Raw genomic sequence first — 54,933 nt, 5'->3', positions numbered from 1 at the left:
TCATGGTGTTCTCCTTTCAGTCTGGTATCAGGCAGTTTCGATCTGCCGTGCCCTCAACTACGCAACGACCATGCCATGGAATAAAACACAATAAAAACAATCGAATAGCCGATTCGTGGCAACCTGCATCGGGCCGACGGCGTTGGTGAAAACCAACAGCCGAGGACCGATCGCGAAAAAAATCTTTTGATACAGTGTGTTGCGATGTTGGCGGATGCCAACAGCAAGAGGTGTCGAAACGAATGCGCCGGCACCATGAAAAATGCCGCGCAGACGCGGCATTTTTACGGGGACGGAAATCATGGCGCGGCCGGGCGCCGCAATGGCCTTACGCGGCCAGACTGCATTCCCGCAGGAAAGGCGGCGCCGACATGCGCCGGCCGTCGTTGCCGTGACGGTGCAGGAAGGCGAGGACCAGTTCGGCGATGCTCCTGTCGGTCGCCCGCACGTCGGTCGGATCGTCGATGAAGAAGTGCTGTTCGGCGTTTGCCAGGGCGTCGCCGAGCCGGCGCATCTCGGCATGCACGCGCAGCCCGCTGAGGATCCGTCCGACCAGGCAGACGGGCTGGGCGATGCCGAAGACCGCAGCGGATGACGTCCGGCCTGCTTGCACGGGCTCGATGAGCGCCAGGCTGGAGATGCGATCCGGGCAGGCCTGTGCCAGCCCCAGCGCATGCCCAAGGGCCGGGCCCTGTGCGACCAGATGTGCCGCCGCACCGCCGCCGAGCAGTCCGGCCAGGTTCGATGCCGGTTGTGCGGCGCCAGCGTCCAGGCCGACGCGGATGACGCGGTGCGTGGCGGCCAGTCGATCGGCGAGCAGGGACAGGGGGCCCGCGAGCGACGCGGCATGGAGCAGAACGACGGTTTCCTTTTGCATGGGGGATGATTTTCCTGTCGGGGGATTTTCAGGCGGCCGGTCCCGGCACAAGCGGAATGCGCACGATGAAGCGGGAGCCGCCGCCCAGGACGCTTTCGCAGGCGATGGCGCCGCCATGCCGCTGCACCGCACGCTTGACGATGGCGAGGCCGAGTCCGGTGCCGGCAATCCGGCCGACGTTGCTGCCGCGGAAGAAGGTCTTGAACAGGTTCGCCCGGTCTTCCTCGGGGATGCCGATGCCCTCGTCGGCAACCTCGAATACCGTGGCGGCCGCCTCCGCGGCAACCCGCAGCGTGACCTGGCTGCCGTGGGCGGAGTACTTGACTGCATTGGAGAGCAGGTTCTGCAGGATCAGGGTCAGCAGCCTGGCGTCGAGCGGGCGGGTCGTTTCCGCCGCCTGCGATTCGAGGGCGAAGCGATGGCTGCCGAGGGCGGCCTTTTCCAGCTTGCCGAGCAGGTCGCGCGCGAACCCGGTGACGGACACCGGCTCGGGCTGGAACTCCAGCCGGCCGGCGTCGGACCGGCTGATCGTGAGCACCTGGTCGAGCATCAAGGTCATGCGGCCGACGGCGCTGCGGATGTCGTCCAGGATTTCGAGGCGTTCCTTCTCCGAGAAGCGCCCGTCATAGGTGCGCAGCAGCTCCGAAGCGGAGAGGATCGTGGTGAGCGGCGTGCGGAACTCGTGGTTGGTCATCGACACGAAGCGCAGCTTCAGCTCGTGCAGCTCGCGCGCCCGTTCCAGCGCGCGGCGGGCGTCCTCTTCGCGCGTCCGCAGTTCGCCGTGCGCCGCCTGCAGCTCGGCCACGGTGCCTTCCAGCTGGCCCTTGGCGGCGGAGAGCTGCGCCGTGCGCGCCTCGATGCGCGACTCCAGCTCCCGGTTGAGGCGGGAGAGCGTGTCCTCCAACCGCCGCCGTTCGGTCACGTCGCGCGACACCACCACCACGCGCAGCGGCTCGCTGCCGTCGCAGACGACGTTGGACTGGGACTCGAGGAAGCACGTCCCGCCGCGGCCATCGATGAGGCGGTATTCGGCGCGCGCGCCGCTGCCCTGGGTCGCGACCTGCCTGAACAGGGCGCGCATGCGATCGCGGTCGTCGGGATGGATGTCGAGAAAGGAATCGGTGCCGACCAGGCTGCCGGTTTCCCCCAGCAGCCGGGCAAGGGCGGGATTGGCATACAGGCGGCGGCCCTCGGCGTCGAGCACGGCGATCATGTCCGACGTGCTGTCGGCAACGGCATGGAAGCAGTGTTCGTCCAGCCCGGGCGCGGCGGTGTCCGCAGCCGTCCAGACAGGCGAGCGTTTCTGCAGCATGCGGTTCCCCTCTGCCGCCGGGCGCGCGCTCAGGCGGCGCGCAATTGCCCGAAGTCGTCGGCTGCGCCGGTCGCCCTGCGGGGCTCCCAGGAGATGACCAGGACGCGCGGGGCATCGCCGTCATCGCCGGCCACGACGTGGGAGTGCGACTCGATGTGGTGCACGTTGCCGTGGCGGTCGACGATGCGGTAGCGCAGGCGCTGCCCGCGGCGCTCGGACAGCACGCGCATGAACAGCTTGCGCACGCGGGAGCGGTCCTCGGGATGGATGTGGCCGAAGGAGTCGCTGCCGGCGATGTATTCGGCGCGGGACAGCAGCCTGCCGAAGGAGGCATTGGCGTAGAGCCGGCGCCCGGCCGCGTCGAGCACGGCGATCATGTCGGCCGAGCTTTCGGCGACATCGAGGAAGGCGCGGCTGCGCGCGAACGGCGGCACCGCGAGGGCCTTCGGCCGGACGCTCCAGGTGGCGATCGACATGGCCCCGCCCCTCAGGCCGCCGCGCGCAGCGCCGTCGCGCCGGCAGCATCATTCCGCATGGCGTCGCGCAAGGTCCGGGTGATCCCGGCATACAGATGCTCCCACGCACGGGCGGCTTCCTCGGTGTATTTCTCGCCGAGGACGATCTTCAGGGTCCACAGCAGCGCCTTGCCGACGGCGTCGTAGTGGCTGCCCTTCACGCCAGCCATGGCGTGATGCTCGGCGAGGTTGTGCAGCAGGGGCTCCAGCACCCTGGGCTGGCCGAGGCCGTAGACCGCGATGCCGAGGGCCCGCATCAGGCGCTGGGTCTGCTCTTCCGCGTTGTTGCGGAAATGCTCGCTGAGCGAGGGCTCGATGAGGAACAGCTTGGTGTAGAACAGGCGGCCGGCGAGCCGGGCATTGGGGTGGATCTCTTCCCAGTTGGCGCGGATGAGACGGATCTGTTCTGTTTTCATGGCCGGTCCTTTCATTTTTCGGGGCGATGATGGAGTCCGCCCGTTACTTCGCAATGACCGTGCCTGGTTGTTATTTTTTAATGATTACAAATAGTTAATGTAAAACTTCGAAGACAGGAAGACTCAAGAGTGTTGGCAAATCCCAACACTGCCATGGGTCAATTAAAACAAAAATATAAAAATCAATAGGTTGCAATGTTGGCAAGCGCCAACATCCGGCCTATTGCAGGTCTGGAGAAAAGCTTTTCGAATCAACCCTTGAAAAGCCCCGGATCGATCTGGTGGCGATTCAGCAGGGTGTAGAAGTCGCTGCGGTTGCGCTTGGCGATGCGCGCGGCGTTGGTGACGTTGCCGGCAGTCATCTTCAGCAACTGGACGAGGTAGTCCCGCTCGAAGGCGCGGCGGGCGTCGTCGAAGGAGCTCATGTCCTCGCCGGGGCGGTTGAGGGCGCGCTCGACCAGGGAAAGCGGAATGATCGGGGTGGTGGACAGCGCGACGCACTTCTCGACGACGTTGAAGAGCTGGCGCACGTTGCCCGGCCAGCCCGCCTTGAGCAGGGTCTCGAGGGCGTCGCCGGCGAAGCCGTTGACCTTCTTGCGGTATTTTTCCGCCAGCGCCGAGAGGAAGTGCTGCGCCAGCAGCGGGATGTCCTCGCGCCGCTCGGCCAGCGGCGGCAGCGAGAGGTTGACGACGTTGAGGCGGTAGTAGAGATCTTCGCGGAAGCGCCCGGCTCCGATTTCCGCTTCCAGGTCGCGGTGCGTGGCCGAGACGATGCGCACGTCCACCTGCACGCTGCGGGTGCTGCCGACCGGACGCACCTCTCGCTCCTGCAGCACGCGCAGCAGCTTGACCTGCAGCGGCAGCGGCATGTCGCCGATCTCGTCGAGAAAGACCGTGCCGCCCTCGGCCGACTGGAACAGGCCGCGGTGGTCGCGCGTGGCCCCGGTGAAGCTGCCCTTGACGTGGCCGAACAGCTCCGACTCCAGCAGCTGTTCGGGGATGGCGCCGCAATTCACCGCGACGAAGTCGGCGTCGCGCCGTGGGCTCCAGTCGTGGAGGGTCTGCGCCAGCAGCTCCTTGCCGCTGCCGGTGTCGCCGAGGATCAGCACGCTGGCGTCGGTGGCGGCGACGACGCGCGCCTCGTCGAGCACCGCCTGCATGAGCGGGCTGCGCGTGACGATCTGAGAATCGGCGCGGTCGGGCGCCGGCGCGTCGACGGTCAGCGCCTTCTCCACTTCGGCCAGCAGCGCCTTCGCCTCGTAGGGCTTGGTGATGAAGCCGAAGACGCCGCGCTTGGTCGCTTCCACCGCCTCGGGGATGGTGCCATGGGCGGTGAGGATGATGACCGGCAGCATCGGGTAGGTGCGCCGCACGGCGTCGAACAGCGCCATGCCGTCCATGCCGCCCATGCGCAGGTCGGTGAGCAGCAGGTTCGGCTTTTCCGCCGCCAGCAGCGTCAGCGCCTCCTCGGCACTGGCCGCGGCGAGGAGGCGATAGCCCTCCTCGCGCAGCAGGATGCCGAGCAGCCTGAGCAGCGTCGGATCGTCGTCGACGATCAGGATGGTGGAAGCGGTAGCCATGGAATCCCCTGGCGGGGATTCTACCCGCACGCGCTCGGTGCGGACAACGCACTCATGCGAGCCGCATCATGCGCAGGGCATGGCGGTGCAGCGGGCTGGCCGGGTCGCCGAGGGCCTCGACGACGGTGAAGTGGTTGAGTCCCTCGAGCGTCAGGTGGCTGCCGGCACAATGCGGCCAGGCGCTGCGGATGAGTCCGGCCTGGCGGTGGAACTCCCCGCTCTCGTGGCTGCCGACGGCGGTGTGCAGGGGCACGCTGCGCGGCGGCCGGTAGCGCACCGGGCTGACGCGCCGCGCCGCCGCCTTGCCCAGCTTGAGGTCCCGCTGCAGGAACGGCGTGCGCGCGACCGGCTCCAGGTCGAAGACGCCGGAGACGGCCAGCCCGCTGCGCAGCAGCTGCGGCGGCAGGTCCGGCGCCCAGGCCGGCCAGTCGGCCGCCAGCATCATCGCCGCCAGGTGGCCGCCGGCGGAATGGCCGGCAACATGGATGCGGTCGGGATGGACGCCAAGGCCGGCGGCGTTGCGCCAGCACCAGGCGCAGGCGCGCAGGGACTGCCGGACGATCTGCTCGATGCGCGCTTTTGGCGCCAGCGAATAGTTGATGAGGGCCACCGCGGCGCCGGCGTCGACGAAGGCGGGAGCGATGAAGGAGAAGTCCTGCTTGTCGAGGGAACGCCACCAGCCGCCGTGGATGAAGACGAGGAGCGGGGCACCGGGCTTGCGCGCCGGAAAGAAGTCGAGGGTCTCCGCGGGCGAGGCGCCGTAGTAGTAGCCGGTTTCGCAGTGCCGTTCCTGCCGTGCCTGTGCGGAGCGGGCCGCCCAGCGCGCGAGGATCTCCGGGTGCTCCGGCACCGCGGCGCGGGCATTGTACTGGCGGTCGAGTTCGGCAGGGGTCAAGGTCATGGCACGGATCTCCGTGCCGTCAGGATAGCCGATCCGCTCGTCCGCCGGACCTGCCGTCCGTCAAGCAGGGAGCATTGCGGTGACCTCGATCTCCACCTTGGCGCCGTCCTCGACGAAGCCGGCCACCTGCAGCGCGGTCATCGCCGGGAAGTGGCGGCCGATCAGTTCGCGGTAGGCGGCGCCGATCTCGGCCAGGCGGGCGTTGTACTCGTCCTTGTCGGCGAGATACCAGTTCATGCGCACGATGTGCTCGGGCTTGGCGCCGGCCTCGGCGAGGATGGCGACGATGTTGGTGAGGGCCTGGCGCACCTGGCCGACCAGGTCGTCGGTCTGGAACACCTCGCTGCTGTCCCAGCCCACCTGGCCGGCGACGAAGATCATCTGGCCGTAGGCGGTGACGCCGTTCGAATAGCCCTTCGGCCGCTGCCACTCGGGCGGGTTGAACATCTGGATCATGAGTCTCTCCTGTGGTTATTTATGTCGAATTGTCCTTGTTGGAATGCCAGCATCAGGGCGCGCAGGTCTTCGGGCAGGGGCTGCGCGCGCTGCCGATCGAGGTTCATGGCAACCAGCACGAATCTCGCGCGCAGCCGCTCCTCCTGCGCGTGGCGGCAGTCGACGGCGATCTCCATGGAACTCTTTCCCAGCCGCTCCAGCTTCAGGCCGAGGGTGATGATCTCGCCGATCTTCGAGGGCGCGACGAAGTCGCATTCGAGCTTGACGATGGGAAAGCCGAGGCGGTGTTCGGTGATGTAGCGGGCGTAGTTGACGCCCAGGCCCTGGTTGAACCAGTCCTCCACCAGGCCGTTGAACATGATGAAGTACTGCGGGTAGAAGACGATGCCGGCCGGGTCGCAGTGCGAAAAGCGCACCAGCATGTCGCTGTAAAAGGTGTCGCCGAGGATGCGGCAGTGCAGTTCGCTCATCTGTTTTCCTGGCGCAGCCGGAAACGCTGCAGCTTGCCGGTTTCCGTGCGCGGCAGCGCGTCGACGAACTCGACGGCGCGCGGGTACTTGTAGGGGGCGATGCTGCGCTTGACGAAGTCCTGCAGCTCGCGCGCCAGCGCCTCGCCCGGCTGGTGGCCCTCGCGCAGCACGACGACGGCCTTGACGATCTGGCCGCGCTCCGCGTCGGGCACGCCGACCACGCCGCATTCGGCGACGGCGGGATGCTGCAGGAGCGCGCTCTCCACCTCGGGCCCGGCGATGTTGTAGCCGGCCGAGATGATCATGTCGTCGGTGCGCGCCTGGTAGGTGAAGTAGCCGTCGGCGTCCATCGAGAAAGCGTCGCCGGTGAGGTTCCAGCCGTGCTGCACGTACTGACTTTGCCGGGGATCGGCGAGATAGCGGCAGCCGGTCGGGCCCTGCACGGCGAGGCGCCCGACTTCGCCCGGCGGCAGCGGGTTGCCGTCGTCGTCGACGATGAGGGCGTGGTAGCCCGGCACCACCTGGCCGATGGCGCCGCGGCGGACTTTCTCCGGCGGCGAGGAAATGAAGATGTGGATCATCTCTGTGGCGCCGATGCCGTCGATGATCTCGATGCCGCTCGCCTGCTTCCACAGCTGGCGCGTGGCGTCGGGCAGGGCCTCGCCGGCGGAGACGCATTTCTTCAGGCGGCCGATGCCGTCCTTTTCGGCCAGCGGCGCCATCAGGCGCCAGAAGGTCGGCGCGGTGAAGCAGATGGTGGCCTTGAAATCGCGGATAGTCTGCATCAGCGTGTCCGGCATCAGCTTCTCCACCAGCACCGTGGACGCGCCGAAACGCAGCGGGAAGCACAGCATGCCGCCCAGGCCGAAGGTGAAGGCGAGCGGCGGCGTGCCGCAGAAGATGTCGTCCGGCGCGGGCTTCAGCACCGAGCGCGGGAAGGCATCGCACATCGCCATCACGTCGCGGTGGAAGTGCATGGTGCCCTTCGGTTGGCCGGTGGTGCCGGAGGTGAAGGCGATCAGCGCCACGTCGTCGGCCGCCGTGTCGACGTTGTCGAAGCTGTCGGGCTTGTCCTTGAGCAGCGCTTCGAGGGCCGCGGAACCGTCGCTGTTGAAGGCGACGATGCGCTTCAGGTCCGGGCAGTCGGGCCGCGCCAGTTCCAGCTCGTCGAGCAGGCGTGCGTCGCACAGGGCGAGGCTGCAGCGCGCCTTGACGGCGATCTGCGTCAGCTCCTTGGCGCGCAGCAGCGGCATGGTCGCCACGACGATGCCGCCGGCCTTGACGATGCCGAGCCAGCAGGCGGCCATCATCGGGTTGTTCGGCCCGCGCAGCAGCACGCGGTTGCCCGGCACCAGGCCGAGGTCCTCGGTGAGGGCGCGGGCGATGCGGTTGGCCTGGGCGAGCAGCTGGCGGTAGGTGCACCGCACCGGCTTGCCGTCCACCGGCGCCCAGATCGCTGGGCGCTCGCCATGGCCGGCGGCGACCATGCGGTCGAGCAGCTCGGCGGCGCAGTTGAGGCGCTCCGGGTACTGCAGCTCCGGCCGCGAGAACACCAGTTCCGGCCACTGGTCGCGCGGCGGGAGGTTGTCTCGTGCGAACGTGTCGATGTGGGCCGTGCAACTCACTTCGGGTTCTCCTGGCCGGCCCGCTTCAGTTCCTCGCGGGCGATGATGAGCTTCTGCACTTCGCTGGCGCCCTCGTAGATGCGCAGGGCGCGGATCTCGCGGTAGAGGCTTTCGACGATCTCGCCGCGCCGCACGCCGCGGCCGCCGAACAGCTGCACGGCCGCGTCGACCACCTGCTGCGCCTGCTCGGTGGCGAACAGCTTGGCCATCGCCGCCTCGCGCGTCACCGGCTCGCCGCGGTCGCGGCGCCAGGCGGCGCGGTAGACCAGCAGCGCGGCAGCGTCGATGGCCAGCGCCATCTCGGCCAGCTTCGCCTGGGTCATCTGGAAGTCGGCGAGGTGCTGGCCGAACATGGCGCGGCTCCGCGCGTGGGCCAGCGCCTCGTCGTAGGCGCGCCGCGCGAAACCGAGGGCGGCGGCGGCGACCGAGGTACGGAAAACGTCGAGGGTCTGCATGGCGATGCGGAAGCCCTCGCCCTCCGCGCCGATGCGCGCGATGGCCGGCACGCGGCAGCCGGAAAAGCGCAGCCGCGCCAGCGGATGCGGCGCCACCACCTCGATGCGTTCGGCGATCTCGAGGCCCGGCGCGTCGGCCGGCACCAGGAAGGCCGTCAGCCCGCGCGTCGGGTGCGCGTCGGTGCGGGCGAAGACGACGTAGAAGTCGGCGATGCCGCCGTTGGAGATCCAGGTCTTCTCGCCGTCGAGGACGTAGCCGTCGCCCTCGCGCCGCGCCGCCGTGGCGATGGCGGCCACATCCGAACCGGCCTGCGGTTCGGACAGGGCGAAGGCGGCGATGGCGGAGCCCTCGGCGACGCGCGGCAGCCAGGCGGCCTGCTGACTGGCGGAACCGAACAGCGAGAGCGCGCCGCTGCCGAGGCCCTGCATGGCGAAGGCGAAGTCGGCCAGCCCGTCGTGCCAGGCCAGCGTCTCGCGCATCAGGCAGATGCGCCGTGCCGAGAAGACTGACTTTTCGCCGGGCACGCAGTGGCGCAGCCAGCCGGCGGCGCCGAGCCGCTTCACGAGCGTCTTGCAGCTGGCGTCGGCGTCGGCGTGGTCGATATGGCCGAGTTCGGTGCGGCACCAGGCGTCGGCCTCGGCGGCGAGGGTGCGGTGCTCGTCTTCGAGGAAGGGCCAGTCGAGGGCTTCGCGTGCCATCAGTTGCCTTCGAAAACCGGTTTCTGCTTCGCGGCGAAGGCTTCGAAGGCGCGGCGGAAATCCTGCGTCTGCATGCAGATCGCCTGGGCCTGGGCTTCGGCCTCGATGGCCTCGTCGACGCCCATGGCCCACTCCTGGTGCAGCATGGTCTTGGTCATGCCGTGGGCGAAGGTCGGCCCGTCGGCGAGTTCCTTCGCCAGCGCCTGCGCTTCCGCCAGCACGGCCGCCGGCTCGCACAGGCGGTTGAAGAAGCCCCAGGCGTGCGCCTCGTCGCCGCTCATGCTGCGGCCGGTGTACAAGAGGTCGGAGGCGCGGCCCTGGCCGATGAGGCGCGGCAGGATGGTGCAGGCGCCCATGTCGCAGCCGGCCAGGCCGACGCGCGTGAACAGGAAGGCGGTCTTGCTGCGCGCCGTGCCGAGGCGCAGGTCGGCGACCATGGCGACGATGGCGCCGGCGCCGGCGCAGACGCCGTCGACTGCGGCGACGATCGGCTGCGGGCAGGCGCGCATCGCCTTCACCAGGTCGCCGGTCATGCGCGTGAAGGCGAGCAGGCCGGCCATGTCCATCTTCGTCAGCGGGCCGATGATTTCGTGTACGTCGCCGCCGGAGCAGAAGTTGCCGCCGGCGCCCGTCACGACAACGACCTTGATGTCCGTGTCGAGGCGCAGCGCGCGGAACAGGTCGCGCAGCTCGGCGTAGGACTCGAAGGTGAGCGGGTTCTTGCGCTCCGGCCGGTTCAGCGTGATGGTGGCGACCTTGCCCTCGACCTGCCAGAGGAAGTGCCGCGCGGTGTAGGCGGACAGGCTGCCCATCTCAACTTTCCGAATGCAGGCCGGCGACGTGCTGTTTGAGCTGGGCGAGCAGGACGTAGAGCTGTTCCTTTTCCTTCTCTTCGAGGCCCTCGAACAGGCGGATGATCCAGTCCTCGTGCTCGTCGGCCCACTCGCGGAAGACGCGGCGGCCCTCCTTGGTCAGCTTGACGATGTAGGCGCGGCGGTCCTTCGGGTTGTCCTCGCGCACGACCAGACCCTCGGCGACGAGCTGGTCGGTGATGCCGGTGACGTTGCCGCCGGTGACCATCATGCGCTTGGACAGCTCGCCCATCTTGAGGCCGTCCGGATTGCGCTCGAGTTGCGCCATCAGGTCGAAGCGCGGCAGCGTGGTCTGGAAATTCACGCGCAGCTGGCTGCGGATGAAGGCCTCGATCAGGTTGGTGCAGGCCAGCATGCGCAGCCACAGGCGCAGCGACTGGTGGTGGTCGTCCGTGACCCGGGTCTCGTGGTCGGATCGCTGGGACGAGGTTTTGCTCGGTTTGCTCATTTCAGGTTCTCCATGGATTGCATAAAAGCGTTCAGGCCCGGATCGCCAGCTGCGCGGCGCGTGCCAGGTTGCGCTCGAGCTGGGCCTTGCCGGTCAGGTACTGCTTCGGCCAGGCAGCCTCGCCATAGCCGAGTTGCGCCGCCGCGTGCAGGGTCCAGGCCGGGTCGGCAAGGTGCGGCCGGGCAATGGCGCAGAGGTCGGCGCGCCCGGCGGCGATGATCGAGTTGACGTGGTCCGCCTCGAAGATGTTGCCCACCGCGATGGTGGCGATGCCGGTCTCGTTGCGGATCTGGTCGGAGAACGGCGTCTGGTACATGCGGCCGTAGACCGGCTGCGCCTCGCGCGTGGTCTGGCCGGAGGAGACGTCGATCATGTCGGCGCCGGCGGCCTGGAAAGCGCGCGCGATGGCCACCGCGTCCTCCGGCGTGTTGCCGCCGGGCGCCCAGTCGTGGGCGGAGATGCGCACCGTCATCGGCCGGTCTTCCGGCCAGGCGGCGCGCAGGGCCTTGAAGACCTCCAGCGGATAGCGCAGGCGGTTTTCGAGCGTGCCGCCGTACTCGTCCGTGCGCCTGTTGGTGAGCGGGCAGAGGAAGCTCGACAGCAGGTAGCCGTGGGCGCAATGCAGCTCGAGCAGGTCGAAGCCGGCGGAGGCGCCGCGCTTCGCCGCGGCGACGAACTGCTCGCGCACGGCGTCCATGTCGGCGCGCGTCATGGCACGCGGCACCTGGTTGCGCGGGCCGTAGGGCACCGCCGAGGCGGCGATCAGCGGCCAGTTGCCCGCGGCCAGCGGCTCGTCGATCTCCTCCCAGCCGAGCTGGGTCGAGCCCTTCGGTCCGGCGTGGCCGAGCTGCAGGCCGATTTTCGCGTCCGAATGGCCGTGCACGAAGTCGACGATGCGTTTCCAGCCTTGCGTGTGTTCTTCGCTCCAAAGGCCGGCGCAGCCCGGCGTGATGCGCGCGTCGGGCGCGACGCAGGTCATCTCGGTCATCACCAGGCCGGCGCCGCCCAGTGCACGGCCGCCGAGGTGCACCAGCAGGAAGTCGGCGGGCAGACCGTCGCGGCAGGAGTACATGGCCATCGGCGAGACGACGACGCGGTTCTTCAGGGTGAGCTTGCGCAGCCTGAAAGGGGTGAACATCGGCGGCAGCGGCTTCGCCGGCAGCCCGCTCTTCTGCGCGAACCAGGTCTCGACGCTGTCCACATACGATTTGTCGCGCAGGCGCAGGTTCTCGTGGCCGATGCGCTGGCTGCCGGTGAGCAGCGTGTAGGCGAACTGCTCCGGCTCGAGGTGGGCGTAGCGCGCCACGTTCTCGAACCACTCCATGCGGTTGCGCGCCGAGCTCTGCAGCTTGAGCGCCTCGATCTCGCGCTCCTCCTGGTAGAGCGCCACGGCGCGCTCGACGTCGCCGGGATGGGCGTTGAGCGTTTTCGACAGGGCGATGGCGTCCTCCATCGCCAGCTTGGTGCCGGAGCCGATGGAGAAGTGCGCGGTGTGCGCCGCGTCGCCGATCAGCACGATGTTCTTGTGGTGCCACTTCCTGCTGAGGACGCGGTTGAAGTTGAGCCAGGCCGAGCCGCGCAGGTGGCGGGCGTTGCTCATCAGCTTGTTGCCCTTGAGGTGCTTCTCGAACAGCTTCTCGCAGAAGGCGATGGAGCCGGCCTGGTCGAGCTTGTCGAGGCCGGCGGCCAGCCAGGTTTCCTCGCGGCACTCGACGATGAAGGTGCTGGTGTCGCGGTCGAACTGGTAGGCGTGCACCTGGAACCAGCCCCACTCGGAGGGCTCGGTGATGAAGGTGAAGGCGTTGAGCTTCAAGTGGGTGCCGAGCCAGATGTAGCGGCACTTGCGCACGTCGATGTCGGGCTGGAAGTGTTCGGCGTACTTGTTGCGCACCTTGCTGTGCACGCCGTCGGCGGCGACGATCAGGTCGGCGCCGGCGAGCTGGGCGTCGTCGTCGATCTCGGTCTCGAAGACCTGCTTCACGCCGAGGGCGGCGGCGCGCGCCTGCAGGATGTTGAGCAGCTTCTGGCGGCCGATGCCGCAGTAGCCGTGGCCGCCCGAGGTGATCCTGCGGCCCTTGAAGAAGACGTCGCAGTCGTCCCAGTGGTGGAAGTTGCGCGTGATCTCCTCGTAGCTTTCCGGGTCGGCCACCTGGAAATTGCCCAGCGTGGCGTCGGAGAAGACGACGCCCCAGCCGAAGGTGTCGTCGGGGCGGTTGCGTTCGTAGACCGTGATGTCGTGGGACGGATCCGCTTTCTTCATGAGGATGGCGAGGTAGAGCCCCGCCGGTCCGCCGCCGATGCACGCAATTCGCATTTCCCGAGCCCCTTTCCACTTTGGCCTGATTCAGGCCGATTACCGAATTATTTTAAGTTTAAATATTTATGGTGGCAAAACGCAATGCGGCACCTGAAAAAATCCACCGGGAATATCAATGAACGATAATATTTAGGCGTAAATATATCAGTCTGCCGGGGGGTGGCCCTTGAGCCAAATCAACCGGATTTCAAACCGTTAAGGTCCGCTTAAGCCGCTCGGCCGAGACTCTGTCCGTGTCGTATTTACGGAAAGGAAAGGCCATGACTAAAGCAATTTTTCTTGCCCTGCTGATGGCGGGCGGGGCAGCCGCAGCGGCCACCCCGCGGGAAATGATCAATACCTATGCCGCCGAGGCGGCCCGGCAGGCCCCCGGCTTCCAGCCTTCCGCCCGACGCGGCGCCGAGTTCTACGCCCGGCGCTTCGCCGTGTCGGAGAAGATGCCCGCCTGCGTCTCCTGCCACACCGACAGCCCGGCCCAGGCGGGCCGCCATGTCGTCACCGGCAAGGCCATCAAGCCGCTGGCGCCGCGCGCGGAGGCTGCCCGCTTCAGCGATCCGGCCAAGACGGAAAAGTGGTTCCGCCGCAACTGCACCGAGGTGCTGGGGCGCGAGTGCAGCGCCGCCGAGAAGGCGGATTTCGTCCAGTTCCTGGCGGAGGGCTTATGAGAACCGCGAAACTATCCCTGCTTGCCGCCGCATTGATCCTGTCGACGGCGGCCAGGGCCGACCGCCTGCCGATTCCGCCCGATGCGCCGCCGTCGTTCAAGACGGAGTGCGGCAGCTGCCACCTGCCGTTTCCGCCGGCGCTGCTGATGGCGCCGGACTGGAAGCGCGTCATGTCGACGCTCGACAAGCACTACGGCGACAACGCCAGCCTCGACGGGAAGACACGGCGCGAACTGGAGGATTTCCTGGTGCGCAACGCCTCGAACCGCAGCCGCATGGCCGGCGCGGGCGATCCGCCGCGGCTGACCGCCAGCACTTGGTTCCGACGCGAGCACCGCCAGGTGCCGCAGGCCCTCTGGCGCGATGCGCGCGTGAACAGCGCATCGAACTGCACCGCCTGCCACAGCCGCGCCGAACAGGGCAGCTACCGCGGACGCGAAATCGCCCTGCCGGAGTTGCGCGACAAACACTGAGAGGAGATCGCCATGAAAAGCATACTGGTGTGGGACCTGCCGGTGCGCCTCGGCCACTGGCTGATGGCGGGCGGCTTCGCGCTGGCCTGGGTCACCGGCGACAGCGAGTCGTGGCGCCTGGTGCATGTCTTCGCCGGCGGCACGGTGACGGCGGTCGCCCTGTTCCGCCTGCTCTGGGGCATCGTCGGCTCGAAGCATGCGCGCTTCTCGAGCTTCGTGCGCGGCCCGCGGCAGGCCCTGGCTTACCTGAAGAGCCTGCTGCGCTTCTCGCCGCCGCATTACACCGGCCACAATCCGGCCGGCGGCTGGGCCGTCATGCTGCTGCTGTTCCTGGCGCTGTCGGCCGGCGCCAGCGGCTGGTTCACCTACCAGGAGCTGGGCGGCGAATGGCTGGAGGAACTGCACGAATTCGCCACCGGGCTGATGCTGGCCGTGGTGGCCGTCCATCTCGCCGGCGTCCTCGTCGGCAGCCTGATGCACGGCGAAAACCTGCCGCGGGCCATGATCACCGGCCGCAAGCAGGGCGAGCCGGGCGAGGCGATTGCCGGCCAGCGCTGGCTGGGAGCCATGCTGCTGCTCGGCTGGGCCGCGGCCGGCGCCTGGTGGCTGGCGCGCTGAGGCCGTCTGCAAAAGTCAGTCCCGGCGATACGGCGTGTAAGATTCCGGCATGAAAATCCTCCTCGTCGAAGACGACCGCCTGCTCGGCGACGGCATCCGCGCCGGCCTGCAGCAGGCCGGCTTCGCCGTCGACTGGGCGCAGGACGGGCGCGAGGGGGAACTGGCGCTGGCCGGCGAGGCCTACGATGCCGTCGTGCTCGACCTCGGGCTGCCGCGCCTGTCGGGCATGGAGGTGCTCGCACGGGCGCGCGCCGCCCGCAACGCGGTGCCGGTGCTGATCCTGACGGCGCGCGACACCGTGCCCGACCGCATCGCCGGGCTGGATGCCGGCGCCGACGATTATCTGGTCAAGCCCTTCGACCTGGGCGAGCTGCAGGCGCGGCTGCGTGCGCTGCTCCGCCGCGGCAGGAGCCAGGCCGAGCCGGTGCTCGAGCACGGCGCCCTGCGCCTCGATCCGGCGGCGCGCAGCGTCAGCTGGGAAGGCCGTCCGGTCGAGCTGTCGGCGCGCGAATATGCCGTGCTGCATGCGCTGCTGCTCAACGCCGGCCGCGTGCTGTCGAAGGCGCAGCTGGAGGAAAAGCTCTACGGCTGGGGCGAGGAGATCGAGAGCAACGCCGTCGAGGTCTTCGTGCACCACCTGCGCCGCAAGCTGGCGCCGGAGTTGATCCGCACCGTGCGCGGCGTCGGCTACATGATTTCCAGGGAACCGGCATGAAGCCCTCGCTGCGCCGCCGCCTGCTGTTCCTGCTCTCCGGCACCGTGCTGGCCGCCTGGCTGGCGACGGCGGTGTTCACCTACTTCGATGCGCGCGAGGAAATCGGCGAGATGCTCGACGCCCACCTCGCCCAGTCGGCCGGGCTGATCGCCGCCCAGCTCGAGCACGAGCTGGACGACGATCGCGAGTCGACGGTGCCGCGCCAGTACAAGCACGAGCGCAAGATCGCCTTCCAGGTCTGGGACAAGAAGGGCAGGCTGCTGCTGCGCTCGTCCAGCGCGCCCGAGACGCGGCTGCAAAGCCGGTCGGAGGGATACGGCGATGCCGAGATCGACGGCAAGCGCTGGCGCATCTTCAGCCGCTGGGACGAGAGCCGCCATTACCTGGTGCAGGTCGGCGAGCGCTACGAATTGCGCAACGAGCTGGCGGAAAGCGTGGCCAGCCACCTCCTGCATCCGTTGTACTTCGCCCTGCCGGCGCTGGGGCTGCTGATCTGGCTGGCGGTCGGCGCCGGCCTGGCGCCGCTGGCCGGCATTGCGCGCGAGGTGGCGCAGCGCGCGCCGGACAACCTCGCCCATCTCGACGCCGGCAACGCGCCGCGCGAGATCTCCCCGCTGATCGCCGCGCTCAATGCGCTCTTCGACCGCCTGCGCACCTCGCTGGAGCAGGAGCGGCGCTTCACCGCCGACGCCGCGCACGAGCTGCGCACGCCGCTGGCTGCCGTGAAGACGCAGGCGCAGGTCGCGCTCGGCGCGACAAGCGATGGCGAGCGTGGGCGCGCGCTGTCCAATGTCGTCAGCGGCACCGACCGTGCCGCGCACCTGGTCGAGCAGCTGCTGGTGCTGGCGCGGCTCGATCCGCAGACGGCCTTGCCGCCCGGACAGAGGGTGGACCTGCAGGCGCTGGCGCAGCAGGGCGTCGCCGAACTCGCGCCGGCTGCCGCCGGCAAGGGCGTCGAGGTGGGCCTGGCGCCCGGTGAAGCGGCGCCGGTTGCCGGCGATGCCGTGTTGCTCGCCGTGCTGCTGCGCAACCTGCTCGACAATGCCGTGCGCTACACGCCGCCCGGCGGCGAGGTGGAAGTCTCGGTGAAGCCTGCGGCCGGGGGCGTGTCGCTGGCCGTCGCCGACAACGGGCCGGGCATTCCCGAAGCGGAGCGCGGCAAGGTGTTCGAGCGCTTCCACCGCGTGCTCGGCACGGGCGAGGAGGGCAGCGGCCTTGGCCTGTCCATCGTGCGGCGCATCGCCGACCTGCACCGGGCGGAGGTTTCCCTCGGGGCGGGCCCCGGCGGCCGCGGCCTGCGGGTCGAGATCGCGTTTCCGCCCGCGGCCGGCTGACTTCCTTAAGCTGCATTTAAGCCTCCGGGCCGAAACTGTCCCTGCCGATTGGGCATTCATCTGGAGGAATCATGTCTGTAAGCAACCGCATGTGGAGCCTGCTGGGAACGGCGCTCCTGTCCCTGTCCCTTGCATCCGCGCCCTTGTCCGCCGCCGAGAAGGCAAGCCATCGCCATGACCACGAACACGGCGCGGCGCCGGCGAAGCTGGAGCTGAACAACGGCAAGAAGTGGGCAACCGACGCGCCGCTGCGCAAGGGCATGGAGAACATCCGCAACAGCATCGACGCCGTGCACCACGAGGTCCACGAGAACAAGCTTTCCGCCGCCAAATACGGCGAACTGGCAAAGAAAGTGCACGGCGAGGTGGAAGGCATCATCGCCGGCTGCAAGCTGGATCCGAAGGCCGACGCACAGCTGCATCTGGTCATCGCCGACATCCTCGAGGGCGTCGAGGCGATGGAGGGCAAGGCGAAGAAAGTGAAGCGCCAGACCGGCGCCTTGAAGGTGGGGAGCGCGCTGGAGAAATACGCCAGCCACTTCGACCATCCGGGCTGGCAGCCGCTCAAGCACTGAGCCGCCGCGGGCGCTCCGGCTAGTCGCCCTGCTGGTGTTCCCGCAGGGCCTTGGCGAGCGCCCGTTTTTCTTCCGTGGAAAGCTTGTTGCCGCGGCCGTCGGCGAAGAGCAGCCAGAGCAGGCCGCCGTTGATCAGGACCAGGGCGGCCTCGATGTAGAGCAGGGCCGAGACGATCTGCTTCTGGGCCGTGTCGCCGAAGACGAAGTAGAAGCCGTCGAAGGACGGCAGGGCCGTCTTGCTGATGGCCTGGTAGTGCTCGAAGGGCGGGAACAGCAGGATCAGCACCAGGTTGATGGCGACCAGCCACAGCACGGCGCGCTGCCCGCGGCTGAAGCGCCCGCCCGCATTCGGCGCCCTCTCCCGCAGCAGCAGCCAGGCGATGCCGGCATCGATCAGGATGACGATCTCCTCGAGGATGAGGAAGTTGTGGTTGAGCAGGCTGTTGGGCGGGGCCGTGCCGACGAAATGGAAGCCGCCGAAGGTGGGCACGTAGCCCTGCGCCAGGGAAAGGTAGTCGTAGGGCGGGAAGGCCAGCACCAGCACCAGGTTGGCGGCTGCGACCCACAGGGCGATGGCTTGCTGTCGGTTCATGCAGAACTCCGCCGGCGTGATCGCCGCAGGACATCCTCCCTGTAATTGTTGTTGTGCCGCAAGCGTAGAGGAGTTTGCCGCCCAAATCAATCCGGCGGCCAACAGGCCCTACTGGGCGGCGCGCATCTTGAAGCGGCGATCGCCGCCTTTGCGGCGTTCCGGACCGCGGTAGCGCGGATCCTGGTACTTGCGCCGGTCCGGACCGGCGCCCAGGTGCGGCTCGTGGGGCGTCGGCACGCCGGCGGGGTGCACAGCCTTGTAGCCGAGGGTCTTCGAGACTTCGGCCAGTTCCGTGGCCGGCAGGTTCTGCGCCAGTTCGAGAATCTTCTCCTTGGCGAACAGTTCGGCGCGCCGCAGGCTGTTGAACAGCAGCCAGACGACCAGCACGTTTGCGACGACCAGGATGACTTCCATGTAGAGCAGCGGGATGAAGAAGTGGCGGTGGCTCTTGTCGCCCAGCACGAAATAGAAGCCGCCGAAGCTCGGCGCCTCGAATTTCGCCAGCGAGGCATAGGATTCGAAGGGCGGGAAGGCGAACAGCAGGGCGAGATTGCCGACCAGGAAGAAGCTGATGGCGCGCGTGTAGCGGAACTCGGGCACTTCGCCCTTGGCCGTCTGCCGGTCGAGGAGCAGCCAGGCGAGCAGGCCGTTGATGGCAACGAACAGCATCTGCAGCGTCAGCAGCTCGCTGTGGATGCGCTTCAGGCCGAGGGCGGACCACAGGGGGTAGAAGCCCTCGAAGCTGGGCGGCGCGCCGCGCCGGAGCGGATTGTCGAGGAAGGGCGGGAAAAGCAGCATCAGCGCGACGTTCACCGCCGCGACGATGAGCACGACTCTCTGGTACTTGTTCATCTCTGTCTGATCCGCCCCGCCACCGTCCTTTGCCGGCAGGGCTTGCGAGCCAATTGATTATTTATGTTCGTCGCCGGATTGTTTCCGGCTGAAATTCCGGTTGGATGTTACTGGATCGCCTGCGGGCCAGCAAGGCGGTATTTCCCGTGCATCATCCGATCGCGCCCGCATTCCGCAGCCGCACCAGTTCGTCGTCCGGCAACCCCAGCAATTGCTGCAGGATTTCATTCGTATGCTGTCCGAGCAGGGGCGGCGGCGCGGCATACTCGAGCGGGCTGGCCGACAGGCGGATCGGGCTGGCCACGAGGGGCACGCTGCCGGCCGACGGGTGCGGCAGGTCGATGCGCATGCCGCGGTGCTGCACCTGGGGGTCGGCGAAGACCTCGTTCAACCGGTTGATCGGCCCGCAGGGGACGCCGGCCGCCTCCAGCGCCTCGACCCAGGCGTGCGTCGTGCGGCTTCGCAGCAGCGGTTCGAGCAGCGGGATCAGCGCGTCGCGGTGGGCGACGCGGGCGCGGTTGCTGGCAAAGCGCTCGTCGTCGGCCAGTGCCGCACGGCCGGCCAGTTCGCAGAAGCGGCGGAACTGGGCATCGTTGCCGACGGCGAGGATGACGTGGCCGTCCGCGGTGGCGAAGGTCTGGTAGGGCACGATGTTGGGATGGGCGTTGCCGCGGCGCGCCGGCGCCTGGCCGGAGGCGAGGAAATTCATGTTCTGGTTGGCGAGCATCGCCACCTGCGCATCGAGCAGCGACAGGTCGATGTGCTGGCCCTGTCCCGTGCGTTCGCGGAAAGTCAGCGCCGCCAGCACGGCGACGGTGGCGTACATGCCGGTGAACAGGTCCGCCACCGCGACGCCGACCTTCTGCGGTCCGCCGCCGGGCACGCCGTCGGGCTCGCCGGTGACGCTCATCAGTCCGCCCATGCCCTGCACGATGAAGTCGTAGCCGGCGCGGCCGGCGTAGGGCCCGTCCTGGCCGAAGCCGGTGATCGAACAGTAGACGAGGCGCGGGTTGATCGCGCGCAGGCTGTCCCAGTCGAGGCCGTACTTGGCCAGCCCGCCGACCTTGAAGTTCTCCACCAGCACGTCGCAGTGGCACGCCAGTTCGCGGACGATGCGCTGGCCGTCCGGATGGGCGATGTCGAGCGCGATGGATTTCTTGCCGCGGTTGCAGGAGAGGTAATAGGCCGACTCGCCGGTGTCGCGGCCCGCGCCGTCCTTCAGGTAGGGCGGGCCCCAGGCGCGGGTGTCGTCGCCGCTGCCCGGCTTCTCCACCTTGATGACCTCGGCGCCGAGGTCGGCCAGGTTCTGGGTGCACCAGGGGCCCGCCAGCACGCGGGACAGGTCGAGGATGCGAAGGTGGGAGAGGGCGCCGGACATGATGGGTGATGTAAGGGAAACGAGCGGTGTAATATACCAACTTCACCCGAAGGGCCCGATTCCGCATGCTCCCCAAACTGCTTGCCGCCATCATTTTCGGCCTGTCCGCGCTGGCGCAGGCGGCCAAGGCGCCGCCGCCGCCGCCCGAGATCGTCTTCCGCCATGCCATGACCGGCGAGGCTGCCGCCGCGCTGGTCGAGTTCGTCGGACGCTTCAACGCCGAAAGCAGGTCCGGCAAGGTGGTCCTGCAGCATGTGGGCATGGCCGCCGATCCCCATCAGCTGCCGCACCTGGCCCTGCTCGAGGACGAGGAGTACCAGAAGTTCTTCGACAGCCACCCGCGCATGCTGCCGCTCTACAAGGTGATGGCCGGCGCGAAGGAGAAGTTCGACGCCGCCGCGCTTTTCCCCGTCCTCGCCGACGTCGTCGACGACAACAAGGGCCGCATCCAGGCGCTGCCGCTGGCGCTCTCGGTGCCGGTCCTGTACTACAACAAGGACACCTTCCGCAAGGCGAAACTCGACCCGGCGAAACCGCCCGTCACCTGGTGGGAGCTGCAGACGGCGGCCGGCAAGGTCTTCGACGTGGACCGCCGCTGCCCGTTCACCTCGTCCAACCCGGCCTGGGTGCTCCTGGAGAACGCCGCCACCCAGCACGGCGAACCGATCGTCAGTCCCGAGCAGGGCGGCAAGACCGGGCTGGTCCTCAACAACCTGGTGCAGGTCAAGCACGTGGCACTGCTGGCCAGCTGGCACAAGAGCTTCTATTTCCGCACCTTCGGCCCGGGCCGCGAGGCGGACGAGAAATTCATGTCGGGCGAATGCAGCATGCTGACGAGCGACTCCTCCCTGTACCTGCAGCTGCTGCGCCGCAAGCCCTTCGATTTCGGCGTCGCCGCCCTGCCGCACTACGACGACGTGCGCGGCGCGGCGCCCGGCCGCCTGTTGCCGGACGGCGCCGCACTGTGGGTGCTGGCGGGCAAGAAGAAGCCGGAATATGCGGTCGTGGCGAGCTTCATTTCCTTCATGATGCGGCCGGACGTGCAGCGGCAGTGGGTACGCAGCACCGGCTACCTGCCGATGACGCCCGCCGGGGTGGGCGGGCTGGCGGCGGAGGGTGCCCCCCCCGAGTTGCTGCGCAAGGCGGTGGAGCGCCTGTCGGACCGGCGATTCGCCTCCGCGGCCAAGCCCAAGGCCGTGTTCGGCATGAGCCGCGTGCGTGCCATCCTGCACGAGGAACTGGAAGCCGTCTGGGCCAACCTCAAGCCGGCCAAGGAAGCCCTGGATACGGCAGTCAGAAGGGGCAACCCGGTGCTGCAACCGATGCCGACCGACGGCACGGTGACCCGGTAGCCGCGGGGCGCCGCGTGTCCTGGCGCCATCCCCGCCTCATCGCCCATCGCGGCGGCGGCGCGCTGGCGCCGGAAAACACCCTCGCCGGGCTGCGCATCGCGGCCAGCCTCGGCTATCGCGCCGTCGAATTCGACGTCATGCTGTCGGCGGACGGCACGCCCGTCCTCATCCACGACGAAACCCTGGAACGCACGACCGACGGCCGCGGCCGCGTCGCCGACGCGAGCGATGCCGAGTTGGCCCGGCTGGATGCCGGCAGCTGGCACAGTGCGCAATTCGCCGGCGAGCCGCTGCCGTCGTTCGGCGATGCCGCCGGTTTGTGCCTGGCGCTGGGCCTGTGGGCGAATGTCGAAATCAAGCCGTCGGCGGGGCGCGAGGCGGAAACGGGCCGCAAGGTTGCACTGGAGGCGCGCGAGCTGTGGGCTGACGCTTCGCCGCCGCTGCTGTCCTCCTTCTCCCTCGAAGCGCTGGAGGCGGCCCGCGAGGCGGCGCCGGAACTGCCGCGCGGCCTGCTGTTCGAGGTGCCGCCGCCCGACTGGCAGCAGGCCTTTCGCCGCCTGGCGTGTTTTTCCCTGCATTGCAGCCGCCATTGCCTGACCCCGCAGCTGTTCGATGAAGTGCGGGCGGCCGGCATTCCGCTGCTCGTCTATACCGTCAACGACCCGGAGGACGCCGGCCTGCTCCTGCGCCAGGGCGTGGCGGCGATCTTCACGGACCGGATCGATCTGCTGGCACCCGCCTGAGCGGCGGCTGGGCCCTATTCTGCGAAAGTCAGTGCGCAACGGACGGCGCGGCGCCATTCCGCCATGCGCGCCGCCGCCGCAGCAGCCGGCAGGGCAGGCTCGAAGCTGCGCTCGCGCGCCCACTGCGCGGCGATTTCCTCGCGGTCGTGCCAGACGCCGGCGGCCAGGCCGGCGAGATAGGCGGCGCCGAGCGCGGTGGTTTCCTGGATGCGCGGCCGCACCACCGGCACGCCGAGCAGGTCGGCCTGGAACTGCATGAGCAGGTTGTTCGCGGTGGCGCCGCCATCGACGCGCAGCTCGGCCAGCGGCCGGCCGCAATCGGCCGCCATCGCCTGCACCAGTTCGGCCGACTGGAAGGCGATGGCCTCCAGCGCGGCGCGGGCGATGTGCGCGGCGCCGGTGCCGCGCGTCAGGCCGGCCAGCGTGCCGCGCACGTGCGGATTCCAGTGCGGCGCGCCGAGGCCGGCGAAGGCCGGCACGAAGACCACGCCGCCGGCATCCGGCACGCTGGCGGCGAGTGCCTCGATGTCCGACGCCTGGCGGATCAGGCCAAGCCCGTCGCGCAGCCACTGCACGACGGCGCCGGCGATGAAGACGCTGCCTTCCAGCGCATATTCGAGCGCCTCGCCGGTCTGCGCGGCGCAGGTGGCGATCAGCCCGTTGTTCGAGGCGACGGCGCGCCGGCCGGTGTGCATGAGCAGGAAGCAGCCGGTGCCGTAGGTGTTTTTCGCCATGCCCTCGCCGTGGCAGGCCTGGCCGAACAGCGCGGCCTGCTGGTCGCCCGCCATGCCGCCGATGGGAATCGCCGCGCCGAACAGGTCCGGCACCGCCTCGCCGCACAGCGCGCTGGAGCGCACGACGCGCGGCAGCAGCTCGCGCGGGATGTCGAACAGCGCCAGCAATTCGTCGTCCCAGTCGCCGGCGTGGATGTCGAAGAGCGCCGTGCGCGAGGCGTTCGAGGGATCGGTGACATGCAGCCGGCCGCCGGTGAGGTTCCAGGCGAGCCAGCTGTCGACGGTGCCGAAGGCCAGCTCGCCGCGGCGCGCGCGGTCGCGCGCGCCGGGCACATGGTCGAGCAGCCAGGCGAGCTTGGTGGCGGAGAAATACGGATCGAGCACCAGGCCGGTTTTGGCGCGCACCTGCGCCTCGGCGCCCGCTGCTTTCAGTTTCCCGCAGGCCTCGGCGGTGCGCCGGTCCTGCCAGACGAGGGCGTTGTGGAGGGGGCGGCCTGTCGCGCGCTCCCACAGCACCGTGGTCTCGCGCTGGTTGGCGATGCCGATCGCGGCGATGTCGGCTGCGCTCGCGCCGGACTGGCGCAGGGCATCCTGTGCGACGGCGAGCTGGTCGCGCCAGATCTCGACGGGGTCGTGCTCGACCCAGCCCGGCTGCGGAAAGATCTGGCGCAGCTCCTTCCGCGCGCTCGCCAGTTCGCGGCCCCGGGCATCGAAGACGATGGCGCGGGAACTGGTGGTGCCCTGGTCGAGCGCGAGCAGAAGAGTCATTTTGCGATGCCGGAGCGTTAAATACTTCCGGATATTGCCGTAAGCGTTATAGTAACTTAGCGTTGCCGAAGGGGATTCGATGGGTTCAGCAAGAACAACAACACCGGGCCGGAGAGGGGTCAGCTAAACATGCGCCTGAGAGCAAAGCTGGCGCTCGGCCTGACGGCCATGCTGGCCGTGCTGGCGCTGGCGGCGGCCTGGCTGTCCTGGCTGGGCGTGCGCCAGGAAATCAAGACCGGCGTCGCCAACCAGTTGCATTCCCTTGTCAGCTATGCCGCGAGAGGCATGGACAACGACCTCGGCATCGCCCTGGAGACGACCCAGGCGGTGGCCCGGGGCGTGCCGTCCATCGCCATCGGCTCAAGAGAAGCCATTGAGCACTACATGAGCCACTTGCCGATGCCGATGGGCGCCATCGACCGCTGCCTCGCCCTGTCGCCCGACGGACGGGCGCTGGCCCAGCAGCCTCCCTTGCCGGTGATCCAGGACGGGAATTTTGCCGACCGGGAATACTTCCGCGAGGTCATGGCAACGCGGGCCGCCGTGATCTCCAAACCGATACGGGGGAAGGTCAGCGGCGCGCCGGTGGTGGTCGTTGCCGCCCCCAGCCTGGCTCGAGACGGCAGGATCGACCTGGTGGTGGCCTGCACCCTGAACCTGCTCAACGAGCGCCTGTTCGGCGAGGCCCGAACCGCCCTCATCGGCCGGACCGGCTACCTGTATGTCGCCTCGCGGGACCGCAAGCTGGTGCTCCACCCCGACAAGTCGCGGATACTCGCCGACTCTCCCCCGGTCGGGGCGAACCCCGCCGCGGACAGGGCCGGCGAGGGCTTCGAGGGCACCGAGGAAAGCGAGAACAGCAGCGGGCTCCGTGCGCTCATGAGCTTCAAGCAGCTGAAGAAGACGAACTGGTTCGTCGCGGGCGTCTATCCCCTGGATGAGGCGTATACACCTCTGCATGAAGCGCGCGGCAAGGTGATCGCGGTCGCGCTTTCGTCCATGCTGGCCTGCGCGCTGTGCGCCTGGCTGCTCGCCGGCCTGTTGGTGCGGCCTGTCGAGCGATTGACGCGGCAGGTCAGCGCGCAGCGCGATCGTCCGGATGCGGCCGTGCCCCGCTTGTCGATGCGCGAGGACGAGGTCGGGGAACTGGCGCAGGCCTTCTACGGCCTGCTGGCGCAGTTGCGGGAACGCGAGCGCAGCCTGCGCATCTCGGAGGACAAGTTCGCCAAGGCCTTTCAGTCCAATCCGGACTTCATCATGATCAGCCGGATATCCGATGGACGGATCGTCGAGGTGAATCGGGGATTCGAGATATTGACCGGCTATTCCGCCGCCGAGGCGGTGGGACGCACGACCGCCGATCTCGGATTGTGGGCCGACCGGGCGGAGCGCGAGGAAATGATCGGCCGCCTCATGGCGCACGGCAACGTGCGGGATTTCGATGCCCGCTTCGTCACCAAGGACGGCAGCATCCGCGACGTGCTGAGCTCCGCGACGATCATCGAGCTCGACGGCGAGCCGCATCTGATCGGCACCTCGCGCGACATCACGGAACTGAAGCGTGCCCAGGAGGCATTGCGGCGCTCCGAGGAACGCTTCGCCAAGGCCTTCAACGCCAACCCCAACTACGCCACGGTCAGCCGGCTCGAGGATGGCCGCTTCGTCGCCGTGAACAAGGGCTTCGAGCGGCTGACCGGCTGGAAGACGCAGGAGGCGCTCGGCCGGACGGCGCTGGAGATCGGCCTGTGGGCCGAGCCCGCCGAGCGGGAGGAACTGGTGCGCCGATTGCGGGAAGCGGGTGAATGGCACGGCTTCAAGGTGCATTTCCGCAAGAAGAGCGGCGAGGTCATCCTGGTCGAGGGTTCCTGCGTGCTCGCCGAGATCGGCGGCGAGCAGCAGATCATCGGCGTCGGCCGGGACATCACCGAAGTGCAGCGCGCCCAGGATGCGCTGCGCCAGTCCGAGGAAAAGTTCGCCAAGGTCTTCCATGCCAGCCCCGACTGGATCGTCATCGTCCGGCTCGAAGACGGCCTGATTCTGGACGCCAACGAGGGCTTCCAGCGCCTGAGCGGTTTTTCGGTCGATGAAGCCGTCGGCCATACCACCGTCGAGTTGGGTCTCTGGGCATATCCCGAGAAGCGCAGCCGCTTCCTGGCCGACCTCAAGGCCAGGGGGAGCGTCAGCAACGTGGAATTCGAGGTGCGCACGAAGGACGGCACGCTGCGCGACATGCTGACGTCCTCGGTCGCCATCGAGATCGGCGGCACGCCCTGCATGATTTCCATCGTGCGGGATGTGTCCGACCAGCGGCGTGCCGAGGAGGAGATCCGCAACCTCAACGTCGACCTCGAGCATCGCGTGCGCGAGCGCACCATGGAGCTGGAGGAGGCGATCCGCGAGCTGGAGAGCTTCAGCTATTCCGTCTCCCACGACCTGCGTTCCCCCTTGCGCGCCATCGCCGGCTATGCCAAGGTGATCGAGGAGGATTACGCGCCCCAGATCGGCGCCGAGGGCCGGGGGCAGCTCGACCGCATCATCTCCAACGCCATCCGCATGGGCGAGCTGATCGACGACATGCTCGACTTTGCCCGAATCGGCCGCGTCGAGCTGAAGCGCGCGCCGATCGACATGGCGAGCCTGGCGCGCGAGGTGCTGTCGGAACTGCCCGAGGCCGGCGCCGGACGCAGGATCGATGTGCGCATCGGGCCGATGCCGACGGTCCGGGCCGACCGCAGCCTGATCCGGCAGGTCTGGCTCAATCTGCTGGGCAATGCCCTGAAGTTCACACGACAGTGCGAACAGGCCGTGGTCGAAGCGGGCGGCGCGGTCGAGGCGGGCGAAGCCTGCTTCTTCGTGCGCGACAATGGCGCCGGCTTCGACATGGCCTTCGCCGGCAAGCTGTTCCACGTCTTCCAGCGCCTGCACCGGGACTCCGCCTTCGAGGGCACCGGGGTCGGCCTCGCCATCGTCGCCCGCGTCGTCCAGCGCCATGGCGGGCGGGTCTGGGCGGAGGGTGCGCCGGGACAGGGCGCCACCTTCCATTTCTCCCTCCCCGTCACCTCTCTTTGAAGCCTGCCCGGCCGGGGCGGCGCCGGGGCTTCGATGCTAAAATCCGACCTCTTTGCGCCGCAGGGCGCCTTTCGCACCGACTGCCATGAAAAGCGCTGAAATCCGCCAGAAATTCCTCGACTACTTCGCCTCGAAGGGGCATGCCATCGTCGCTTCCAGCCCGCTGGTGCCCGGCAACGACCCGACGCTGCTGTTCACCAACGCCGGCATGGTGCAGTTCAAGGACGTCTTCCTCGGCCACGACAAGCGGCCCTACGCGCGCGCCACCACCTCGCAGCGTTGTGTCCGCGCCGGCGGCAAGCACAACGACCTGGAGAACGTCGGCTACACGGCGCGCCACCACACCTTCTTCGAGATGCTCGGCAATTTCAGCTTCGGCGACTACTTCAAGCGCGACGCCATCCGCTACGCCTGGGAACTGATCACGGAGGTGTACGGCATCCCCAAGGAGAAGCTGTGGACCACGGTCTACCACGAGGACGACGAGGCCTACGAGATCTGGACGCGCGAGATCGGCGTGCCGGCCGACCGCTGCGTGCGCATCGGCGACAAGCCGGGCGCGCCGAAGTTCACCTCGGACAACTTCTGGCAGATGGCCGACACCGGCCCCTGCGGCCCCTGCAGCGAGATCTTCTACGACCACGGCGCCGGCATCGAGGGCGGCCCGCCCGGCTCGCCGGACGCCGACGGCGACCGCTACATCGAGATATGGAACCTGGTCTTCATGCAGTTCAACCGCGACGAGCAGGGCGTGCTGCATCCGCTGCCCAAGCCCAGCGTCGACACCGGCATGGGCCTCGAGCGCCTGGCCGCCGTGCTGCAGCATGTGCATTCCAACTACGAGATCGACCTGTTCCAGGACCTGATCCGCGCCGCCGCCCGCGAGACGGGGGCGAAGGATCTGGTCAACCCGAGCCTGCGCGTCATCGCCGACCACATCCGCGCCTGTTCCTTCCTCGTCGTCGACGGCGTGATTCCCGGCTCGGACGGCCGCGGCTACGTGCTCCGCCGCATCATCCGCCGCGCCATCCGCCACGGCTACAAGCTCGGCCAGAAGCAGCCCTTCTTCCATCGCCTGGTGGCGGACCTGTCGCACGCCATGGGCAAGGCCTATCCGGAGCTGCCGGCGGCGGCCGAACGCGTCGCCGAGGTGTTGAAGGCCGAGGAGGAGCGCTTCGCCGAGACGCTTGAGCACGGCATGGCCCTGCTCGAGGCGGCGCTGGCCTCGCCCTCGAAGCGCCTCGACGGCGAGACCGCTTTCAAGCTTTACGACACCTTCGGCTTCCCGCTCGACCTCACCGCGGACATGTGCCGCGAGCGCGGCTTCACGCTCGACCAGGCCGGCTTCGACGCCGCCATGGAGCGCCAGCGCGAGCAGGCGCGCGCCGCCTCGAAGTTCGTCATGAAGGGCGCGCTGGAGTACTCGGGCGTGGCCACCGCCTTCCACGGCTACGACACGCTGGTGCATGAAGGCGCCATCGTCGCCCTCTACAAGGACGGCGCCGAGGTGAACGAACTGACTTCGGGCGACGCCGGCGTGGTGGTGCTCGACCACACGCCGTTCTACGCCGAATCCGGCGGCCAGGTCGGCGACCGCGGGCTGCTCGAATCCGCCCACGGCGCCTTCGAAGTCGACGACACGCAGAAGATCCAGGCCGACGTCTTCGGCCACCAGGGCACGGTGAAGCTGGGCAAGCTCACCGTCGGCAACACCGTGCAGGCCAAGGTCGACATGGCCTCGCGCGCCGCCACAGTGCGCAACCATTCCGCCACCCACCTCATGCACAAGGCCCTGCGCGAGGTGCTCGGCACGCATGTCCAGCAGAAGGGCTCGCTGGTGAATCCCGCCCGCACGCGCTTCGACTTCGCCCACCATGCGCCGATGACCGACGACGAGATCCGCCGCGTCGAACAGATCGTCAACCGCGAGATCCTCGCCAACGCCGAGGCGTGCGCCCGCGTCATGGCCTTCGACGACGCCGTGAAGTCCGGCGCCATGGCGCTGTTCGGCGAGAAGTACGGCGACAGCGTGCGCGTGCTGGACATCGGCAGCTCGCGCGAGCTGTGCGGCGGCACCCACGTCTCGCGCACCGGTGACATCGGCTTCTTCAAGATCGTCGCCGAGGGCGGCGTCGCCTCGGGCATCCGCCGCGTCGAGGCCGTCACCGGCGAGAATGCGCTGGAAGTCGTGCAGCAGCAGGAGCGCGAACTCGCCGAGGTGGCTGCCGCCGTCAAGGCGCAGCCGCAGGAGATCGCCGCCCGCGTCGGCCAGGTGCTCGACCACGTCAAGGCGCTGGAGAAGGAACTGGCGCGTCTGAAATCGAAAGCGGCGGCCAGCCAGGGCGACGATCTCGCCGGCCAGGCCGCCGAGGTGAAGGGCGCCAGGGTGCTCGCCGCCGTGCTGGAAGGCGCCGACGCCAAGGCGCTGCGCGAGACGCTGGACAAGCTCAAGGACAAGCTGAAATCCTGCGTCGTCGTGCTCGGCGCCGCCGCCGACGGCAAGGCCGCGCTCATCGCCGGCGTCAGCAGCGACCTCACCGGCAAGGTGAAGGCCGGCGAGTTGGTGAACTTCGTCGCCCAGCAGGTCGGCGGCAAGGGCGGCGGCCGCCCCGACATGGCCCAGGCCGGCGGCACGCAGCCGGAGCACCTCGGCAAGGCGCTCGCCTCCGTGCGGGCCTGGGTCGAAGCCAAGCTCTGATGCGCTTCTGCCCGCGCTGCGCCTCCCCGCTCGACGGGCGCGAGATCGCAGGGCGCGCGCGGCTGTCTTGCCCGGATGCGTCCTGCGGCTACGTCTTCTGGGACAACCCGCTGCCGGTGCTGGCCGGCCTGGTCGAGCGCGACGGACTGATCGTGCTGGCGCGCAACCACGCCTGGCCGGAGAAGATGTTCGGCCTCGTCACCGGCTTCATGGAGCGCGACGAGACGCCGGAGGAGGGCGTGGCGCGCGAGGTGCAGGAAGAGTTGGGCCTGGCCACGCTTTCCACGAACCTGATCGGTGTCTACCCCTTCCAGCGCAAGAACGAGCTCATCCTCGCCTACCATGTCGTCGCGGCGGGCGAGATCGTATTGAACGAGGAACTCGCCGAGTTCCGCCTCATCCCGCCGGAGAAACTGCGCCCCTGGGATTTCGGCACGGGCCTGGCGATCCGCGACTGGCTGGCAAGGAGAATTTCATGATCGCAGACCCAAAACGCTTCGACGCCGCCATCGCGGCCTTCGACGCTGCCAACGCCGAGGACCCGAACCGCGACGAAGGCCAGCCCAAGGAATTGCTCTACGCGCAGCGCATGAGCGCCATGCTGGAACGCTTCTCGCCCGATGCTCCCGAGTCGGTGCGGCTCGCCGTGCGCGCCCAGCACATCCAGCGCTGGAAGACGCCGCGCGCGAGCTATCCGATGGATCGCCAGGGCTACCTGCAATGGCGAACCGGCCTCTACAGGTTCCACGCCGAGACCGCCGGCCGCATCCTGCGGGAAACCGGCTACGACGCCGAGACGATCGAGCGCGTCCAGGCCGCCGTCGGCAAGAAGGGCCTCAAGGTGAACGCCGAGACGCAGCTGCTCGAGGACGTCACCGACCTGGTGTTCCTCGAGCACTACCTCGCCGGCTTCGCCGCGCAGCACCCCGACTACGACGAGGCGAAGTGGATCGAGATCATCCGCAAGACCTGGCAGAAGATGTCGGCGGAGGCGCGCGCCTTCGTCCTCGCCGGAAAAGTCAGCCTCCCCGAGGCGCTGACCCCGCTGATCCTCAAGGCGGTCAGCTAGCCGATTCGCTGCCGATGCTGTTGGCCCAGGCGAGCGCCTGAGTGAGGAGGGCGTTGACGCGCTCGTTGTCCAGGCCGGGCAGTTCCGCGGTGAGGGCGAAGCAGGACGCCATGTCGCTTTCCTCCTGCTTCTCCGCCAGCAGGAGCATTTTCCCGAGTATGTCCGAGCGGCTCTCCAGGGCCTCGCGCACGTCCGGCGCGACGTGCAGGCTGGCGATCACCTCGTCGATCGGGACGTGCAGCAGGGCCGGCATGAGCGACATGATGCCGGTCATGAAGGCGCGATCCTCGAAATCGGGGCTGGCGCCCATCAGGTCGCCGGCCAGCAGCTCCATGAAGCGTCCGCGCGTGGCGGCTACCTGCAGCAGGGGATTGGCCCCGCCCCCGGAGGGATTGGTGTAGAGCAGCAGTTGCAGCCAGCGCTGCAGCTGGCGACGCCCCAATACGGTGATGGCGTGGCGCAGCGAAGTCACTTTCTGGCGCAGGCCCGAGGCCGCCGAGTTGGTCAGGCGCATCAGGTTCAGCGTCAGCCCCGGCGCCTGCTTGAAGACGTCCTCGATCAGGGGCGTTTCGGCATCGTCGAGGATCAGGCCGAGCAGCCGCATCAGCGTCAGCTCGGAATGCGTCAGCTTCTTGCCGGCGATGATCGCCGGCTTGGCGAAGTAGTAGCCCTGGAACAGCTCGAAGCCGAGGTCGAGGCAGGTTTTGACCTGTGCCTCGTCGTCCACCTTCTCGGCCAGCAGCTTGACCTTCCAGGGGCGCAGCGCCTTGACGGTCCTTTCCAGGGTGGCGGCGTCCATCCCCATCAGGTCCACCTTGACGATGTCGGCCAGCTCGAGAATCGGCGCGTGCTTTTCCTCGAAGGCGACGAAGTCGTCCAGCGCCAGGGCGTAGCCCCTGTCCTTCAGCTCGCGGCAGCGGGCGACCACCGCCGGCGTGAGCTCGACGGTCTCCAGCACCTCGAGCACGAATTTTTCCTTGGGCAGCAGCTCGATGGCGTCGCTCGCCAGCATGCGCGCGTCGAGGTTGACGAAGCCCAGGTAGGGGCCGAGCGCCGCCTCCAGCCCGAGTTCGGAAAAGACGTGGCTGAGAACCGTGGCCGTGGCGGCCAGGTCGTCGGTGACCTCGGCGCTGTTCTGCGTGCCGCGGCGGAACAGCAGCTCGTAGGCGTAGAGCCGCTGGTAGCGGTCGAGGATCGGCTGGCGGCCGATGAAGATATCCTGGGCGGGCTCCGGCATAAGCTCGGTTTACGGCCCGCCGCCGGGAATCTTGAGCGCCCGTCAGAAGGACTGCAGCAGGTCGGGCCGCGCCCGGCGCAGGACGCGGCGGAAGTCGGCCTGGATGCGCGCCAGGGCGGCCGCATCGTCGGCCTCGAAGCGCAGCACCAGCACCGGCGTGGTGTTGGAGGCGCGCATCAGGCCGAAGCCGTCGGCGTATTCCGCGCGCAAGCCGTCGAGGGTGATGATCTCCTGCGCCCCTTCGAAGCGCGCCGTCTTCTGCAGCTCGGCGATGAGGGCGTGCGGCTCGCCTTCCTGCATCTTCAGATTGAGCTCAGGGGTGCTCACCGCGTTGGGCAGGTGCTTGAGCGGCCAGTTGGCGTCCTGCCAGCGCGAGACGATCTCCAGCAGGCGGGCGCCGGCGTAGAGGCCGTCGTCGAAACCGTACCAGCGCTCCTTGAAGAAGGTGTGGCCGCTCATCTCGCCGGCGAGCGGGGCGCCGGTCTCCTTCAGCTTGGCCTTGATCAGCGCATGGCCGGTCATCCACATCAGCGGCCTGCCGCCCTGGTGGCGGATGGAGCGGGCCAGGTTGCGCGAGCATTTCACGTCGTAAATGATTTGCGCGCCGGGATTGCGCGCCAGCACGTCGGCGGCGAAGAGCATCAGCTGGCGGTCCGGGTAGATGATCTCGCCGTCCTTGGTCACCACGCCGAGGCGGTCGCCGTCGCCGTCGAAGGCGATGCCCAGTTCGGCATCGGTTTCCTGCAGGGCGCGGATGACGTCCTTGAGGTTGTCCGGCTTGGACGGGTCGGGGTGGTGGTTGGGGAAGGTGCCGTCCACCTGGCAGAACAGCTCGACCAGCTCGCAGCCCATGCGGCGGAACAGCTCGGGCGCGACGGCGCCGGCGACCCCGTTGCCGCAGTCCACGACAATTTTCATCTTCCGCGACAGCTTGACGTCGGAGACGATGCGGTCGAGGTAGTCCTGGCGCACATCCACCCGGGTGATCCTGCCGCTGCCTGCGGCGAGGCGGCCCTCGACCAGGCGCGTGCGCAGCGCCGTGATGGCCGTGCTGTGCAGGGTGTCGCCGGCCAGCATGATCTTGAAGCCGTTGTAGTCGGGCGGGTTGTGGCTGCCGGTGACCATCACCGCGCTGCCGGTCTTCAGGTGGTGGGCGGCGAAGTAGCCGAGCGGCGTCGGCACCATGCCGATGTCGGCGACGTCGACGCCGCTGGCGCAGATGCCTTCCATCAGGGCCTGCGACAACTCCGGCCCGGACAGCCGGCCGTCGCGGCCGACGACGACGGTCTTCACCTTCCTGTCGCGCGCCTCGGAGCCGATGGCGCGGCCGATCGAATACACGGCGTCGCGCGTCAGTGTCTTGCCGACGATGCCGCGGATGTCGTAGGCCTTGAAAATCTCGGGGGCTGGAATCTGCATGTCGATACCTCGCTTGGTTGCGCCCATTATCCCATCATGCGGCCTGCTCGAAGAAGGCCAGCAGCCGCTGCGGCAGCCAGTCGAGATGGCCGGGAAACGTGCCCGAGACAAAGCCGGCATGGCCGCCGCCGTCCGGGTAGTCGAGCGTGACCGAAGCCGCGACTTCCCGTGCGCCGGGCAGGGCCCGCCGCGGCAGGAAGGGGTCGTTCAGTGCATTCAGCACCAGCGCGGGCAGGCGCACCCCCGGCAGCCAGGGCTTGCTGCTGGCGCGGCGCCAGTAGTCGCCGGCACCCTTGAAGCCATGCACGGGCGCGGTGACGGCGTCATCGAACTCGTAGAGGTTGCGGGCGGCGCGCATGCGCGCCCCGTCGAAGAGGCCGGGGAAGCGCGCCAGCTTGGCATCGGCAGTCACTTTCAGCGTCGCCAGGAAGTGGCGGGCGTAGACCAGGCTGAAGCCCTGCTGCAGCGCCTGCCCGGCGGCGGTGAGATCGAGCGGCGCGCAGACGCCGGCGACGGCCTGCACCACGTCGCGCGCGTCGCCTTCCTGTTCGCCGGCCCATTTCAGCAGGGCATTGCCGCCGAGCGAGACGCCGGCGGCGAAGAGCGTCCGCCGGGGGAACAGGGTGCGCATGCGCCGCAGCACCCAGTCGATCTCGGCCGAGTCGCCCGAGTGGTAGGCGCGCGGCAGGCGGTTCGGCTCGCCCGAGCAGCCGCGGAAGTGCGGCACTGCGCCGCACCAGCCGCGCTGCGCCAGCGCGCGCATCAGGGCGCCGGCGTAGTGGCTGGCCGAACTGCCCTCGAGGCCGTGGAAGAGCACCGCCAGCGGGGCGTCTGCCGCCTGCGTCGCGTCCAGCCAGTCGACGTCGATGAAGTCGCCGTCCGGCGTCTCCCAGCGCTCGCGCCGGTAGGGCGGTGGCGCGTCCTTGCGCAGGATCGGCCAGATGGTCTGGGCGTGACCACCGGGCAGCCAGGAGGGGGCGGCGTAAGGGGTCAATGCAGCGTGGCGGAGATGTCGGCGGCCAGCGGCGCCGGCGCGCAGGAGGCATGGCGCGACAGCAGGTGCCAGCCCTGGGCGCCGCGCACATAGACGTTGCTGGCGATGACGGGCGGGCGCGGCACTTCCTCGCCCGGCACCGAGTAGTGCTCGTGCGTGCTGTGCAGGGCGAGCAGGATGCCTTGGCGGTGCACCGCGTCGGACAGGCGCACGCTGGCGCGCTGGCCGCTGGCGAAGATCTGCCGCCAGCTTTCGCGCACGGCGGCGAAGCCGGCGATGCGCTCGCCGTTGGGGTGGGTGCACAGCACCTCCTCGTCCTCTGCCCAGATGGCCATCATGGCGTCGAGGTCGGCGCGCTCCAGCGCGTCGTAGAAGGCCGCTTCGGCGTCCTGCGGCGTGGCGAAGAAACGCATGGTCATGACAACATCTCCTTGATTTCTCCGAACACTCTTTCCGGCGCGAGATCGTTCAGGCATTTGAAATGCCCGAGCGGGCATTCCCGCTTGAAACAGGGGCTGCATTCCAGGCCGAGGCTGAGCAGCCTCGCCTGCTTCGACAGCGGCGGCGTGTAGGTCGTGCTGGACGAGCCGTAGAGCGCCACCAGCGGGCGGTCGAGCGCGGCGGCGACGTGCATCAGGCCGGAGTCGTTGCTCACCACCAGCCGCGCGCAGGAGAGCAGGTCGATGGCCTGGCCGAGGTCGGTGCGTCCGCACAGGTTGCGCGCGGCGCCGCCGGACAACTGTTCGATCTCCGCGCCGATGGGCGCGTCCTTCGCCGAGCCGACGATCCAGACGGGAAAGTCAGTCGCCGCGAGACGGCGCGCCAGTTCGGCGAAATGGCGCGCCGGCCAGCGCTTGGCCGGCCCGTACTCGGCGCCGGGGCAGAAGGCGACCGGGGCCGGCGCAGCGGACAGCCCGAGCGCCGTCAGGGTGGCGCGGACGGACTCGGCGTCGACCTCGAGATGCGGTGCGGCGAGCGGCGCGGGCATCGCAGTGCCGACGTCCTCCGCCAGCAGTGCGTAGCGCTGGGCCAGCTGCGGCAGGGCCGTCTCGTCGAGCCGGTGGATGCGGTTGAGCAGCAGGTGGCGCGCTTCGCCCCTGAAGCCGATGCGCTGCGGAATGCCGGCGAAGCAGGGCAGCAGGGCGGACTTCCAGGAATTCGGCAAGACGATTGCCGCGTCGTAGCCCTCGCGCGCGAGTTCGCGCCCCGCGCGCCAGCGGCCGGCGAGGTTGAATTCGCCGTGGGCAAAGGGGTTGGGAATCACGCGGCGAATCTCGCGCATGCGCGAGAGCACCGGCGCCGCCCAGGCCGGCGCAAAGGCGTCGAGGGCGAGGCCGGGGTGATTGTCGTGCAGCCGCTTGAGGAGCGGCTGCGCGAGGATGGTGTCGCCGATCCAGGAGGGGGCGACGACGAGGGCTTTCCGCATCACGCGGAGGGAATCAATGGTGTCCCTTCGGCGCTTCGCCCGTGAAGGTGTAGCGCGTGCCGCAGTAGGGGCAAACCGCCTCGCCGGTTTTCAGCGGATCGAGGAAGACGCGCGGATGGCGCGCCCACAGCGGCGCGTCCGGCTGCGGGCAGTGCAGCGGGAGGTCGTGCGCGGTGACGGCGATGACGCGGGCGGTGTCTTTCACTTCGGACATGACGGCTCCTATTCGACCGGGGTCAGCCAGCTCTTGTGGAAGGGCGAGCGGCCGTTCACCACGTCGAAGAACAGGTTCTGGATCTGGTGCGTGATCGGGCCGCGCTTGCCGCTGCCGATCTGCCGGCTGTCGACCTCGCGGATCGGCGTCACCTCGGCGGCGGTGCCGGTGAAGAAGGCCTCGTCGGCGATGTAAAGGTCGTCACGGGTGAGGCGCTTCGCCTTCACCTCGTAGCCGAGCTCCTTGGCCAGCTGGATGATGGTGGCGCGCGTGATGCCGACCAGGGCCGAGGCGATCTCCGGCTCGTAGATCTGGCCGTCCTTGACGACGAACAGGTTCTCTCCGGCGCCCTCGGCGACGAAGCCGTCGACGTCGAGCAGCAGCGCCTCGTCGTAGCCGTGCTCGGTGGCCTCCATGTTGGCGAGGATCGAGTTGGCGTAGGTGCCGGAATACTTGGCGCGGCACATCGAGACGTTCACGTGGTGGCGCGCGTACGAGGAGGTCTTGACGCGGATGCCGTTGGCGAGGCCGTCCTCGCCGAGGTAGGCGCCCCAGGGCCAGGCGGCGATGGAAACATGCACCTTGGCGCCCTTGGGCGAGACGCCCATCTTCTCCGAGCCGTAGAAGGCGATCGGCCGCAGGTAGCAGGACTCCAGCTTGTTGGCGCGCACCACTTCCCTGTGCGCCTCCATCAGGGTCTCCTTGTCGTACGGCATCTTCATCATGTAGATGTGCGCCGAATTGAACAGCCGGTCGGTGTGCTCCTTGAGGCGGAAGATGGCGGTGCCGTCGACGGTCTTGTAGGCGCGCAGGCCCTCGAATACGGCGAGGCCGTAGTGCAGGGAGTGGGTCAGCACGTGCGTCGTCGCTTCGCGCCAGGGCACGAGCTTGCCGTCGTACCAGATGAAGCCGTCGCGGTCGGCCATGGACATGATGTTCTCCAGCTTTCTTGGAAGGATAAAAACGAATTTTATCTCAGCCGGGGGGCGCGGTAAAATCGGCGCATGGACCGCATCTGGAAACCCAACGTCACCGTCGCCGCCGTCGTCGAGCGCGACGGCCGTTTCCTGCTCGTCGAGGAGGAGACCGACGACGGCATTCGCTTCAACCAGCCGGCCGGTCACCTCGACGAGGGCGAGTCGCTCGTCGATGCGGCGGCACGCGAGGCGCTCGAGGAGACGGCGCACCGCTTCCTGCCGGAATACCTGGTCGGCATCTACCAGTGGCGCCGGCCGGACGGCAAGGCGACCTACCTGCGCTTCGCCTTCGGCGGGCGGCTGCTCGGCGTCGAGGCGGAGCGGGCGCTCGACCACGGCATCCTGCGCGCCCTTTGGCTGACGCCGGAGGAGATCGCCATGGAGCACGCCCGCCACCGCAGCCCGCTGGTGATGCAGTGCGTCCGCGACTACCTCGCCGGCCGCCGCTTCAGCCTCGATTTGATAACGCACTACGAAACATGACACAGAAAACCGTGGTCGTCGGCATGTCGGGCGGGGTGGATTCCTCCGTCGCGGCGATGCTCTTGAAGCAGCAGGGCTGGAAGGTCGTCGGCCTCTTCATGAAGAACTGGGAGGACGACGACGACGAGGAATACTGCTCCTCGCGCCAGGACCTCATCGACGTCGCCGCGGTGTGCGACATCCTCGGCATCGAACTGGAGGTGGTGAACTTCTCCGCCGAGTACAAGGAGCGCGTCTTCAGCGAGTTCCTGCGCGAGTACCAGGCTGGGCGCACGCCCAACCCCGACGTGCTGTGCAACGCCGAGATCAAGTTCAGGGCCTTCCTCGATCACGCGATGTCGCTGGGTGCCGAGAAGATCGCTACCGGCCATTATGCGCAGGTGCGCGAGGTGCAGACCGAGATGGGCAGCGAGTTCCAGTTGCTCAAGGCCGAGGACGGCACCAAGGACCAGAGCTACTTCCTCTACCGCCTCAACCAGGCGCAGCTGTCGAAGACGCTGTTCCCGCTCGGGGAGATCTACAAGCGCGAGGTGCGCAGCATGGCGCAAGCGGCCGGATTGCCGAACTTCGCCAAGAAGGACTCGACCGGCATCTGCTTCATCGGCGAGCGGCCGTTCAAGGAGTTTTTGGAGCGCTATATTCCGCGCCGGCCCGGCGAGATCCGCACCCTCGACGGCGACAAGCGGGTCGGCGAACACCACGGCCTGATGTACCACACGCTGGGGCAACGCAAGGGATTGGGCATCGGCGGGCAAAAGGACGGCGATGCCGACGCCTGGTACGTCGCCGGCAAGGATCTGGAGAAGAACATCCTCTACGTCGTGCAGGGCCACGACCATCCGGCGCTGCTGGCGGATCGGCTGAAGGCCATCGACCTGTCCTGGGTGAACGGCAAACTGCCGCACACGCACTGGGTCTACACGGCGAAGACGCGCTATCGCCAGCCGGATGCGCCGTGCGAAGTGGAAAACGTAAACGCCGAGAGATGCGAGGTGATCTTCGCCCAGCCGCAATGGGCGGTGACGCCCGGCCAGAGCGTGGTGCTCTACGATTCGAAGGTGTGTCTGGGCGGCGGCATCATCGAGTGATCGCCGCCCTGCAGGGACTGACTTTTATCCCTGTGGGACGGTTTCTGCGAAGGACGGCCGCTGCATCAGTTCGTCGAACAGGCGCGCCAGATTGGCGTGCTGCTCGCGCCACTTGATGTCGGCCAGGCGAAAATCCAGATAGCCCAATGCCGCGCCGACGGCGACGTCGGCCAGCGAGAAGGCGTTGCCGTTGCACCAGGGCTGCTCGCCGAGTTCCTCGGACATCATTTCCAGCGAGCGGTCGATCTTCTCGCGCTGGCGCGCGACCCAGCTGGCGCTCTGCTCCTTCTTCGGCCGCTTGGCCTCGAGGAAGGCTGCCACGGCAGCATCCAGCACGCCGTCGGCCAGTGCCTCCCAGCGCTTGATGCGGATGCGCTCGCGGCCGGCGGCGGGCAACAGGCGGTTGTTCGGGGAGACGCCATCGAGGTACTCGACGATGACGCGCGAGTCGAACAGCGTGCTGTCGTCGTCGAGCACGAGCACGGGAACCTTGCCCAGCGGGTTGAGCCTGGTCACGCCGGTGTCGGCATTCCAGGGATTGTCGAGGACGAACTCGTACTCGATCTTCTTCTCTGCGAGGACGATGCGCGCCTTGCGCACGTAGGGGCTGGTCAGGGAACCGATCAGTTTCATTGTCGAGTTGCTGTTTGAATCTGCCGAAATTATAACATCGCAGTGGTGCGCCGCAGCCGTGATGCGCGTCACGACTGCGTCTCAGGCATTATCCCGCGCATGATAAAATTCGCCTGATATCAAACAGGTTTACGCACATGACCCTGACTCCGTTGACAGCCCTCTCCCCGCTCGACGGCCGCTATGGCGGCAAGGTCGAGGCGCTGCGCGCGCATTTTTCGGAATTCGGCCTGATCCGCAACCGCGTGCGGGTCGAGGTGGCCTGGCTCAAGGCCCTGGCCGCCGAGCCGCATTTCGCCGAGATCCCGGCGTTTTCCGCCGACACGCAGGCCGAGCTCGACGAGGTGGTCTCGTCGTTCTCCGCCGCCGACGGCGAGGCCATCAAGGCCATCGAGGCGCGCACCAACCACGACGTCAAGGCCATGGAGTACTGGCTCAAGGAGCGCCTGTCCGACAACGCCGAGGTGATGGCGGTGGCGGAATTCATCCATTTCGGCTGCACCTCCGAGGACATCAACAACCTCTCGCACGCTCTCATGCTGAAGGATGCGCGCGAGGCCAACCTGCTGCCGGCGCTGGACGCCGTCGTCGCCCGCCTCGTCGAGCTGGCGCACCAGCATGCCGAGCAGCCGATGCTCTCGCGCACCCACGGCCAGCCGGCCAGCCCGACGACGCTCGGCAAGGAGATGGCCAACGTCGCCGCGCGCCTGAAGCGCGCCCGCGCGCGCATCGCCGCGGTGTCGCTCACCGCCAAGTTCAACGGCGCCGTCGGCAACTACAACGCCCACCTGGCGGCCTACCCGAATTTCGACTGGGAGGGCTTTGCGCGCCGCTTCATCGAGTCCTTCGGCCTGGAGTTCAATCCCTACACCATCCAGATCGAGCCGCACGACGCCATGGCCGAGCTGTTCGACGCCGTCGCCCGCGCCAACACCATCCTGCTCGACCTGAACCGCGACGTCTGGATGTACATCTCGCTGGGCTACTTCAGGCAGAAGCTGAAAGCCGGCGAGATCGGCTCATCCACCATGCCGCACAAGGTAAACCCGATCGACTTCGAGAACTCGGAAGGCAACCTCGGGCTCGCCAACGCCACCCTGCGCCACCTCGCCGACAAGCTGCCCGTCTCGCGCATGCAGCGGGACCTGACCGACTCCACCGTGCTGCGCAACATGGGCGTGGCCTTCGGCTATGCGCTGCTGGCCTATGATTCCTGCCTGAAGGGCCTCGGCAAGCTGGAGGCCGATCCGGCGCGCCTGCGCGCCGACCTGGCCGACTGCTGGGAGGTGCTGGCCGAGCCGGTGCAGACGGTGATGCGCCGCTACGGCGTGGAAAACCCCTACGAGCAGCTGAAGGAGCTGACGCGCGGCAAGGGCATCACGCGCGAGGGGCTGCACGCCTTCATACAGGGATTGAAGATTCCCGAGGCCGAGAAGCAGCGCCTGCTCGCCATGACGCCGTGGAGCTACGTCGGCAAGGCGGCGGAGCTGGCGAAAAGGATCTGACATGGCTTTCGCAGACAACCTGAAGAAGATGCCGGGCGTCGCCCACCTCGAGGCGATCCGCCTGCTCGACGGCGAGGAAGAAGTCGCCGTCATCGAGCACAAGCCCGGCCAGGTCGGCTCGCTGGCCCTCTACAACCACCTGTCCCAGACCTACGGCGCCATCACCCCGGAGGCGGCGCGCGCCGGCCTCGAGCTCTATGCCGAGCACACCGAGGACGCCCGCGCCAACCCCGGCAAGCATCCCAACATCGACCGATTGCTGGCCCTCGCCGAAGGCGGCCGCACCCTGCGCGTCAAGCACGTCTTTTTCGCCTGAACCGGCCATGAAAAAGGCCCGCCGGGGCGGGCCTTCGCCGTGTCACGCGAACTGACTTTTCAGACGACGGCTTCCTCTTTCGGCTTCTGCGGCTTGACGAACTGTTCGCGCGAGACGCCGAGCCACATCACCAGGGGGCTCGCCACCAGCACCGAGGAGTAGATGCCGAACAGGATGCCGATGGTCAGCGCCAGGGCGAAGTAGTGCAGCACCTCGCCGCCGAAGATCAGCATCGACAGCACGGCGAGCTGCGTGCTGCCGTGGGTGATGATGGTGCGGCTGATGGTGCTGGTGATGGCGTTGTCGATCACCTGCGGCACGCTCGCCTTGCGCATCTTGCGGAAGTTCTCGCGCACGCGGTCGAAGACCACCACCGACTCGTTCACCGAATAGCCCAGCACCGCCAGCACGGCGGCCAGCACCGGCAGGGAGAACTCCCACTGGAAGAAGGCGAAGAAGCCGAGGATGATCACCACGTCGTGCAGGTTGGCGATGATCGCCGAGACGGCGAAGCGCCACTCGAAGCGCAGCGCCAGGTAGACGATGATGCCGAATACCACCAGCAGCAGGGCGATGGCGCCGTTCTCGGCGAGCTCCCGGCCGACCTGCGGCCCGACGAATTCGACGCGCTTGAGCTCTGCGCCGGCCACGTCCTGCTGCAGCGTGCCCATGATGCTGCTGCCCAGCGCGGCCGAGTCCTGGCCGGGCCTGAGCGGCATGCGGATCAGGACGTCGCGGCTGCTGCCGAAATTGGCGACCTGGGTATCGGTGTAGCCGGCCTTGGCCAATGCTTCGCGGATCTTCTGCGTATCGGCGGCCTGCGGGTAGCTCACCTCGATCAGGGTGCCGCCGGTGAACTCGACGCTGAAATGCAGGCCCCGGGTGGCGAGGAAGAACACTGCCGCGATGAAGGTGATCAGCGAGATGACGTTGAACACCAGCGCATGGCGCATGAAGGGGATGTCTTTGCGGATCTTGAAGAATTCCATGGCGTTTTCCCCTATTTCCAGGCGACGTTGCCGATCGACAGGGCGGCCAGCTTGCGCCGGCTGCCGTAGACCAGGTTGACGATGCCGCGCGAGACGACGACCGAGCTGAACATCGAGGTCAGGATGCCGAGGCAATGCACCACGGCGAAGCCGCGCACCGGGCCGGAGCCGAAGATCAGCAGCGCCAGTCCGGCGATCAGCGAGGTGACGTTGGAGTCGAGAATCGTGCCGAAGGCGCGTTCGTAACCGGCGGCGATGGCCGCCTGCGGCGTGACGCCGTTGCGCAGTTCCTCGCGGATGCGCTCGTTGATCAGCACGTTGGCGTCGATGGCCATGCCCAGGGTCAGGGCGATGGCGGCGATGCCGGGCAGGGTCAGCGTCGCCTGCAGCATCGACAGCAGGGCGATCAGCAGCAGCAGGTTGGTCGACAGGGCCACCACGGAGATGAGGCCGAATATCAGGTAGTAGATGGCCATGAAGACGGCGATGGCGATGAAGCCGTAGAGCGTCGACTTGAAGCCGCGCTCGATGTTCTCGGCACCCAGGCTCGGGCCGATGGTGCGTTCCTCGACGATCTCCATCGGCGCCGCCAGGCTGCCGGCGCGCAAGAGCAGAGCGACGTCGTTGGCCTCGACGGTGCTCATGCGGCCGGAGATCTGCACGCGGCCGCCGCCGATCTCGCTGCGGATCACCGGCGCCGTGATGACCTCGCCCTTGCCCTTCTCGATGAGCAGGATGGCCATGCGCTTGCCGACGTTGTCGCGGGTGACGTCCTTGAAGATGCGCGCGCCGGCCGAGTCGAGGGTGAGGTGCACCGCCGGCTCGTGGGTCTGGTTGTCGAAGCCGGGCTGGGCGTCGGTGAGGCGGTCGCCGGTGAGGACGACCTGCTTCTTCACCAGCAGCGGCGCGCCGCTGCGCTCGACGTAGTATTCCGTGCCGACCGGCGGCTGGCCCCTGGCGGCCTCTTCCATGACCGCCGGGTTCTGGCTGTTCTCGTCGTCCACCAGGCGCACTTCCAGGGTGGCGGTGCGGCCGAGGATGTCCTTCGCCTTGGCGGTGTCCTGCACGCCGGGCAGCTGCACGACGATGCGGTCGGCGCCCTGCTGCTGGATCACCGGTTCGGCCACGCCCAGCTCGTTGATGCGGTTGTGCAGGGTGGTGATGTTCTGCTTGATGGCGAATTCCTGGATGCGCTGCTGCGCCTCCGGCTTGAGGGTGGCCGTCAGCTTGAAGTCGGCGCCGTCCTGGACTTCCGTCAGCAGCAGGTCGGGCTGGGCGTTCTCGACGACGGCACGCGCCTTGTTGCGCGTCTCGGCGTCGCGGAAGCGGATGGCGATCTGGTCGCGCTCGCGGGCGATGCCGCCGTGGCGCACGCCCTTGTCGCGCATCAGCGAGCGCAGGTCGGCGGCAGTGGCGTCGAGGCGCTTGGTGAGCGCGCCCTTCATGTCCACCTGCAGCAGGAAGTGCACGCCGCCGCGCAGGTCGAGGCCCAGGTACATGGGCAGGGCGTGCAGCGAGGTCAGCCAGGCCGGCGAGCGCGTCAGCAGGTTGAGCGCCACCACGTAGGAGGCATTCTCGGCGTCTGGATTGAGCGCGCGCTCGATGGTGTCCCTGGCCTTGAGCTGCGTTTCGGTGTCGCCGAAGCGGACGCGCACGCTGTTCTGGTCGGCAAACAGGCCGTCATGGGCGATGCCGGCCGCCTTCAGGGTCTCCTCGACGCGGCCGAGCAGCCTGATGTCCACCTTGACCGCCGTCTTGATGCTCGAGACCTGCACTGCCGGCGCCTCGCCGTAAAAATTGGGCAGGGTGTAGAGCAGGCCGAGGGTCAGCGCGACGGCGATGAGGATGTATTTCCAGAGCGGATAGCGGTTCATGTCCGTGAGGAGTTGGGAGTCAGGAGTGAGGAGAATGTCGGCGCGAGGGCGGCTCCCCGCGCCTCACCACTCCTCGCCCCTCACAAAGTTTTCAGGGTGCCCTTGGGCAGGATGGCCGTGACGGCATTCTTCTGGATCGAAATCTCGACGTTCTCCGCGATCTCGAGGCCGACGTAGGTTTCGCCCACCTTGGTGATGCGGCCGGCGATGCCGCCGTTGGTCAGCACCTCGTCGCCCTTCTGCATGGCCTCCACCATGGCCTTGTGCTCCTTGGCTCGCTTCATCTGCGGCCGGATCATGAGGAACCACAGCACGACGAACATCAGGAGGATGGGCAGCATGCCCATCAGGCCGCCGGCCGCGTCGCCGGCAGCAGGCGCCGCTTGCGCCCAGGCATTGGAAATCAGCACGTTTGTCTCCGTGAGAGGTTTGAAAAATCGCGAAATTATAACAGCCTGGCCGCTCGGCCCGGCCTATTTTTGCCGGGCCGCCCGGAAGGCGGCGACATAGTCCCCAAGCCGGCCGGCGGCGATGGCCTCGCGCAGCTCCGCCATCAGTTGCTGGTAGTAGAACAGGTTGTGCAGGGTGTTCAGGCGGGCGCCGAGGATTTCATTGACCCGCTGCAGGTGGTGCAGGTAGGCGCGGGTGAAGTTCCGGCAGGTGTAGCAGGGGCAGGTTTCGTCGAGCGGTCGCGTGTCGGCGGCGTGGGCGGCGTTGCGGATCTTCACCGTGCCGTGGCGGGTAAACAGCCAGCCGTTGCGGGCGTTGCGCGTCGGCAGCACGCAGTCGAACATGTCGATGCCCTGCGCCACGGCATTCACCAGATCTTCCGGCGTGCCGACGCCCATCAGGTAGCGCGGCCGATCCGGCGGCAGCCTTGGCGCGGTGTGGGCGAGGATGCGCTGCATGTCGGCCTTCGGTTCGCCCACCGAGAGCCCGCCGATGGCGTAGCCGTCGAAGCCGATCTGCAGGAGCCCGGCGAGGGATTCGTCGCGCAGATCCTCGTGCATGCCGCCCTGGACGATGCCGAACAGGGCGTTGGAATTTCCCTCGTGCGCGCGCTTCGAGCGCTCGGCCCAGCGCAGGGACAGGCGCATCGACTTGGCCGCCTCGGCATGCGTGGCGGGGTAGGGCGTGCATTCGTCGAAGATCATGACGATGTCGGAATTCAGCACCCGCTGGATGCGCATCGATTCCTCCGGGGTCAGGAACAGGCGGTCGCCGTTCACCGGCGAGGCGAACCTGACGCCTTCCTCCGAGATCTTGCGCAGCGCGCCGAGGCTGAACACCTGGAAGCCGCCGGAGTCGGTGAGGATCGGCCCGTCCCAGCCCATGAAGCGGTGCAGCCCGCCGTGGGCAGCGATGACCTCCAGCCCCGGCCGCAGCCAGAGGTGGAAGGTGTTGCCGAGCACGATCTGTGCGCCGAGGCCTTTCACCTCGTCGGGCGACATGGCCTTGACCGAGCCGTAGGTGCCGACCGGCATGAAGGCCGGCGTGTCGACGCTGCCGTGGGCGAGGGTGAGGCGGCCGCGGCGGGCGGCGCCGTCGCTGGCGAGGAGCTCAAACTTCATGGGTGTCATGCCGCGTGATGAACATGGCGTCGCCGTAGCTGAAGAAGCGGTAGCGTTCGGCCACGGCATGGGCGTAGGCCCGGCGCATGTTCTCCAGGCCGCCGAAGGCCGACACCAGCATCAGCAGGGTCGACTTCGGCAGGTGGAAGTTGGTAATGAGGGCGTCGGCGGTGCGGAAGCGGAAGCCGGGCAGGATGAACAACTCTGTTTCGCCCGGTCCAGCCATGATCTCGCCTTCCTGGGCGGCGGCCTCCAGTGCGCGCAGACTGGTGGTGCCGACGGCGATGATTCGCCCGCCGCGTGTGCGGGCGGCGGCGAGGGCGTTCGCGGTATCTACGGGAATCACGTAGCGCTCGCGGTGCATGCGGTGGTGCGCCAGGTCCTCGACCCGCACCGGCTGGAAGGTGCCGGCGCCGACATGCAGCGTCAGCCAGGCGAAGTCCACCCCCTTGGCGCGCAGGGCATCCAGGAGGGGCGCGTCGAAATGCAGACCGGCCGTGGGGGCCGCCACCGAGCCGCGGTTGCGCGCATACACCGTCTGGTAGCGCGCCTCGTCGGCATCCTCCGGCTGGCGCTGGATATAAGGTGGGAGGGGCAGCTTGCCGTGCCGTTCGAGGAGATCGACCAGGTCTTCGGGACCGGGGAAGCGCAGCAGGAAGAAGGCGCCCTCGCGCGCGACCACGCCGACTTCCAGCGCACCTTCCAGCACCAGCCGGCTGCCGGGCCACGGCGCATGGCTGGCGCGGATCTGGGCGAGCGCCTCGTGCCGGCCGATCGGGCGCTCGATCAGCACCTCCACCCGGCCGCCGCTGTCCTTGACGCCGTGCAGGCGGGCGTGCAGGACGCGCGTGTCGTTGAAGACCAGCAGGTCGCCGGCGCGCAAAAGTCGTGTGATCTCGGAAAACCGCCGATCCTCCAGCTTGTCGCCGTCGGCGATCAGCAGGCGGCTGGCCGTGCGCTCGGGCAGCGGAAACTGGGCAATCAGTTCCGGTGGCAGGTCGTAATCGAAATCGGCCAGGGAAAGCGGCATTTAAGTTTGATTCGAGGGTGCCGGATGCGGGATAATGCCGGCTCTTTACGGCCCGCCATTCTACGCGGGTTGGCTTCAGAAGCAGAACGCCGCAAGGCGCATCCCCGGCCGGGATGGCGGAATCGGTAGACGCAGCGGACTCAAAATCCGCCGCTGGAAACAGTGTGGGGGTTCGACTCCCCCTCCCGGCACCACGGTTCAAGCGGACTCACAACACGCCGCGCAGCGGCTTGTTGCGGCGCAGGCTAACCTGCGCAGCAGGTTAAGGCCGAAGGCCGGCCGGAGCCAAAATCCGCCGCTGGAAACAGTGTGGGGGTTCGACTCCCCCTCCCGGCACCATCAGCCCCATTCCGATCAATTTTTCTTCTCGCAACATCCATTTCTTGACCTATGCTGAGAATGGTCTCGGTTTGGCTGCAGACGTGCGTTTAGTTTGATAAAAATCAAGGAAGCAAGATCCTATTCGGCAGAATCTTCGCTCAGCACAAAAGCCGTATATTTTTTGGGCTCTTTCCATTTACCTGGTTCTTCGTTGAGGGAGAAAAGTATGAAGAAGCGCAACTCAATTTCCGGTTCCCTGCGTCTGGCGGCGCTGCCTCTGGCGGTGGCCGGCCTGTGCAACGTCGCCTTTGCACAACAGGCTCCGGCGGCGGCCCCTACGCTGACGGCCGATGAAAAGGCGGCCGCCAAGAAGATCTACTTCGAGCGCTGCGCCGGCTGTCACGGCGTGCTGCGCAAGGGCGCGACGGGCAAGAACCTCGAGCCCCACTGGAGCAAGAAGCTGCCCGACGGATCGACCCAGGAAGGCGGCACGCTCAAGCTCGGCCAGAACCGGCTCGAGAAGATCATCGGCTACGGTACCGAGGGCGGGATGGTCAACTTCGACGACATCCTGACCAAGGAAGAGATCGCCCTGATGGCGAAATACATCCAGACCACGCCGGATGTGCCGCCCGAGTACAGCTTCAAGGAGACCATGGACTCCTGGAAGGTGATCGTGCCGGTCAAGGATCGCCCGACCAAGCAGATGAACAAGTTCAACCTGAAGAACATGTTCTCGGTGACCCTGCGCGATACCGGCGAAGTCGCCCTCATCGACGGCGACACCAAGGAAATCCGCAGCATCGTCAAGACCGGTTACGCGGTACACATCTCCCGCCTGTCGAAGTCGGGCCGCTATGTGTATGTGATCGGCCGCGACGGCCGTCTCAGCCTGATCGACCTGTGGATGGAGAAGCCCGCGGTCGTGGCCGAACTGAAGGTCGGCTTCGACGCCCGCTCGGTGGATACCTCCAAGTTCAAGGGCTACGACGACAAGTACGCCATTGCCGGCTCCTACTGGCCGCCCCAGTACGTGATCATGGAAGGCGACACCCTCAAGCCGCTCAAGGTCGTCAGCACCCGCGGCATGACGGTGGACGGCGAGTACCACCCCGAGCCGCGCGTGGCCTCGATCGTCTCGTCCGAGATCAAGCCGGAGTGGGTCGTCAACATCAAGGAAACCGGCCAGATCCTGCTGGTGGACTACAGCGACATCAAGAACCTGAAGACCACCACCATCGAGTCGGCCAAGTTCCTGCATGACGGCGGCTGGGACGCCTCCAAGCGGTACTTCCTGGTGGCGGCCAACGCCTCCAACAAGATTGCTGCAGTGGACACCAAGACCGGCAAGCTGGCCGCGTTGATCGACACGGCCAAGATCCCGCACCCGGGCCGCGGCGCCAACTTCGTGCATCCGAAATTCGGACCCGTCTGGGCGACCGGCCACCTCGGCGCCGATGTCGTGACGCTGATCAGCACGCCGTCGGACAATCCGAAATACAAGCAGTACAAGCAGTACAACTGGAAGGTCGTCCAGGAAATGAAGCACGTGCCGGGCAACCTGTTCGTCAAGACCCATCCGAAGTCCAAGCATTTCTGGGCCGATGCGCCGCAGAACCCGGAGAAGGCCGTTGCCGAATCCGTGGCGGTGTGGGACATGGCGGACCTGTCCAAGCCGAAGAAGATCATCAACGTCGCCAAGGATTCCGGCCTGCCGGAGACCAAGGCGATCAAGCGCGCCGTGCATCCCGAGTACAGCGCGGATGGCTCCGAGGTCTGGATCTCTCTCTGGGGCGGCAAGACCGACCAGTCGGCCATCGTGGTGTATGACGACAAGACCCTCGCCGTGAAGAAGGTGATCACCGATCCGAAGATGATCACCCCGACCGGCAAGTTCAACGTCTACAACACGCAGCACGACATCTACTGACCGCTGCAAGCAGCAAGACATACCGGGGGCCCAGCGCCCCCGGGTGTTTGTTGGGACCGAGTCTTTTTGATTGGACTGATCCATGTCCGACGCGAATTCCTCAAATGGTGGCCTCTGGCGCCGACTGCGCCAGCCCAGCGCCAAATACTCCCTGCTGACCCTGCTGGTGGTCGGCTTTTTCTCCGGCATCGTCTTCTGGGGCGGTTTCAACACCGCGATGGAGGCGACCAATACGCTGGAGTTCTGCATCTCCTGCCACGAGATGCGCGACACGGTCTATCAGGAATACAAGAAGACCATCCATTACCAGAACCGCACCGGCGTGCGCGCCATCTGCTCCGACTGCCACGTGCCGAAGGACTGGGTGCACAAGGTGGCGCGCAAGATCCAGGCCACGAAGGAGCTCTACGGCAAGGCGATGGGCACCATCGACACGCCGGAGAAGTTCGAGGCCAAGCGCCTGGAGCTGGCGCAGAACGAATGGCGGCGCATGAAGGCGTCGGACTCGCGCGAGTGCCGCAACTGCCACGGCTTCGAGGGCATGAACAGCGAGGTGCAGAAGCCGCGGGCGAGGAAGCAGCACGAGCTGGCGCAGCGCGACGGCGAGACCTGCATCGACTGCCACAAGGGCATCGCCCACCAGAAGCCCAAGGGCATGAAGGAAGACGACGAGGAGTAAGACCTGTCATCTTCCGGAGTTTCGATTCGTTCTATACTTGAATAGCCGATTTACCTGTTACCAAGGAGTTGACCATGCAAAAACTGATCACCGCTTCCGCCGTCGGCTTGGTGTTCGCGTTGGGTGCGGGCGCCGCAATGGCCGCCCCCGACTGGAGCAAGGCGCCGGGCAAGAAGATCACCATCTTCTATCCGGGCGTTTCCCCGATCGAATGGATCACCAAGGGCACCGAGCATGGCGGCGCCAAGGGCCTGCGCAAGGGCGAGACCTGCGCCGCCTGCCACGACGAGGAAGCCGCCGACATGGGCAAGAAGATGGCAACCGGCCAGAAGATCGAGCCGAAGCCGATCAAGGGCAAGGCCGGCTCGATTCCGGTCACGGTGCAGGCCGCGCATGACGGCACCAACCTGTACCTGCGCTTCTCCTGGAAGCAGCCGGCAGGCGGCGCGGAGAAGATGGACAAGGACAATCAGGTCAAGCTGGCGGTGATGTTCGAGGACAACAAGATCGAGCGCGCCAACCTCTCCGGCTGCTGGGAAACCTGTCACCAGGATGCCCGCACCATGCCCGACGGCAAGGACGACAAGAAGACCAAGTACGTTGTCGGCGGCGACGTCAAGGGCGGCAAGTTCTACGACCTGATCCAGTGGACCAGCAAGGGCGCCAAGCACGACGGCTACGTCGCCGACAAGCGCGTGATGGACGGCGGCAAGGCCCTGGCCGATGCCAAGGGCGAGAAGAAGGGCGACGAGTGGGTCGTCACCTTCACGCGCAAGCTCGCCGGCGGCGAGGGCGATATCGCCATGGCGGCCGGCAAGACCTACAACATCGGCTTCGCCATCCACGACGACCACACCAGCGGCCGTTTCCATCATGTCTCGCTCGGCTACACGCTGGGCATAGACGCCAAGGCCGACATCACCGCGGCCAAGCAGTAAGTGCATGGCCCCGGGAACTCTCCCGGCGAAAGGCGAACAAACGGGGAGCGGAAGCTCCCCGTTTTTTTGACAGGAGGTGCCACATGCGAAAGCCGATCCGCTTGCTCGCCGTTCCCTGCGCACTGACTTTCCTGGCCATGCTGCCTTGGCCGGCATCGGCGCAGACGGCTGAAGTCGGCATCAGGGAGTACAAGTACGATCCGGCGGAACTGAAGGTCAAGGCCGGCACCACGGTGAAGTGGACAAACAACGAAAAGCGCACCAGCCATTCGATCCTGTTCACCGGGCCGGGCGGTTTCGAGTCGGAGCGGATCTTCCCCGGCGAATCCTGGCAGCGCGTTTTCGACAAGCCGGGAAGCTATCCCTATACTTGCGGACCGCACCCCGAAATGAAGGGCAGAATCGAAGTCACGGAATAGCCGACAGCTTCAAACTTAATCAAAAGCCGCGTCTGCGGCTTTTGTTTTTTACAGGCAATCCCGATACACTGCGCCGGCAATCGGGCTGGAATCCCGGCAACCTGCTGAGGTTATTTTGATCGCGCGGCTGTTCTGCTTGTGTGTTGTTGTGCTGGGCTTTGGCATGGCGCAGGCCGCCGACCTGCCTGCCGTCTATCCGCAGGTGCGCAGCATCTTCCCCGATGCCGAGGCCTATGGGGGATTCGAAGGCACGCCGCCATCCGCCGCCGTCTACAAGGGCGGCAAGCCGATCGGTTATATCTTTCTCACCGAGGACGTGCTGCGCATTCCGGCGTATTCCGGCAAGCCGATCAACACCATGGTCGGCCTTGACCTCGAGGGACGCATCGCCGGACTGGCCATCGTCAATCACGACGAGCCGATCCTCGCCGTCGGCATCACGCCGGAACGGCTCAACCGCTATGTCGCCCAATACGAGGGCAAGTCCGCATTCGACAAGGTCATCATCGGCGCCAGGCGCGAAGGCCACATCGCCATCGACGGCATCACCGGCGCCACCATCACCGTCATGGTCGAGAACGCCACGGTGATGCGTTCCGCCAGGATGGTGGCAGAGGCGCGCGGCATTCGCCATCCCGGACTGCCGCCGCCCCCCAAGGAGGACGCTGCAGCAGCGCCGGCGACGGTTCCCGCGAGCGGAGTGGCAGCCCCGGCGTCTCCTTCGGTCCCTGACGCCCCTCCAGAGCGGCAGGTCCGGCCGAAGGCAGCAGACTTGCCGGCCCCGGCAGCGACTGCGGCCGAGACGCCGACGAAACCCGCCAGACAGGAAAGGAAACCGGCAGCGACCCCGCGCCCGGTGCACGGCGCAGTGCCGCTTTCGCACGAATTCCCGCCACAGGCCATCTCGCCTCCGCCGGCGAAGCCGGGCACGTGGACGCCGCCGCAGGAGGAGCCGGTCTGGATCGCCATCTGGCAGAACCGCGCTTTCGAGATCGGCGTCCTGGTGGTCGGGCTGTCGGTGCTCTTCACCATCCTGATCTTCCAGGATTGGCTGGCGCGTCATCCGAATCTTCTGAATTACGTCCGCAACGCCTTCCACGTCTACACCCTGTTCTTCATCGGCTGGTATGGCCTCGCCCAGCTGTCGGTGATCAACGTCCTGACGTTCACCGGTTCCGTCATGAGCGGTTTCCGATGGGAACATTTCCTCATCGATCCGATGCTGTTCATCCTCTGGTCCTTCGTCGCCATGACCCTGCTGCTGTGGGGGCGCGGCGTCTACTGCGGCTGGTTGTGCCCGTTCGGCGCCCTGCAGGAGCTGATCCTGATCGCGGCGCGCAAGCTGAAGCTGCCGGAGATCGAGTTCAGCGACGCCGTCCATGAGCGGCTGGTCGCGCTCAAGTACATCGTCCTGATCCTCCTGTTCGGCGTCTCCCTGCAGTCGATCGCCCAGGCCGCCTGGTACGCCGAGATCGAGCCGTTCAAGACGGTCATCGCCATGCGCTTCCAGCGGGAATGGGAATATGTCCTCTACGCGATCGCACTGATCGGACTGGCGGCGGTGAACCGCAAGTTCTACTGCAAATACCTCTGTCCTCTGGGGGCGGCGCTGGCCATTCCCGGGCGCTTCCGGCTGTTCGAATGGTGGCTGCGGCGGCGCAAGGAATGCGGCAAGCCCTGCCAGGTCTGCGCCAACCGCTGCTCGGTGCGGGCCGTCCGGCCGACCGGCGAGATCAACGCCAATGAATGCCATTACTGCCTGGACTGCCAGGTCATCTACTACAACGACAAGGTCTGCCTGCCTTTGATCGACCGGCGCAAGCGCCGCGAACAGCAGTTGGTGCGCGGCCAGGAAGCGGGGGGCAATAACCCCTTAGGATCTGTGGTTGTCTCTGAAAGCAATGCGGCCGGCATGGAGGGGACGGGTAAACATTGATAAATGTCATACGCAAATATTGAGAAATATCAAAGAGTTAAACGCACCCATCTTGACCCAAATCAAGGCTCGCATTACCCCCATGAATTTTAATGCTTTGCAGAATTAAGGCTGCTTATTCACGTTAGGGAGAAAGTCGATGCAAAGCCGTAAACTCGTAATGGCCTTGGGAGTTTCCCTGTTGGCCGCTCTGCCCGGGCTCAGCTGGGCGCAATCGAAACCGGTCCATCCGGGCACACCCGAAGAGGAACTGCGCTACAAGGGCGCCGCCGTGCCGATCAAGCCGGAGGAGGCCAAGGAAACCGTGACGCCGAAGGCGCCCCCGGTCACTTCCGAGGAATTCGCCCGCGCCAAGCAGATCTATTTCGAGCGTTGCGCCGGCTGCCACGGCGTGCTCCGTAAGGGCGCCACCGGCAAGCCGCTTACACCCGACATCACCCTGCCGAAGGGCACCGAATACCTGAAGGTCTTCATCGCCTACGGCACGCCGGCCGGCATGCCGAACTGGCAGACCTCCGGCGAACTGTCCGAGAAGGACGTCGACCTGATGGCCCGCTTCCTGCAGCATGAGCCTCCGCAACCGCCGGAGTTCGGCCTCAAGGAAATGAAGGCCGCATGGAAGGTGCATGTGGCGCCCGAGAAGCGCCCGGCCAAGAAGATGAACAATCTCAAGCTGGAGAACCTCTTCTCGGTCACCCTGCGCGACGCCGGCCAGATCGCCCTCATCGACGGCGACTCCAAGAAGATCGTCAGCGTCATCGACACCGGCTACGCGGTGCACATCTCGCGCATGTCGGCTTCCGGCCGCTATCTGTTCGTGATCGGCCGCGACGCCCGCATCGACATGATCGACCTGTGGATGGAGAAACCCGCCGTGGTGTCGACCATCAAGGTCGGCCTCGAGGCGCGCTCCGTCGAGACCTCGAAGTACAAGGGCTACGAGGACAAGTACGCCGTAGCCGGCACCTACTGGCCGCCCCAGTTCGTCATCATGAAGGGCGACACGCTGGAGCCGCTGAAGATCGTCGCCACCCGCGGCATGACGGTCGACACCCAGGAGTACCACCCCGAGCCGCGCGTGGCCGCCATCGTGGCGAGCCATCACAAGCCGGAGTTCGTGGTGAACGTCAAGGAGACCGGCAAGGTCATGATGGCCGACTACTCGGACCTCAACAACCTGAAGGTCACCGAGATCGCCACCGCCCGCTTCCTGCATGACGGCGGYTGGGAGTCCTCGCAGCGCTACGTCATGATGGCCGCCAACCAGTCGGACAAGRTCGTCGTCGTCGATACCGTCAAGAGCAAGCTCGAGGCCATCGTCAACGTCGGCAAGATCCCGCACCCGGGCCGCGGCGCCAACTTCAAGCATCCGAAGTTCGGCCCCGTCTGGGCGACCAGCCACCTCGGCGACGAGACCGTCAGCCTGATCGGCACCGATCCGAAGGGCCACAAGGCGAACGCCTGGAAAGTGGTGCAGACGCTGAAGGGCCAGGGCGGCGGCTCGCTGTTCATCAAGACCCATCCGAAGTCGAAGAACCTGTGGGTCGACACCACCCTGAACCCGGATGCCAAGGTCAGCCAGTCGATCGCGGTCTACGACATCAACGCCCTCGACAAGGGCTTCGAGGTCCTGCCGATCGCCGAGTGGGCCGGCTTGGGCGAGGGCGCCAAGCGCGTCGTCCAGCCCGAGTACAACAAGGCCGGCGACGAGGTGTGGTTCTCGGTGTGGAGCGCCAAGAACCAGCAGTCCGCCATCGTGGTGGTCGACGACAAGACGCGCAAGCTGAAGGCCGTCATCAAGGATCCGAAGCTGATCACGCCGACCGGCAAGTTCAACGTCTACAACACCCAGAAGGACGTGTATTGATCTGACCCGGCGCAAGCCGATCCAGCGGGGGCCTGCGGGCCCCCGTTTTTTTTCGGGCTTTGACAAAAATCAACGCATCGCAGGCGGGCGACAGGCATCCTGACAAGCAACCATCACTTGTCCTATCGACATGGCCCGCTTTCCCGACAGGGCGCTTGCCGCCCTGTTTTTATGCCTGCTGGCACCTGCGGCCGCATCCGCCGCCGATCCCTCGCCCGAACGCATGCGCGAGCTGGTGCGCATGGTGCGGCAGGATTGCGGCTCCTGCCACGGCCTGACCCTGAAGGGCGGCCTCGGTCCGCCGCTATTGCCCGAGACGCTGCGCGACAAGCCGGCGGAGTCGCTCCGGTATACTGTGCTCCTTGGCCGTCCGGGCACGCCGATGCCGCCCTGGAGTGCCTTCATGAACGAGGCCGAGGCCGACTGGATCGTGCGCCAGTTGACCCAAGGCTTTCCCGAAGAGACCCGCTGATGAAATCCCTGCTTTCCATTCTTGCCGCCCTCCTGCT

Annotated in this window: 56 protein-coding genes and 1 tRNA gene (2 of these 57 only partly in view); 25 read left to right on the top strand and 32 right to left on the bottom strand. The window is 67.2% G+C overall.

Features of this window, described 5'->3' with window-relative positions:
* From ROZ00_09160 to ROZ00_09090, 15 genes are all read right to left on the bottom strand, one after another.
* Positions 1-4, bottom strand: the 5' portion of a protein-coding gene (locus tag ROZ00_09160) for a hypothetical protein (GenBank protein ID MDT3736380.1). It extends 476 nt beyond the left edge of the window; the window shows 4 of its 480 coding nt (coding positions 1-4); it begins with the start codon at positions 2-4; its stop codon lies off the left edge, out of view.
* A 53-nt stretch (positions 5-57) separates the two neighbouring features.
* Positions 58-303, bottom strand: coding sequence for a hypothetical protein (locus ROZ00_09155; protein MDT3736379.1), 246 nt, complete (start codon positions 301-303; stop codon positions 58-60).
* 25 nt (positions 304-328) lie between these two features.
* Entirely contained in the window at positions 329-877 is a 549-nt protein-coding gene (locus ROZ00_09150) for a hypothetical protein (protein MDT3736378.1), read from the bottom strand.
* A 28-nt stretch (positions 878-905) separates the two neighbouring features.
* Positions 906-2,189 carry a PAS domain-containing sensor histidine kinase gene (locus ROZ00_09145; protein MDT3736377.1) on the bottom strand — a complete coding sequence of 428 codons (1,284 nt, stop codon included), beginning with the start codon at positions 2,187-2,189 and terminating at the stop codon, positions 906-908.
* A gap of 29 nt (positions 2,190-2,218) precedes the next feature.
* Positions 2,219-2,665 (bottom strand): PAS domain-containing protein, encoded by a 447-nt coding sequence (locus tag ROZ00_09140; protein MDT3736376.1) that lies wholly within the window; start codon positions 2,663-2,665, stop codon positions 2,219-2,221.
* A gap of 11 nt (positions 2,666-2,676) precedes the next feature.
* Positions 2,677-3,120, bottom strand: coding sequence for a globin domain-containing protein (locus tag ROZ00_09135; protein ID MDT3736375.1), 444 nt, complete (start codon positions 3,118-3,120; stop codon positions 2,677-2,679).
* A 251-nt stretch (positions 3,121-3,371) separates the two neighbouring features.
* Positions 3,372-4,700, bottom strand: a complete 1,329-nt coding sequence (locus ROZ00_09130) for a sigma 54-interacting transcriptional regulator (GenBank protein ID MDT3736374.1) — start codon at positions 4,698-4,700, stop codon at positions 3,372-3,374.
* 52 nt (positions 4,701-4,752) lie between these two features.
* Positions 4,753-5,601, bottom strand: a complete 849-nt coding sequence (locus ROZ00_09125) for an alpha/beta hydrolase (protein MDT3736373.1) — start codon at positions 5,599-5,601, stop codon at positions 4,753-4,755.
* A gap of 60 nt (positions 5,602-5,661) precedes the next feature.
* Positions 5,662-6,057 carry a RidA family protein gene (locus ROZ00_09120; GenBank protein ID MDT3736372.1) on the bottom strand — a complete coding sequence of 132 codons (396 nt, stop codon included), beginning with the start codon at positions 6,055-6,057 and terminating at the stop codon, positions 5,662-5,664.
* Entirely contained in the window at positions 6,054-6,527 is a 474-nt protein-coding gene (locus ROZ00_09115) for a thioesterase family protein (protein MDT3736371.1), read from the bottom strand. Before ROZ00_09115 ends, ROZ00_09120 begins: the two co-directional genes overlap by 4 nt.
* Positions 6,524-8,152, bottom strand: coding sequence for an AMP-binding protein (locus ROZ00_09110; GenBank protein ID MDT3736370.1), 1,629 nt, complete (start codon positions 8,150-8,152; stop codon positions 6,524-6,526). The genes ROZ00_09115 and ROZ00_09110 overlap by 4 nt, the downstream gene beginning before the upstream one ends.
* Positions 8,149-9,306, bottom strand: a complete 1,158-nt coding sequence (locus tag ROZ00_09105; protein ID MDT3736369.1) for an acyl-CoA dehydrogenase family protein — start codon at positions 9,304-9,306, stop codon at positions 8,149-8,151. The genes ROZ00_09110 and ROZ00_09105 overlap by 4 nt, the downstream gene beginning before the upstream one ends.
* Positions 9,306-10,118: an enoyl-CoA hydratase family protein gene (locus ROZ00_09100; GenBank protein MDT3736368.1), complete on the bottom strand. Its 813-nt coding sequence runs from the start codon at positions 10,116-10,118 to the stop codon at positions 9,306-9,308. The genes ROZ00_09105 and ROZ00_09100 overlap by 1 nt, the downstream gene beginning before the upstream one ends.
* A 1-nt stretch (position 10,119) precedes the next feature.
* A complete protein-coding gene (locus ROZ00_09095) occupies positions 10,120-10,626 on the bottom strand; it encodes a MarR family transcriptional regulator (protein MDT3736367.1) in 507 nt (168 codons plus the stop codon).
* Between the two features lie 31 nt (positions 10,627-10,657).
* Positions 10,658-12,940 carry a bifunctional salicylyl-CoA 5-hydroxylase/oxidoreductase gene (locus tag ROZ00_09090; protein MDT3736366.1) on the bottom strand — a complete coding sequence of 761 codons (2,283 nt, stop codon included), beginning with the start codon at positions 12,938-12,940 and terminating at the stop codon, positions 10,658-10,660.
* A 263-nt stretch (positions 12,941-13,203) separates the two neighbouring features.
* Between ROZ00_09090 and ROZ00_09085 the strand changes: the two genes are divergently transcribed.
* From ROZ00_09085 to ROZ00_09060, 6 genes are all read left to right on the top strand, one after another.
* Positions 13,204-13,608, top strand: a complete 405-nt coding sequence (locus ROZ00_09085) for a DUF1924 domain-containing protein (protein MDT3736365.1) — start codon at positions 13,204-13,206, stop codon at positions 13,606-13,608.
* A complete protein-coding gene (locus ROZ00_09080; GenBank protein MDT3736364.1) occupies positions 13,605-14,081 on the top strand; it encodes a cytochrome C in 477 nt (158 codons plus the stop codon). The genes ROZ00_09085 and ROZ00_09080 overlap by 4 nt, the downstream gene beginning before the upstream one ends.
* 12 nt (positions 14,082-14,093) lie before the next feature.
* Positions 14,094-14,699: a cytochrome b/b6 domain-containing protein gene (locus ROZ00_09075; protein MDT3736363.1), complete on the top strand. Its 606-nt coding sequence runs from the start codon at positions 14,094-14,096 to the stop codon at positions 14,697-14,699.
* A 49-nt stretch (positions 14,700-14,748) separates the two neighbouring features.
* Positions 14,749-15,414 carry a response regulator transcription factor gene (locus tag ROZ00_09070; GenBank protein ID MDT3736362.1) on the top strand — a complete coding sequence of 222 codons (666 nt, stop codon included), beginning with the start codon at positions 14,749-14,751 and terminating at the stop codon, positions 15,412-15,414.
* Positions 15,411-16,748, top strand: coding sequence for an ATP-binding protein (locus ROZ00_09065; protein ID MDT3736361.1), 1,338 nt, complete (start codon positions 15,411-15,413; stop codon positions 16,746-16,748). The genes ROZ00_09070 and ROZ00_09065 overlap by 4 nt, the downstream gene beginning before the upstream one ends.
* Before the next feature lie 71 nt (positions 16,749-16,819).
* Positions 16,820-17,323: a hypothetical protein gene (locus tag ROZ00_09060; GenBank protein ID MDT3736360.1), complete on the top strand. Its 504-nt coding sequence runs from the start codon at positions 16,820-16,822 to the stop codon at positions 17,321-17,323.
* A gap of 19 nt (positions 17,324-17,342) precedes the next feature.
* On the opposite strand, the gene ROZ00_09055 is transcribed toward ROZ00_09060, so the two are convergent.
* The 3 genes from ROZ00_09055 to ROZ00_09045 form a co-directional block, all read right to left on the bottom strand.
* Entirely contained in the window at positions 17,343-17,915 is a 573-nt protein-coding gene (locus tag ROZ00_09055) for a hypothetical protein (protein MDT3736359.1), read from the bottom strand.
* 108 nt (positions 17,916-18,023) lie between these two features.
* Positions 18,024-18,767 (bottom strand): hypothetical protein, encoded by a 744-nt coding sequence (locus ROZ00_09050; protein MDT3736358.1) that lies wholly within the window; start codon positions 18,765-18,767, stop codon positions 18,024-18,026.
* A gap of 151 nt (positions 18,768-18,918) precedes the next feature.
* On the bottom strand, positions 18,919-20,145 hold the full coding sequence (locus ROZ00_09045; protein MDT3736357.1) for a CaiB/BaiF CoA-transferase family protein: 1,227 nt from the start codon (positions 20,143-20,145) through the stop codon (positions 18,919-18,921).
* Positions 20,146-20,210: 65 nt separating this feature from the next.
* Between ROZ00_09045 and ROZ00_09040 the strand changes: the two genes are divergently transcribed.
* Positions 20,211-21,497, top strand: a complete 1,287-nt coding sequence (locus ROZ00_09040; GenBank protein MDT3736356.1) for an extracellular solute-binding protein — start codon at positions 20,211-20,213, stop codon at positions 21,495-21,497.
* A gap of 14 nt (positions 21,498-21,511) precedes the next feature.
* The gene (ugpQ, locus tag ROZ00_09035; protein MDT3736355.1) at positions 21,512-22,240 is read left to right on the top strand and encodes a glycerophosphodiester phosphodiesterase; all 729 of its coding nucleotides are present in this window, start codon (positions 21,512-21,514) and stop codon (positions 22,238-22,240) included.
* Between the two features lie 14 nt (positions 22,241-22,254).
* Here the strand turns inward: ugpQ and glpK are convergent, their stop codons facing one another.
* A complete protein-coding gene (glpK, locus tag ROZ00_09030; GenBank protein ID MDT3736354.1) occupies positions 22,255-23,742 on the bottom strand; it encodes a glycerol kinase GlpK in 1,488 nt (495 codons plus the stop codon).
* 129 nt (positions 23,743-23,871) lie between these two features.
* On the opposite strand from glpK, the gene ROZ00_09025 reads away from it, so the two are divergent.
* From ROZ00_09025 to ROZ00_09010, 4 genes are all read left to right on the top strand, one after another.
* Positions 23,872-26,811: a PAS domain S-box protein gene (locus ROZ00_09025; GenBank protein ID MDT3736353.1), complete on the top strand. Its 2,940-nt coding sequence runs from the start codon at positions 23,872-23,874 to the stop codon at positions 26,809-26,811.
* Positions 26,812-26,896: 85 nt separating this feature from the next.
* Positions 26,897-29,509 carry an alanine--tRNA ligase gene (alaS, locus tag ROZ00_09020; protein ID MDT3736352.1) on the top strand — a complete coding sequence of 871 codons (2,613 nt, stop codon included), beginning with the start codon at positions 26,897-26,899 and terminating at the stop codon, positions 29,507-29,509.
* The gene (locus tag ROZ00_09015; GenBank protein ID MDT3736351.1) at positions 29,509-29,988 is read left to right on the top strand and encodes an NUDIX domain-containing protein; all 480 of its coding nucleotides are present in this window, start codon (positions 29,509-29,511) and stop codon (positions 29,986-29,988) included. Before alaS ends, ROZ00_09015 begins: the two co-directional genes overlap by 1 nt.
* Entirely contained in the window at positions 29,985-30,578 is a 594-nt protein-coding gene (locus tag ROZ00_09010) for a DUF4202 domain-containing protein (GenBank protein ID MDT3736350.1), read from the top strand. Before ROZ00_09015 ends, ROZ00_09010 begins: the two co-directional genes overlap by 4 nt.
* Here the strand turns inward: ROZ00_09010 and ROZ00_09005 are convergent.
* From ROZ00_09005 to ROZ00_08975, 7 genes are read right to left on the bottom strand one after another with little or no spacing between them, the layout of a single operon-like run.
* Positions 30,571-31,815: an EAL domain-containing protein gene (locus ROZ00_09005; GenBank protein MDT3736349.1), complete on the bottom strand. Its 1,245-nt coding sequence runs from the start codon at positions 31,813-31,815 to the stop codon at positions 30,571-30,573. The two genes, ROZ00_09010 and ROZ00_09005, sit on opposite strands and share 8 nt — an antisense overlap.
* Positions 31,816-31,857: 42 nt before the next feature.
* Entirely contained in the window at positions 31,858-33,234 is a 1,377-nt protein-coding gene (locus ROZ00_09000) for a phosphomannomutase/phosphoglucomutase (protein MDT3736348.1), read from the bottom strand.
* 34 nt (positions 33,235-33,268) lie between these two features.
* Complete coding sequence (locus tag ROZ00_08995) at positions 33,269-34,228, bottom strand: hydrolase (GenBank protein MDT3736347.1); 960 nt, start codon at positions 34,226-34,228, stop codon at positions 33,269-33,271.
* Positions 34,225-34,647 carry a nuclear transport factor 2 family protein gene (locus ROZ00_08990; protein MDT3736346.1) on the bottom strand — a complete coding sequence of 141 codons (423 nt, stop codon included), beginning with the start codon at positions 34,645-34,647 and terminating at the stop codon, positions 34,225-34,227. Before ROZ00_08990 ends, ROZ00_08995 begins: the two co-directional genes overlap by 4 nt.
* Positions 34,644-35,654, bottom strand: a complete 1,011-nt coding sequence (waaF, locus tag ROZ00_08985) for a lipopolysaccharide heptosyltransferase II (GenBank protein MDT3736345.1) — start codon at positions 35,652-35,654, stop codon at positions 34,644-34,646. The genes ROZ00_08990 and waaF overlap by 4 nt, the downstream gene beginning before the upstream one ends.
* A gap of 13 nt (positions 35,655-35,667) precedes the next feature.
* Positions 35,668-35,868, bottom strand: coding sequence for a zinc-finger domain-containing protein (locus ROZ00_08980; GenBank protein MDT3736344.1), 201 nt, complete (start codon positions 35,866-35,868; stop codon positions 35,668-35,670).
* Positions 35,869-35,876: 8 nt separating this feature from the next.
* Positions 35,877-36,800 carry a branched-chain amino acid transaminase gene (locus ROZ00_08975; protein MDT3736343.1) on the bottom strand — a complete coding sequence of 308 codons (924 nt, stop codon included), beginning with the start codon at positions 36,798-36,800 and terminating at the stop codon, positions 35,877-35,879.
* A 72-nt stretch (positions 36,801-36,872) separates the two neighbouring features.
* Between ROZ00_08975 and ROZ00_08970 the strand changes: the two genes are divergently transcribed.
* Both ROZ00_08970 and mnmA read left to right on the top strand, forming a co-directional pair.
* A complete protein-coding gene (locus ROZ00_08970; GenBank protein ID MDT3736342.1) occupies positions 36,873-37,328 on the top strand; it encodes an NUDIX hydrolase in 456 nt (151 codons plus the stop codon).
* Positions 37,325-38,416 (top strand): tRNA 2-thiouridine(34) synthase MnmA, encoded by a 1,092-nt coding sequence (gene mnmA, locus ROZ00_08965; protein ID MDT3736341.1) that lies wholly within the window; start codon positions 37,325-37,327, stop codon positions 38,414-38,416. Before ROZ00_08970 ends, mnmA begins: the two co-directional genes overlap by 4 nt.
* A 24-nt stretch (positions 38,417-38,440) precedes the next feature.
* Here the strand turns inward: mnmA and ROZ00_08960 are convergent, their stop codons facing one another.
* On the bottom strand, positions 38,441-39,049 hold the full coding sequence (locus ROZ00_08960) for a glutathione S-transferase (protein ID MDT3736340.1): 609 nt from the start codon (positions 39,047-39,049) through the stop codon (positions 38,441-38,443).
* Positions 39,050-39,186: 137 nt separating this feature from the next.
* On the opposite strand from ROZ00_08960, the gene purB reads away from it, so the two are divergent.
* Positions 39,187-40,554 (top strand): adenylosuccinate lyase, encoded by a 1,368-nt coding sequence (purB, locus tag ROZ00_08955; protein ID MDT3736339.1) that lies wholly within the window; start codon positions 39,187-39,189, stop codon positions 40,552-40,554.
* Position 40,555: 1 nt separating this feature from the next.
* Positions 40,556-40,870 (top strand): DUF2322 family protein, encoded by a 315-nt coding sequence (locus tag ROZ00_08950; GenBank protein MDT3736338.1) that lies wholly within the window; start codon positions 40,556-40,558, stop codon positions 40,868-40,870.
* A 59-nt stretch (positions 40,871-40,929) separates the two neighbouring features.
* Here ROZ00_08950 and secF read toward each other — a convergent pair whose 3' ends face one another.
* The 5 genes from secF to queA all read right to left on the bottom strand — a co-directional run bounded on the left by secF (position 40,930) and on the right by queA (position 46,334).
* Positions 40,930-41,859 (bottom strand): protein translocase subunit SecF, encoded by a 930-nt coding sequence (gene secF / locus ROZ00_08945; GenBank protein ID MDT3736337.1) that lies wholly within the window; start codon positions 41,857-41,859, stop codon positions 40,930-40,932.
* 11 nt (positions 41,860-41,870) lie between these two features.
* The gene (gene secD / locus ROZ00_08940) at positions 41,871-43,733 is read right to left on the bottom strand and encodes a protein translocase subunit SecD (protein ID MDT3736336.1); all 1,863 of its coding nucleotides are present in this window, start codon (positions 43,731-43,733) and stop codon (positions 41,871-41,873) included.
* 80 nt (positions 43,734-43,813) lie between these two features.
* The gene (yajC, locus tag ROZ00_08935) at positions 43,814-44,143 is read right to left on the bottom strand and encodes a preprotein translocase subunit YajC (GenBank protein ID MDT3736335.1); all 330 of its coding nucleotides are present in this window, start codon (positions 44,141-44,143) and stop codon (positions 43,814-43,816) included.
* Positions 44,144-44,206: 63 nt separating this feature from the next.
* The gene (tgt, locus tag ROZ00_08930) at positions 44,207-45,304 is read right to left on the bottom strand and encodes a tRNA guanosine(34) transglycosylase Tgt (protein ID MDT3736334.1); all 1,098 of its coding nucleotides are present in this window, start codon (positions 45,302-45,304) and stop codon (positions 44,207-44,209) included.
* Positions 45,294-46,334 (bottom strand): tRNA preQ1(34) S-adenosylmethionine ribosyltransferase-isomerase QueA, encoded by a 1,041-nt coding sequence (gene queA, locus ROZ00_08925; GenBank protein ID MDT3736333.1) that lies wholly within the window; start codon positions 46,332-46,334, stop codon positions 45,294-45,296. The genes tgt and queA overlap by 11 nt, the downstream gene beginning before the upstream one ends.
* A gap of 107 nt (positions 46,335-46,441) precedes the next feature.
* On the opposite strand from queA, the gene ROZ00_08920 reads away from it, so the two are divergent.
* The 9 genes from ROZ00_08920 to ROZ00_08880 form a co-directional block, all read left to right on the top strand.
* Positions 46,442-46,528: transfer RNA gene (locus ROZ00_08920), tRNA-Leu, on the top strand.
* 353 nt (positions 46,529-46,881) lie between these two features.
* Positions 46,882-48,585 carry a cytochrome D1 domain-containing protein gene (locus ROZ00_08915; GenBank protein ID MDT3736332.1) on the top strand — a complete coding sequence of 568 codons (1,704 nt, stop codon included), beginning with the start codon at positions 46,882-46,884 and terminating at the stop codon, positions 48,583-48,585.
* Between the two features lie 82 nt (positions 48,586-48,667).
* Complete coding sequence (locus tag ROZ00_08910) at positions 48,668-49,264, top strand: NapC/NirT family cytochrome c (protein ID MDT3736331.1); 597 nt, start codon at positions 48,668-48,670, stop codon at positions 49,262-49,264.
* A gap of 74 nt (positions 49,265-49,338) precedes the next feature.
* Positions 49,339-50,202 (top strand): ethylbenzene dehydrogenase-related protein, encoded by an 864-nt coding sequence (locus ROZ00_08905; protein ID MDT3736330.1) that lies wholly within the window; start codon positions 49,339-49,341, stop codon positions 50,200-50,202.
* An 83-nt stretch (positions 50,203-50,285) separates the two neighbouring features.
* Positions 50,286-50,621, top strand: a complete 336-nt coding sequence (locus ROZ00_08900; protein ID MDT3736329.1) for a cupredoxin domain-containing protein — start codon at positions 50,286-50,288, stop codon at positions 50,619-50,621.
* 163 nt (positions 50,622-50,784) lie between these two features.
* Positions 50,785-52,557 (top strand): 4Fe-4S binding protein, encoded by a 1,773-nt coding sequence (locus ROZ00_08895; GenBank protein ID MDT3736328.1) that lies wholly within the window; start codon positions 50,785-50,787, stop codon positions 52,555-52,557.
* Between the two features lie 139 nt (positions 52,558-52,696).
* The gene (locus ROZ00_08890; protein ID MDT3736327.1) at positions 52,697-54,424 is read left to right on the top strand and encodes a cytochrome D1 domain-containing protein; all 1,728 of its coding nucleotides are present in this window, start codon (positions 52,697-52,699) and stop codon (positions 54,422-54,424) included.
* Positions 54,425-54,554: 130 nt separating this feature from the next.
* Positions 54,555-54,896, top strand: a complete 342-nt coding sequence (locus ROZ00_08885) for a cytochrome c (GenBank protein ID MDT3736326.1) — start codon at positions 54,555-54,557, stop codon at positions 54,894-54,896.
* Positions 54,896-54,933, top strand: the start of a protein-coding gene (locus ROZ00_08880; protein MDT3736325.1) for a cytochrome D1 domain-containing protein. It continues 1,132 nt past the right edge of the window; 38 of the gene's 1,170 nt are visible here — the first part of the coding sequence; it begins with the start codon at positions 54,896-54,898; its stop codon lies beyond the right edge, outside the window. The genes ROZ00_08885 and ROZ00_08880 overlap by 1 nt, the downstream gene beginning before the upstream one ends.

The organism is Denitratisoma sp., from assembly GCA_032027165.1.
Taxonomy (GTDB): Bacteria; Pseudomonadota; Gammaproteobacteria; order Burkholderiales; family Rhodocyclaceae; genus Desulfobacillus.
Note: the sequence above shows the minus strand (reverse complement) of the source record. Positions and strands in the feature narration are given on the sequence as shown.

Excerpts from the sequence above, each read along its gene's own strand:
- queA (MDT3736333.1), bottom strand. The coding sequence starts at position 46,334 with ATGCCGCTTTCCCTGGCCGATTTCGATTACGACCTGCCACCGGAACTG.
- ROZ00_08900 (MDT3736329.1), top strand. The coding sequence starts at position 50,286 with ATGCGAAAGCCGATCCGCTTGCTCGCCGTTCCCTGCGCACTGACTTTC.
- ROZ00_09145 (MDT3736377.1), bottom strand. The coding sequence starts at position 2,189 with ATGCTGCAGAAACGCTCGCCTGTCTGGACGGCTGCGGACACCGCCGCG.
- glpK (MDT3736354.1), bottom strand. The coding sequence starts at position 23,742 with ATGACTCTTCTGCTCGCGCTCGACCAGGGCACCACCAGTTCCCGCGCC.
- ROZ00_09045 (MDT3736357.1), bottom strand. The coding sequence starts at position 20,145 with ATGTCCGGCGCCCTCTCCCACCTTCGCATCCTCGACCTGTCCCGCGTG.
- ROZ00_09100 (MDT3736368.1), bottom strand. The coding sequence starts at position 10,118 with ATGGGCAGCCTGTCCGCCTACACCGCGCGGCACTTCCTCTGGCAGGTC.
- ROZ00_09080 (MDT3736364.1), top strand. The coding sequence starts at position 13,605 with ATGAGAACCGCGAAACTATCCCTGCTTGCCGCCGCATTGATCCTGTCG.
- ROZ00_08960 (MDT3736340.1), bottom strand. The coding sequence starts at position 39,049 with ATGAAACTGATCGGTTCCCTGACCAGCCCCTACGTGCGCAAGGCGCGC.
- ROZ00_09065 (MDT3736361.1), top strand. The coding sequence starts at position 15,411 with ATGAAGCCCTCGCTGCGCCGCCGCCTGCTGTTCCTGCTCTCCGGCACC.
- alaS (MDT3736352.1), top strand. The coding sequence starts at position 26,897 with ATGAAAAGCGCTGAAATCCGCCAGAAATTCCTCGACTACTTCGCCTCG.
- ROZ00_08980 (MDT3736344.1), bottom strand. The coding sequence starts at position 35,868 with ATGTCCGAAGTGAAAGACACCGCCCGCGTCATCGCCGTCACCGCGCAC.
- ROZ00_09040 (MDT3736356.1), top strand. The coding sequence starts at position 20,211 with ATGCTCCCCAAACTGCTTGCCGCCATCATTTTCGGCCTGTCCGCGCTG.
- ROZ00_09135 (MDT3736375.1), bottom strand. The coding sequence starts at position 3,120 with ATGAAAACAGAACAGATCCGTCTCATCCGCGCCAACTGGGAAGAGATC.
- ROZ00_09075 (MDT3736363.1), top strand. The coding sequence starts at position 14,094 with ATGAAAAGCATACTGGTGTGGGACCTGCCGGTGCGCCTCGGCCACTGG.
- ROZ00_09115 (MDT3736371.1), bottom strand. The coding sequence starts at position 6,527 with ATGAGCGAACTGCACTGCCGCATCCTCGGCGACACCTTTTACAGCGAC.
- purB (MDT3736339.1), top strand. The coding sequence starts at position 39,187 with ATGACCCTGACTCCGTTGACAGCCCTCTCCCCGCTCGACGGCCGCTAT.
- ROZ00_09060 (MDT3736360.1), top strand. The coding sequence starts at position 16,820 with ATGTCTGTAAGCAACCGCATGTGGAGCCTGCTGGGAACGGCGCTCCTG.
- ROZ00_08885 (MDT3736326.1), top strand. The coding sequence starts at position 54,555 with ATGGCCCGCTTTCCCGACAGGGCGCTTGCCGCCCTGTTTTTATGCCTG.
- ROZ00_08970 (MDT3736342.1), top strand. The coding sequence starts at position 36,873 with ATGGACCGCATCTGGAAACCCAACGTCACCGTCGCCGCCGTCGTCGAG.
- ROZ00_09015 (MDT3736351.1), top strand. The coding sequence starts at position 29,509 with ATGCGCTTCTGCCCGCGCTGCGCCTCCCCGCTCGACGGGCGCGAGATC.
- ROZ00_09010 (MDT3736350.1), top strand. The coding sequence starts at position 29,985 with ATGATCGCAGACCCAAAACGCTTCGACGCCGCCATCGCGGCCTTCGAC.
- mnmA (MDT3736341.1), top strand. The coding sequence starts at position 37,325 with ATGACACAGAAAACCGTGGTCGTCGGCATGTCGGGCGGGGTGGATTCC.
- ROZ00_08990 (MDT3736346.1), bottom strand. The coding sequence starts at position 34,647 with ATGACCATGCGTTTCTTCGCCACGCCGCAGGACGCCGAAGCGGCCTTC.
- ROZ00_09085 (MDT3736365.1), top strand. The coding sequence starts at position 13,204 with ATGACTAAAGCAATTTTTCTTGCCCTGCTGATGGCGGGCGGGGCAGCC.
- ROZ00_09005 (MDT3736349.1), bottom strand. The coding sequence starts at position 31,815 with ATGCCGGAGCCCGCCCAGGATATCTTCATCGGCCGCCAGCCGATCCTC.
- ROZ00_09125 (MDT3736373.1), bottom strand. The coding sequence starts at position 5,601 with ATGACCTTGACCCCTGCCGAACTCGACCGCCAGTACAATGCCCGCGCC.
- tgt (MDT3736334.1), bottom strand. The coding sequence starts at position 45,304 with ATGAAGTTTGAGCTCCTCGCCAGCGACGGCGCCGCCCGCCGCGGCCGC.
- ROZ00_08915 (MDT3736332.1), top strand. The coding sequence starts at position 46,882 with ATGAAGAAGCGCAACTCAATTTCCGGTTCCCTGCGTCTGGCGGCGCTG.
- ROZ00_09150 (MDT3736378.1), bottom strand. The coding sequence starts at position 877 with ATGCAAAAGGAAACCGTCGTTCTGCTCCATGCCGCGTCGCTCGCGGGC.
- secD (MDT3736336.1), bottom strand. The coding sequence starts at position 43,733 with ATGAACCGCTATCCGCTCTGGAAATACATCCTCATCGCCGTCGCGCTG.
- ROZ00_09155 (MDT3736379.1), bottom strand. The coding sequence starts at position 303 with ATGATTTCCGTCCCCGTAAAAATGCCGCGTCTGCGCGGCATTTTTCAT.
- ROZ00_09130 (MDT3736374.1), bottom strand. The coding sequence starts at position 4,700 with ATGGCTACCGCTTCCACCATCCTGATCGTCGACGACGATCCGACGCTG.
- ROZ00_09090 (MDT3736366.1), bottom strand. The coding sequence starts at position 12,940 with ATGCGAATTGCGTGCATCGGCGGCGGACCGGCGGGGCTCTACCTCGCC.
- ROZ00_09025 (MDT3736353.1), top strand. The coding sequence starts at position 23,872 with ATGCGCCTGAGAGCAAAGCTGGCGCTCGGCCTGACGGCCATGCTGGCC.
- ROZ00_08895 (MDT3736328.1), top strand. The coding sequence starts at position 50,785 with ATGGCGCAGGCCGCCGACCTGCCTGCCGTCTATCCGCAGGTGCGCAGC.
- ROZ00_08910 (MDT3736331.1), top strand. The coding sequence starts at position 48,668 with ATGTCCGACGCGAATTCCTCAAATGGTGGCCTCTGGCGCCGACTGCGC.
- ROZ00_09140 (MDT3736376.1), bottom strand. The coding sequence starts at position 2,665 with ATGTCGATCGCCACCTGGAGCGTCCGGCCGAAGGCCCTCGCGGTGCCG.
- secF (MDT3736337.1), bottom strand. The coding sequence starts at position 41,859 with ATGGAATTCTTCAAGATCCGCAAAGACATCCCCTTCATGCGCCATGCG.
- ROZ00_09050 (MDT3736358.1), bottom strand. The coding sequence starts at position 18,767 with ATGAACAAGTACCAGAGAGTCGTGCTCATCGTCGCGGCGGTGAACGTC.
- ROZ00_09070 (MDT3736362.1), top strand. The coding sequence starts at position 14,749 with ATGAAAATCCTCCTCGTCGAAGACGACCGCCTGCTCGGCGACGGCATC.
- ROZ00_09055 (MDT3736359.1), bottom strand. The coding sequence starts at position 17,915 with ATGAACCGACAGCAAGCCATCGCCCTGTGGGTCGCAGCCGCCAACCTG.
- ROZ00_08950 (MDT3736338.1), top strand. The coding sequence starts at position 40,556 with ATGGCTTTCGCAGACAACCTGAAGAAGATGCCGGGCGTCGCCCACCTC.
- ROZ00_09120 (MDT3736372.1), bottom strand. The coding sequence starts at position 6,057 with ATGATCCAGATGTTCAACCCGCCCGAGTGGCAGCGGCCGAAGGGCTAT.
- ROZ00_08905 (MDT3736330.1), top strand. The coding sequence starts at position 49,339 with ATGCAAAAACTGATCACCGCTTCCGCCGTCGGCTTGGTGTTCGCGTTG.
- ROZ00_09000 (MDT3736348.1), bottom strand. The coding sequence starts at position 33,234 with ATGCAGATTCCAGCCCCCGAGATTTTCAAGGCCTACGACATCCGCGGC.
- ROZ00_09105 (MDT3736369.1), bottom strand. The coding sequence starts at position 9,306 with ATGGCACGCGAAGCCCTCGACTGGCCCTTCCTCGAAGACGAGCACCGC.
- ROZ00_09095 (MDT3736367.1), bottom strand. The coding sequence starts at position 10,626 with ATGAGCAAACCGAGCAAAACCTCGTCCCAGCGATCCGACCACGAGACC.
- ROZ00_08975 (MDT3736343.1), bottom strand. The coding sequence starts at position 36,800 with ATGTCCATGGCCGACCGCGACGGCTTCATCTGGTACGACGGCAAGCTC.
- waaF (MDT3736345.1), bottom strand. The coding sequence starts at position 35,654 with ATGCGGAAAGCCCTCGTCGTCGCCCCCTCCTGGATCGGCGACACCATC.